This is a genomic window from Haloferax denitrificans ATCC 35960 (genome assembly GCF_000337795.1).
Classification (GTDB): Archaea; Halobacteriota; Halobacteria; order Halobacteriales; family Haloferacaceae; genus Haloferax; species Haloferax denitrificans.
Window position 1 is genome coordinate 1 of record NZ_AOLP01000015.1, and the last position, 57,671, is coordinate 57,671.

At 67.4% G+C, this 57,671-nt stretch carries 48 protein-coding genes and 2 pseudogenes (1 of these 50 running past the window's edge); 25 read left to right on the top strand and 25 right to left on the bottom strand.

Annotated elements, in window-relative coordinates:
• Positions 1 to 818 (top strand): annotated as a pseudogene (locus tag C438_RS13400) (hypothetical protein); the annotation flags it as partial.
• A gap of 194 nt (positions 819 to 1,012) precedes the next feature.
• On the opposite strand, the gene C438_RS13405 reads toward C438_RS13400, so the two are convergent.
• The 3 genes from C438_RS13405 to C438_RS13415 form a co-directional block, all read right to left on the bottom strand.
• Entirely contained in the window at positions 1,013 to 2,059 is a 1,047-nt protein-coding gene (locus C438_RS13405; protein WP_239640682.1) for a DUF1616 domain-containing protein, read from the bottom strand.
• A 73-nt stretch (positions 2,060 to 2,132) separates the two neighbouring features.
• Complete coding sequence (locus tag C438_RS13410; protein ID WP_004970008.1) at positions 2,133 to 3,257, bottom strand: glycosyltransferase family 2 protein; 1,125 nt, start codon at positions 3,255 to 3,257, stop codon at positions 2,133 to 2,135.
• A gap of 354 nt (positions 3,258 to 3,611) precedes the next feature.
• On the bottom strand, positions 3,612 to 4,874 hold the full coding sequence (locus C438_RS13415; RefSeq protein ID WP_004970009.1) for a polysaccharide deacetylase family protein: 1,263 nt from the start codon (positions 4,872 to 4,874) through the stop codon (positions 3,612 to 3,614).
• Positions 4,875 to 5,270: 396 nt separating this feature from the next.
• Between C438_RS13415 and C438_RS13420 the strand changes: the two genes are divergently transcribed.
• Together C438_RS13420 and C438_RS13425 are read left to right on the top strand one after the other, a co-directional pair.
• Positions 5,271 to 6,704 carry a twin-arginine translocation signal domain-containing protein gene (locus C438_RS13420; RefSeq protein WP_004970010.1) on the top strand — a complete coding sequence of 478 codons (1,434 nt, stop codon included), beginning with the start codon at positions 5,271 to 5,273 and terminating at the stop codon, positions 6,702 to 6,704.
• 144 nt (positions 6,705 to 6,848) lie between these two features.
• Complete coding sequence (locus C438_RS13425) at positions 6,849 to 7,124, top strand: hypothetical protein (RefSeq protein ID WP_049918063.1); 276 nt, start codon at positions 6,849 to 6,851, stop codon at positions 7,122 to 7,124.
• A 24-nt stretch (positions 7,125 to 7,148) separates the two neighbouring features.
• Here C438_RS13425 and C438_RS20260 read toward each other — a convergent pair whose 3' ends face one another.
• The 3 genes from C438_RS20260 to C438_RS13440 all read right to left on the bottom strand — a co-directional run bounded on the left by C438_RS20260 (position 7,149) and on the right by C438_RS13440 (position 9,479).
• The gene (locus C438_RS20260; protein ID WP_004970012.1) at positions 7,149 to 7,358 is read right to left on the bottom strand and encodes a hypothetical protein; all 210 of its coding nucleotides are present in this window, start codon (positions 7,356 to 7,358) and stop codon (positions 7,149 to 7,151) included.
• Between the two features lie 200 nt (positions 7,359 to 7,558).
• The gene (locus C438_RS13435) at positions 7,559 to 8,857 is read right to left on the bottom strand and encodes a carboxylate--amine ligase (protein WP_004970014.1); all 1,299 of its coding nucleotides are present in this window, start codon (positions 8,855 to 8,857) and stop codon (positions 7,559 to 7,561) included.
• A gap of 382 nt (positions 8,858 to 9,239) precedes the next feature.
• Positions 9,240 to 9,479 (bottom strand): DUF7120 family protein, encoded by a 240-nt coding sequence (locus C438_RS13440; protein WP_004978002.1) that lies wholly within the window; start codon positions 9,477 to 9,479, stop codon positions 9,240 to 9,242.
• A 196-nt stretch (positions 9,480 to 9,675) separates the two neighbouring features.
• Between C438_RS13440 and C438_RS13445 the strand changes: the two genes are divergently transcribed.
• Together C438_RS13445 and C438_RS13450 are read left to right on the top strand one after the other, a co-directional pair.
• Positions 9,676 to 10,290 (top strand): hypothetical protein, encoded by a 615-nt coding sequence (locus C438_RS13445; RefSeq protein ID WP_004970016.1) that lies wholly within the window; start codon positions 9,676 to 9,678, stop codon positions 10,288 to 10,290.
• A gap of 58 nt (positions 10,291 to 10,348) precedes the next feature.
• Positions 10,349 to 11,068, top strand: coding sequence for a hypothetical protein (locus tag C438_RS13450; RefSeq protein ID WP_004970017.1), 720 nt, complete (start codon positions 10,349 to 10,351; stop codon positions 11,066 to 11,068).
• Positions 11,069 to 11,083: 15 nt separating this feature from the next.
• On the opposite strand, the gene C438_RS13455 is transcribed toward C438_RS13450, so the two are convergent.
• The 6 genes from C438_RS13455 to C438_RS13480 form a co-directional block, all read right to left on the bottom strand.
• Entirely contained in the window at positions 11,084 to 11,890 is an 807-nt protein-coding gene (locus C438_RS13455; protein ID WP_004970018.1) for an ABC transporter permease, read from the bottom strand.
• Complete coding sequence (locus C438_RS13460) at positions 11,887 to 12,909, bottom strand: ABC transporter permease (RefSeq protein ID WP_004970019.1); 1,023 nt, start codon at positions 12,907 to 12,909, stop codon at positions 11,887 to 11,889. The genes C438_RS13455 and C438_RS13460 overlap by 4 nt, the downstream gene beginning before the upstream one ends.
• Entirely contained in the window at positions 12,906 to 13,994 is a 1,089-nt protein-coding gene (locus tag C438_RS13465) for an ABC transporter ATP-binding protein (RefSeq protein WP_004970020.1), read from the bottom strand. The genes C438_RS13460 and C438_RS13465 overlap by 4 nt, the downstream gene beginning before the upstream one ends.
• A gap of 50 nt (positions 13,995 to 14,044) precedes the next feature.
• Positions 14,045 to 15,226 carry an ABC transporter substrate-binding protein gene (locus C438_RS13470; protein ID WP_004970021.1) on the bottom strand — a complete coding sequence of 394 codons (1,182 nt, stop codon included), beginning with the start codon at positions 15,224 to 15,226 and terminating at the stop codon, positions 14,045 to 14,047.
• A gap of 431 nt (positions 15,227 to 15,657) precedes the next feature.
• Positions 15,658 to 16,926 (bottom strand): M20 family metallopeptidase, encoded by a 1,269-nt coding sequence (locus C438_RS13475; RefSeq protein WP_004970023.1) that lies wholly within the window; start codon positions 16,924 to 16,926, stop codon positions 15,658 to 15,660.
• Positions 16,927 to 16,935: 9 nt separating this feature from the next.
• Complete coding sequence (locus tag C438_RS13480) at positions 16,936 to 18,273, bottom strand: acetyl ornithine aminotransferase family protein (RefSeq protein WP_004970025.1); 1,338 nt, start codon at positions 18,271 to 18,273, stop codon at positions 16,936 to 16,938.
• A gap of 285 nt (positions 18,274 to 18,558) precedes the next feature.
• On the opposite strand from C438_RS13480, the gene C438_RS13485 reads away from it, so the two are divergent.
• The 8 genes from C438_RS13485 to C438_RS13520 all read left to right on the top strand — a co-directional run bounded on the left by C438_RS13485 (position 18,559) and on the right by C438_RS13520 (position 26,830).
• Positions 18,559 to 19,053 (top strand): Lrp/AsnC family transcriptional regulator, encoded by a 495-nt coding sequence (locus C438_RS13485; protein ID WP_004970026.1) that lies wholly within the window; start codon positions 18,559 to 18,561, stop codon positions 19,051 to 19,053.
• A gap of 189 nt (positions 19,054 to 19,242) precedes the next feature.
• Complete coding sequence (locus C438_RS13490) at positions 19,243 to 20,160, top strand: CoA transferase subunit A (RefSeq protein WP_152421777.1); 918 nt, start codon at positions 19,243 to 19,245, stop codon at positions 20,158 to 20,160.
• A complete protein-coding gene (locus C438_RS13495) occupies positions 20,157 to 20,957 on the top strand; it encodes a CoA-transferase subunit beta (protein WP_004970028.1) in 801 nt (266 codons plus the stop codon). Before C438_RS13490 ends, C438_RS13495 begins: the two co-directional genes overlap by 4 nt.
• On the top strand, positions 20,957 to 22,120 hold the full coding sequence (locus tag C438_RS13500; protein ID WP_004970029.1) for a thiolase domain-containing protein: 1,164 nt from the start codon (positions 20,957 to 20,959) through the stop codon (positions 22,118 to 22,120). The genes C438_RS13495 and C438_RS13500 overlap by 1 nt, the downstream gene beginning before the upstream one ends.
• Entirely contained in the window at positions 22,117 to 23,097 is a 981-nt protein-coding gene (locus C438_RS13505) for a 3-oxoacyl-[acyl-carrier-protein] synthase III C-terminal domain-containing protein (RefSeq protein ID WP_004970030.1), read from the top strand. The genes C438_RS13500 and C438_RS13505 overlap by 4 nt, the downstream gene beginning before the upstream one ends.
• Positions 23,097 to 23,516 carry a Zn-ribbon domain-containing OB-fold protein gene (locus tag C438_RS13510; RefSeq protein ID WP_004970031.1) on the top strand — a complete coding sequence of 140 codons (420 nt, stop codon included), beginning with the start codon at positions 23,097 to 23,099 and terminating at the stop codon, positions 23,514 to 23,516. The genes C438_RS13505 and C438_RS13510 overlap by 1 nt, the downstream gene beginning before the upstream one ends.
• 263 nt (positions 23,517 to 23,779) lie before the next feature.
• Complete coding sequence (locus C438_RS13515) at positions 23,780 to 25,306, top strand: aldehyde dehydrogenase family protein (protein WP_004970032.1); 1,527 nt, start codon at positions 23,780 to 23,782, stop codon at positions 25,304 to 25,306.
• Positions 25,307 to 25,468: 162 nt separating this feature from the next.
• The gene (locus C438_RS13520; RefSeq protein WP_004970033.1) at positions 25,469 to 26,830 is read left to right on the top strand and encodes an aminotransferase family protein; all 1,362 of its coding nucleotides are present in this window, start codon (positions 25,469 to 25,471) and stop codon (positions 26,828 to 26,830) included.
• Between the two features lie 55 nt (positions 26,831 to 26,885).
• On the opposite strand, the gene C438_RS13525 is transcribed toward C438_RS13520, so the two are convergent.
• The 3 genes from C438_RS13525 to C438_RS13535 form a co-directional block, all read right to left on the bottom strand.
• Positions 26,886 to 28,667 carry an archaea-specific SMC-related protein gene (locus C438_RS13525; RefSeq protein WP_004970034.1) on the bottom strand — a complete coding sequence of 594 codons (1,782 nt, stop codon included), beginning with the start codon at positions 28,665 to 28,667 and terminating at the stop codon, positions 26,886 to 26,888.
• Positions 28,664 to 29,437, bottom strand: coding sequence for a rod-determining factor RdfA (gene rdfA, locus C438_RS13530; RefSeq protein WP_239640683.1), 774 nt, complete (start codon positions 29,435 to 29,437; stop codon positions 28,664 to 28,666). Before rdfA ends, C438_RS13525 begins: the two co-directional genes overlap by 4 nt.
• A 79-nt stretch (positions 29,438 to 29,516) precedes the next feature.
• Positions 29,517 to 30,374: a V-type ATP synthase subunit D gene (locus C438_RS13535; RefSeq protein WP_004970036.1), complete on the bottom strand. Its 858-nt coding sequence runs from the start codon at positions 30,372 to 30,374 to the stop codon at positions 29,517 to 29,519.
• Positions 30,375 to 30,481: 107 nt separating this feature from the next.
• Here C438_RS13535 and C438_RS13540 point away from each other — a divergent pair, with 107 nt between their 5' ends.
• Positions 30,482 to 31,465, top strand: a complete 984-nt coding sequence (locus C438_RS13540) for an ABC transporter ATP-binding protein (protein ID WP_004970037.1) — start codon at positions 30,482 to 30,484, stop codon at positions 31,463 to 31,465.
• Complete coding sequence (locus tag C438_RS13545; protein ID WP_004970038.1) at positions 31,462 to 32,313, top strand: ABC transporter permease; 852 nt, start codon at positions 31,462 to 31,464, stop codon at positions 32,311 to 32,313. Before C438_RS13540 ends, C438_RS13545 begins: the two co-directional genes overlap by 4 nt.
• A 6-nt stretch (positions 32,314 to 32,319) precedes the next feature.
• Here C438_RS13545 and C438_RS13550 read toward each other — a convergent pair whose 3' ends face one another.
• The 3 genes from C438_RS13550 to C438_RS13560 form a co-directional block, all read right to left on the bottom strand.
• On the bottom strand, positions 32,320 to 34,758 hold the full coding sequence (locus C438_RS13550) for an amino acid permease (protein WP_004970039.1): 2,439 nt from the start codon (positions 34,756 to 34,758) through the stop codon (positions 32,320 to 32,322).
• A gap of 123 nt (positions 34,759 to 34,881) precedes the next feature.
• On the bottom strand, positions 34,882 to 36,348 hold the full coding sequence (secY, locus tag C438_RS13555) for a preprotein translocase subunit SecY (protein WP_004970040.1): 1,467 nt from the start codon (positions 36,346 to 36,348) through the stop codon (positions 34,882 to 34,884).
• A gap of 161 nt (positions 36,349 to 36,509) precedes the next feature.
• Positions 36,510 to 37,220 (bottom strand): hypothetical protein, encoded by a 711-nt coding sequence (locus tag C438_RS13560; RefSeq protein WP_004970041.1) that lies wholly within the window; start codon positions 37,218 to 37,220, stop codon positions 36,510 to 36,512.
• 299 nt (positions 37,221 to 37,519) lie between these two features.
• On the opposite strand from C438_RS13560, the gene C438_RS13565 reads away from it, so the two are divergent.
• Positions 37,520 to 37,885 (top strand): hypothetical protein, encoded by a 366-nt coding sequence (locus C438_RS13565; RefSeq protein WP_229722706.1) that lies wholly within the window; start codon positions 37,520 to 37,522, stop codon positions 37,883 to 37,885.
• Between the two features lie 76 nt (positions 37,886 to 37,961).
• On the top strand, positions 37,962 to 39,923 hold the full coding sequence (locus tag C438_RS13570) for a chloride channel protein (RefSeq protein WP_004970043.1): 1,962 nt from the start codon (positions 37,962 to 37,964) through the stop codon (positions 39,921 to 39,923).
• Positions 39,924 to 39,983: 60 nt separating this feature from the next.
• Here C438_RS13570 and C438_RS13575 read toward each other — a convergent pair whose 3' ends face one another.
• The 4 genes from C438_RS13575 to C438_RS13590 all read right to left on the bottom strand — a co-directional run bounded on the left by C438_RS13575 (position 39,984) and on the right by C438_RS13590 (position 43,897).
• Entirely contained in the window at positions 39,984 to 40,436 is a 453-nt protein-coding gene (locus C438_RS13575) for a hypothetical protein (protein ID WP_004970044.1), read from the bottom strand.
• A gap of 105 nt (positions 40,437 to 40,541) precedes the next feature.
• Entirely contained in the window at positions 40,542 to 41,456 is a 915-nt protein-coding gene (locus C438_RS13580) for a DUF106 domain-containing protein (protein WP_049918065.1), read from the bottom strand.
• Between the two features lie 387 nt (positions 41,457 to 41,843).
• Positions 41,844 to 43,310, bottom strand: a complete 1,467-nt coding sequence (locus C438_RS13585; protein ID WP_004970046.1) for an MATE family efflux transporter — start codon at positions 43,308 to 43,310, stop codon at positions 41,844 to 41,846.
• Positions 43,307 to 43,897, bottom strand: coding sequence for a TetR/AcrR family transcriptional regulator (locus C438_RS13590; protein ID WP_004970047.1), 591 nt, complete (start codon positions 43,895 to 43,897; stop codon positions 43,307 to 43,309). The genes C438_RS13585 and C438_RS13590 overlap by 4 nt, the downstream gene beginning before the upstream one ends.
• Positions 43,898 to 44,045: 148 nt before the next feature.
• On the opposite strand from C438_RS13590, the gene C438_RS13595 reads away from it, so the two are divergent.
• Positions 44,046 to 46,058, top strand: a complete 2,013-nt coding sequence (locus tag C438_RS13595) for a sensor histidine kinase (protein WP_004970048.1) — start codon at positions 44,046 to 44,048, stop codon at positions 46,056 to 46,058.
• A 37-nt stretch (positions 46,059 to 46,095) separates the two neighbouring features.
• Here C438_RS13595 and C438_RS13600 read toward each other — a convergent pair whose 3' ends face one another.
• Entirely contained in the window at positions 46,096 to 47,259 is a 1,164-nt protein-coding gene (locus C438_RS13600) for a pyridoxal phosphate-dependent aminotransferase (RefSeq protein WP_004970049.1), read from the bottom strand.
• 144 nt (positions 47,260 to 47,403) lie between these two features.
• Here C438_RS13600 and acs (C438_RS13605) point away from each other — a divergent pair, with 144 nt between their 5' ends.
• The 7 genes and pseudogenes from acs (C438_RS13605) (at position 47,404) to C438_RS13635 (ending at position 56,340) form a co-directional block, all read left to right on the top strand.
• Entirely contained in the window at positions 47,404 to 49,320 is a 1,917-nt protein-coding gene (acs, locus tag C438_RS13605; protein ID WP_083900012.1) for an acetate--CoA ligase, read from the top strand.
• Between the two features lie 141 nt (positions 49,321 to 49,461).
• Positions 49,462 to 51,236, top strand: a pseudogene (locus C438_RS20190) (bacterio-opsin activator domain-containing protein).
• A 198-nt stretch (positions 51,237 to 51,434) separates the two neighbouring features.
• On the top strand, positions 51,435 to 53,429 hold the full coding sequence (gene acs / locus C438_RS13615) for an acetate--CoA ligase (protein ID WP_004970051.1): 1,995 nt from the start codon (positions 51,435 to 51,437) through the stop codon (positions 53,427 to 53,429).
• Positions 53,430 to 53,480: 51 nt separating this feature from the next.
• On the top strand, positions 53,481 to 53,918 hold the full coding sequence (locus C438_RS13620) for a DUF4212 domain-containing protein (protein ID WP_004970052.1): 438 nt from the start codon (positions 53,481 to 53,483) through the stop codon (positions 53,916 to 53,918).
• Complete coding sequence (locus tag C438_RS13625) at positions 53,915 to 55,564, top strand: VC_2705 family sodium/solute symporter (protein ID WP_004970053.1); 1,650 nt, start codon at positions 53,915 to 53,917, stop codon at positions 55,562 to 55,564. Before C438_RS13620 ends, C438_RS13625 begins: the two co-directional genes overlap by 4 nt.
• A 3-nt stretch (positions 55,565 to 55,567) precedes the next feature.
• Entirely contained in the window at positions 55,568 to 56,056 is a 489-nt protein-coding gene (locus C438_RS13630) for a universal stress protein (RefSeq protein WP_004970054.1), read from the top strand.
• Between the two features lie 68 nt (positions 56,057 to 56,124).
• Positions 56,125 to 56,340, top strand: coding sequence for a hypothetical protein (locus C438_RS13635; protein WP_004970056.1), 216 nt, complete (start codon positions 56,125 to 56,127; stop codon positions 56,338 to 56,340).
• 72 nt (positions 56,341 to 56,412) lie between these two features.
• On the opposite strand, the gene C438_RS13640 is transcribed toward C438_RS13635, so the two are convergent.
• Entirely contained in the window at positions 56,413 to 56,856 is a 444-nt protein-coding gene (locus C438_RS13640; RefSeq protein WP_004970057.1) for a DUF5518 domain-containing protein, read from the bottom strand.
• A 69-nt stretch (positions 56,857 to 56,925) separates the two neighbouring features.
• Positions 56,926 to 57,671 carry part of the coding region annotated (locus C438_RS13645; RefSeq protein WP_004970058.1) for a PKD domain-containing protein on the bottom strand (this coding region is incomplete at its 5' end). Its footprint extends 1,270 nt past the window's final position, so 746 of the 2,016 annotated nt are shown.

Sequence of the window (57,671 nt, forward strand, 5' to 3'; positions counted from 1 at the left end):
AACTTCGGCTCGTCGGCACGGGCACCCAGACCCGATACGAGTTCACCGTCAGCGAGGCGCTCGAAGCGTCGGGCGACACCATCGAGACGTGGGACACCATCGACGGCACCTCCGCCAGCGGTTGGATTACGACCGAGGGCGTCGAGGACACGTTCAATTTCGCGGGGAGCGTCACCTCCTTCGGCTTCGTCGAAGGCGAGGCCGAGATTTACGTCGACGGCGAGCAGGTGACTGCGAGCACGGTCACGGACGCGACGACCGATTCGAGCACGGACGGCTCGACGGATTCGACGACGGACTCGACGACGGACTCCACCGACAGCCAGAACGAACTGCGCCTCGTCGGCACCGGCGTCGAGACGCAGTACGAAGTCGCCGTCAGCGGCACGCTCGAAGCCTCCGGCGACACCGTCGAACAGTGGGACGACGTGTCCGAAAGCTCCGCGACGGGCTGGGTAACCACCGACGGCGTCGAGGACACGTACGCGTTCACGGGCACGATTACGTCGCTGTCGTTCCTCGAAGGCGAGGCCGAGGTCTACGTCAACGGCACGCGGGTCGACCCCGCCGTGTTCTCCCTGCCGAACACCCTCGTGGTCGAGGGCGACGGCGCGGAGACGACGTACGAGTTCATGGTCTCCGGCGACATCCTGAACGACCCGCTCGTCGGGGCGACGGAGAGCGACGACAGCCTCACCAACGGCAAGGCGAAGGGGTCGGTCACGGACGGTATCGACGCCTTCCGGTTCTCGGGCGACATCAAGAAGATGAACCTGGTCGGCGACGCGGCGCTGACGTTCGAGGACAACGACGGCTGAGGCGACGGCAGGAAAACGGCACGACAGCACAGCACGGACACAGACACTACACGCGCGCCACCGCCCGCGCGGTGACGCCGCAGACGACAGAGGCACCCGTTTTCGCATTTCGACGCGGTTTTTTTGAGGTTCCACGCGACAGCCGAGCGGCCGCCGCGTTCCGCGACGGAGTGACGGTCGCTCGCGGGACCGAGCTACGCCGCGTCGTCGCCGGCGTCCGCGCCGTCGGTCGGCTCTTCGGTCACGGTGACCCAGACGTACGCCGAGCGGTACGCCGTGTCGGTGCTCGACTCCGCCGGCGCATCGCCCTCGTACAGGTAGTACGTGAGTCGGAGGTCCTCGCCGGTCAACGTCGGGGCGAAGCTGTGGCGGGTCCGCCACGTCTCGCCGTCTTCGACGGTCTCCGTCCGCGACCCGAGCGCCTGTCGCTCCACGACCGTCGTCTCGCCGTTCACCCGCTCGACGCGCTGGAGTTCGGCCACGAGCGTGTAGCTCGTCGCCTCGCCCTCGTCGTTCTCGACGGAGACGAACAGCGTGCTCTGCTCGCCGACCGTCAGCGCCTCGGGGTAGTCGGCGGCGACGAACTCGCCGCCGGCGTCCCGCGTGAGAAGCGACAGGCTCGAATACGACTCGCCCGTTCCCGGCGCGACGAGCGCGTAGCTCAGACTCGCGACGGCCAAGACGATGGCGGCGGCGAGCGCGACGTTCAGAAGCGAATCGACCCGCGAGGGCTGGTCGAACGACCGGACAACGTCGGCGTACCAGCGCCGAATCGGGACGTGGAACCGCTCCGCCTCGGGGAGTCGCCGCCGCCGGACTTCGCCGACTGCGAGGCCGCCGACGATGACCGCCGACAGCGCGGCGATGACGGGCGCGGGGGCCAGTCCGACGCCGGCCCAGAGGAGCGACAGCCCGACGACTGGGAGCAACGCGACGCTCATTCCGAAGGCGAGCGCGAGGCGCTCCACGAGGCCGAGGTTCGGTTGCCACTCGAACCGACCGAACGACGGTCCTTCGACGGCTCCGTCTGACGACCCGGCGGGGAACAGCGCGAGCAACAGCGCGTAGCCGGGCAGAAACAGCAGTACGGGGAGTCCGACGAGGGCTTGGACGGTCGAAACGACGTCGAGAACCGCGACGAGGCTACTCGCAACGACGATGACCAGCGCGAAGGGCACGTCCAGCGAGAGCTCGCCGAGCGCCCGGTTTAACCGTCCTTTGCTGTGTGATGTGGACCCCATTACTGGATAGATGACGCGACTAGGCTGTTGTTATTGATATCCTCACACCCACGTTTTCGCGGGTACGAGGTGACTAACTCCCCGTTATCCCGCGCTCTGTGACGCCGTCGGACGCGCTTTCTCCGCGCTCGCCGCTCTCGTCGGCACCGCCGCCGCCGCGAGCGGGCCGCGGGTCGCTCGGTGCGTCCCGCTCGAACGACGCCGACGGCTCCGCGGCGACCTGTAACCGTTCGTTCTCGCGGCTGTCGAGGAGCATCGCGCCCCCGAGCGACCCGAGACCGGCGAGGACCCCGGCGAGGGGCCGCCGGTTCGAGCGGTTCTTCGACGTGACCCCGGTCGCCAGCCGGAACGCGCCGGCGAGGACGCTCACGACGCCGAGCGCGTAGAGGGCGGCCACCGGGTGGACGCCGCCGTCGAGGTACCGCACGCGGAGCCGCCAGAGGAAGTCCCTGAGCAGGAGGAACGACAGCCCGGGGACGAACGTCGAGTACCTGATGCCGCTTTCCTCGTCGCCGTAGCGGGCGCGCATCGGCACGGTTGCCACCCGCTTTTCCGCGACGTTCAGGTGCACGAGCAGGTCGTTCAGGAAGCCGTACTGGTCGTACAGCCGGTCGAACTCCAGTTCCGCGAGCGCGTCCGCCGAGACGGCCGTGTAGCCGTTCTGCGGGTCGCGGATGTGCCAGTAGCCGCTGGCGATGCGCGTCAGCCCGGACAACAGGAGGTTGCCGAACAGCCGCCACGGCGGCATCCCCCGGCGGGTGTCCCGCGCCGCGAGTCGGTCGCCGACGGCGTAGTCGGCGTCCCCGTCGACGACGGGGTCGATGATGGCGGGCATGATGTCCGGGTCCATCTGGCCGTCGCCGTCCATCACGACGACGACGTCCATCTCGTCCGCGAGCGCGCGCTCGTAGCCGGTCTTGACGGCCGCGCCGCGTCCGCGATTGACCGGGTGTCGAATCGGGACGACGCGTCTGTCGAGCGACGCGCCGCCGTCGGCCGCGGCGACGACGGGCGCGGCCACGCGCTCGTTCGCGCGGGCGGCGTGTCGCCGAATCACCTCCCACGTCCCGTCGTTCGAGCGGTCGTCGACGACGTACGCGCGGTCGACGAACGCGGGGAGCGTGTCGATGACGCCGCCGACGAACCGCGCCTCGTCGTACGCGGGCACGACGACGCCCACGGCGTTACCGCGATACATCGCCCCTCGCTCGCGACCCCTGTGTTGTACGCCGTGCGTCGGCCGGCCAGCCGCCGTGGGACGGCGCTCCCGGCGGCGACGAATCGAGTCGGTGGGTGCGTAGGAACATTGATACTTCGACCCGCTGATTGGGCCGTTCGGGTCTTTGTTAGTCGTCAGCAACACGTATGAAAACGCGACCTTCAGGCGTTCTTGGGGGTTAGAACGGGTGTCTAACGTTCTTCGAAACGTGACTGACAGAATCCAAATCACGTTCGGAATGACTGTCTAGAAAAGTATCATATCGGCGTGGTCGGGTCGGCGTGCCGAGCGGGTTTCCGTGGACCGCGTTTCCGCACCGGGCGAGTCGCCCCGTCAGACGGTGTCTCGAATCGACTCCCAGTAGCTGGACGCCGTGACCACGTCCAACCCGAGTTCGTCCACGTAGTCCATCGTCTCGGCGAACGCCGCCGGGCTGACGGAGCGTCCCTTCCCGGTCACGTCGTGGTACATGAGCACCGAGAGCTGGTTGTACTGCGCGGCGAAATCGAGCGCCCGCTTCGCCTTCTGCACGTCGTCGCCGTCGGTTCGGCCGACGATTTGCGGGTCGGATATCGCGCCGGTCGGTCCTCCGACCGTCACGAACCCGAGGTAGTGGTAGTCGCTCGCGGCGTCGAGAGCCGATTCGTCGTACCGACCGTAGGGCCAGATGATGAAGTCCGCCCCGCGTTCGAACCCGTTTTCGACGAGCCACGCCTTCGACTCCCTGATGCTCGCGCGCTGGTCGGCGGGCGAGAGGTCGCGGAACGAGTCCGACTGCTGGGGGTGGCTCACCATGTCCCAGCCGGAGTCGACCATCTCGTCCATCCCCGAGCGCGGGATGCGGTGGCTCGACCCCACGGTCCACGGGATGACGCCGACGACGCCGGGGAAGCCGTGGGACTCCAGTATCGGATACGCCGTGTCGTACTGGCTCCGGGTGTTGTCGTCGAACGTAATCATCACCTTGCCCGCGTCGGCGCGCGGCGTGGCCCGGAGGGAGTCGACGTAGAACCGCGCCGTCGTCCCGCCGCCGGTGTACAGCTGGATGCTTATCTCGGTGACGTTGGACAGGTCCGGCGACCCGGTGACGCGCCGCGGGCCGAGGTCGAGGCGTTGCCAGCCGGCCGCCCAGACGTGGCGGCCGAGAAGGAGCGTGTTGTCGTAGTCGGGCGCGGCGAGGCGAACCGTGATGCCCTCGGTGTCGGGCGTTTCGAGGTTGACGGCCAGCGACAGGTCCGCATCGGAGAGGTCGATGCCGCCGTCGAACGTCCGGTAAATCCACACCCGCTCGTCGGCGGGCGTCGCTTCGAGGCGGAGCGACTGCGAGCCGCAGTAGACGACGTCTTCTTCGACGGCGTACCGCCCCGCGAACGTCCCCCAGAGCCGCTCGTCCTCGAAGTCGTCGACGAGCCAGCCCGCGTCTCTGAACCGCTCTCGACTGTTGAACGCGACCGCCAGCGGGTCGCCCGCCGCGTCGACGCTGGGGTCGTCGTAGCTGAACCGCGGGGTCGGAGCCGGAGTCGGCGGCTCGCTCGTCGGCGGTGCCGGAGGCGTGCCGGCCGGTTCCCCACCCCTCGCGACGCACCCGCTGAGCACGGCGGCGCTCAGCCCGAGATATGAACGCCGTGACAAATCCATACGAATAACTGTCGCCACGAGTGGATAGTAATGCGACTCGTAATTTCAGTAGTCTCGGACTGAAACCGTCGAGAACCGCGAATACGCCGGTTCTGACCGGTCTTTCCGAACGTCCCTTTCCCCGGTTTCGCCGCTACCGCCACGCCTTGATTTCACGCCCCTCGCGGCGTTAGCCGCGGTTACACACCGTTTACCAATCACCTTCCCGGTCCAACTGACGGGAAACATGTGTAATCGACGGTGGTCCCTCTCTCTCCCATCTTCACCTCGCTCTCCGCGGCGATGTGACACCGACGCTCGACGGACGCCCGACGGCCATCACGAACGCCCCGACCGCACGGAGGTCCCCCGCCGGTGAAGCGCAGAACCTACCTGCGGACGCTCGGCGCCGTCGGCGTCGGTGCCGCGCTCGCCGGCTGTAACACGCCGGACGAGGAGACGCCGACCGAGACGCCGACATCGACCGAGTCGACGCCCACGCCCGAACCGGAACTCACCGTCCTCGACGCGGTCGACGACCTCGGGATGGACCCGACGGGACAGGAGCCGGTCGACGACATCCTCGACGAGACGTACGGCGACGACACGGCCATCGAGTTCCCGCCGGGCGACTATCTCATCACCCGCGAGCACGACTGGGACCGCGGCGTCTCGAACTTCCGGCTCGTCGGCCTCGGCGACTCGCACAAGGACGTGCAGTTCGTCTTCCCCCCGGCGGACCCCGGCGAGCAGTTCCGGATGCTCCGCATCACGAGCGGGACAGGCCACGTCCTGCAGAACTTCTCCATCCAGCAGACCGAAGACGACACCACGAGCGCCGATATCTGGCTCGCGAACGACGACGGCGCGCTCATCGAGGACGTCGAGTGGCTCGGCCGCACCCCCACCGACAACCACGCCCGCGACCAACTGCTCCTCTTCGACTGCACCTCGGTCGACGGCGTCAACGTCATCCGCCGCGTCTACATGCGCGAGGGCGCGGCGCTCCCCGGCTATCCGAACGGCGTCGCCGGGATTCGCATCACCGAGCGCTCCGTCGGCGAGGTCAGGATGATAGACTGCCACATCGAACAGCGCGGGTCGTCGTCGTTCCGCGCGACCCACACCCGCGGCGTCCTCCGCGTCGAGGGCGGCCTGTTCAAGAACAACGACAACACGAACATGCGCATCTCCGCGGGCGACCACCCCACGAAGACCTCGTGGATTAAGGGCGCGACCGTCATCGTCGACGCCGACAACCTCAACGAACACGCCCGCGAGGGAGACCGACTCGACAGCCCCGAAGGGCTCCGCATCGACTCCACCGGCCACGGCTACACGGGCGTCCTCATCGAGGACTGCGACTTCGTCTACCGGTCGAGTCCGTCCTCGCCGGGCATCATCACCGTCCCGACCTACGGGAGCCACGGCGGCTTCACGATGCGCAACTGCCGCATCGTCAACGACACCGGCGTCCAGACCATCTACGCGGGGCCGGTCGACACCGACATCGCGCGAGAGCCGTGGGGGATGATTCTCGAAAACGTCACCATCTCGGGGGCGTGCGAGAGCCAGCCCTACGGCTCGGCGGTCGTCATCGACGAGAACCGAAACGGCTCCCGAATCGTCGATAGCTGTATCTACCTGCCGAACGGCCGGGTCGGCGGCGTGCTCGTCAACCGCGCGTCGGACTGCTCGGTCGAAAACACCAGCATCAACGTCAGCGGCCCGCCGACCCGGAGTCGGAACGCCGAGCTCGTCCTCGAAGACGTGTCCTACACCGCGACCTGCGCGTTCCGCGACGAGTGAGGGTGCGTCGGCGACGGCGCTGTCGGCGTCACCGGTCGTCGGTAATCTGTCGTGGCCGAACTGGCCAGCGCGCGCAGACAGGTCGGTATGACGCCGGTCAGAACAGTAGCAAACCTCAACCAGTCGTCTGTTCTACCAGCGAATATGGCCACATCGGTGAAGATAGACGACGAGACGAAGTCCCGTCTCGAACGGTTACAGGCCGAGATTCGGCTGAAGACCGGGAACCGAGTGACCCAGCAGGAGGTCCTGGCGCGGCTCGTCGAGAACGCCGTCGAGTCCAAGGCGGACCTCATCGACTCGTTCCGCCGGAAGCGCGTCCCGCTTTCGGAATCCGAGCGCGAGCGGTTCCACGACGGGATGGTCTCGTCCGGCGTCACGACGACCGAAGAGGACATCGACGACGTGCTGTACGGATGAGCGTCTTCGTCGACACCGGCGCGTTCAGAAATACGCCTTCCCGGTTACGAACAGTAGCAAGACTATCGGCACCAGCGTCAGTGCCAGGCCCACGACGCCTCTCGCGTAGTTCCCTTCCACGAGTCCCCGCGCCCACCCCCTTCCGAGATGAAACATGAACAGGAGCGGGACAACTAAAACCGCGTTGCGGAGCGAAACGCCCGCCCCTTCAGTAGTGGACTCAGATGACGACATTTCGTGGTACTCCCACTCGTTCTTCTATCGGCATCTCCCGTTAATCCGCATTCTACTCTCTCAATCGGTTCAGACGATTCCGACCGGAATAAAATCACCGCGGTGCTGATTGCATTCCCTCCGTCAGCACACCACTTCGGCACGCGCGCGATATCTCAATACCTCCGATGAAAGCGGCGACGCCACGACCGCCGGCCTACTCAGCGACCCCTGAAGTTGAGTCCCGGCGTCAGCGTGATGCCGGTCCCTCGTTCTGTCACTTCGTCACCGTCGCCGTCGCGGTCGCCGGCCGATTCCGCCTCGGCCTCGTCGCCCCCGCGGTTGAACACCGCGTGGTGCACGTAGCGGGCGAAGGGAACCGGGTCGTCGAGGCGCGCGAGGTCGAATCTCGGCTCGCGGTAGATGGACGACGCGACCTCCCAGACGGTCTTGAGGAACGACGGGCGCTCGACGAGCGGCGAGTCGTCGCGGCGGACGCTCATCACGTAGCCGAGTTCGCCCCAGAGGTAGTGGGTGCCGACGCCGAGTTCGTAGCCCGGTTCGATGCGGTGTTTCTGCCCGGTCGCCTGCAACCAGTAGTAGTACGGGAAGTCGGCCCCGGCCCGGACGGTCGAGGGGAGCGACTGCCACATCCGGGGGTTGATTTCGATGAGTTTGAACTCGCCCGTCTCGGCGTCCTTGAGGTACTCGATGCACGCGAGGCCGTGCCAGTCGATGTGTCCGAGGAGCTTCCGCGCGACGGATTCGAGTTCCGGGTCGTACACCGAGGTCCGGTAGACGCCGCCGCCGCCGGTGTAGGAGTTCCCGCGAATCTGGAGGTGCTGGAACGTCGCCAGCGGTTCGCCGTGGTCGTACAGCGCCGCGAACATGTACTTGTCCTCGGTCGGGACGTAGTCCTGTACGATGGGGTCGTGTTTCATCTCGGCGTATATCTCGTCGGCGTCGGGCCGGTCGCCGGGCCGGACGTGGCGGACGCTCTTGACGATGTCGTACTCGTGGGGGTCGTAGCTGTCGACGTACTCGCCGGCGACGACGTTGTACCGCGGCTTGATAATCGAGGGCTTGTCGAACGCCGCAATCTCGCTGAACAGGCGGGTCCGCGGCATGGGGACGCCGGCCTCGACGGCGGCCTCGTAGAGGAGCTTTCGGTCGTGGACCCGGCGGAGCGTCTCGAAGTCGGGGACGACGAGGTCGACGTACTGCTCGAACTCGTCGAGGTACTTCGAGAAGACGTAGCCGTCCTCCGGCCGCGTCGGGATGATGGTCTTCACGTCCGGTCGGGCGGCGATGCCGACGAGGGCGTCCTTGTAGGCCACGAGGTCGTCTTTCGGCGCGGGGATGCGGACGAGTTCGTCGCAGAACCGAGACGAGGCCGCCGGCGTGTCGTCGTGTTCGGAGGCCATGACCGTGTGGACGCCCCGCTCGCCGAGCGACCGGACGCAGGTGTAGTTGCCCGATGGAACGAGTACCGATTCTCGGGCGTGCGCGCGTTTGGACATGCCTGAACCGTCGCGCGGTGGCGGAATTAGTATGGGTTCGCTAACGGACTCAGGGTCGGTGACGGGAGACGGTTCCGACCGCTCGACTCGGCGGCCGAAGTGCGGTCGGCCGCCCGCGTCAGGGCGGGACCGCGCCGCCGCGCGCGAGCGCCGTCGGCGACTGAACTGTGGATTCGCACGCGCCCGACCGGATTCGATTCGTGAAAGTCGAGTAATCCGACGGTTTCGGGTCGGTTATCCACAGCATACCGGGGAGTTGGCGAAACCGTCGCCCCGGTCGGCCGACCTGTCGAGTCGGCGAGGCGGGCGCTCTCGACCGAAGAACAGTTCGGCGCGGTGCCGAGCGAGGCGACGCCTCGGGCGGCGCGGGCTGACCGCCGCCTCAGAGCACGTCGTCGTCGAGGCCGCCGGGGTCGCCGGCGGTGTCGAAGAGGTTGTTCTGGGCGCTCTGGACGAAGTCGGACTGGACGCCGTCCTCGTCGTCGACGGGGGCACCGTAGGCGTCCATTCCCATCGAGAGGAGCTCTTCGACGGCCTGTTCTTCGCTGATGAACTCTTCGTCGACGAGCTGTTCGAACTCGACGAGCAGTTCGTCCGGGAGATTGACTTCTACGACGGGCATAGAGACGCGTTCGTGCTCGACGTACTTGAGCGACCGGGTGTGAGTAATCGGGTGTTTCGGTCGCAATCGGTCGCCGCGACTGACACTCCGCGCCGCGCGCCGGTCACAACCGCGTGTCTTATCAGTTCTCCGTCGGACCCTCAACGCGACGAGCGGCGGGGCGTCGATTTCCGACGTCCCGGACCGAGGGACCGACGTGACACGCGATACAGATTCCACGACCGACGAGGCCTCCGCTCCCGCCGAGAGCGACGCGCTCGGCTGGCTTCCGGAGCGCGTCGAACTGCCGAGCGACGAGTGGGTCATCTACCCGCTCGGCGAGCCGCGCCCGGCGAACTTCGCGCTCCGCTTCGAGAAGGCCGTCCCCGCGGTGCTCGTCGGTATCGACTCCGGCGACTCGCCGGGCGTGCACGTCCTCCCGCATCCGGACGGCCTCTCCGTGTCGGCCCGGTTCGGCGGCGTCGTCGACGACTCGGTCCGCGAGTTCGAGCCGCCGGCGTCCGACGCCGAGCGCGAGGCGGTCGCCGCGTGGGCCCAGACGTGGGTCGACCGCGTCGACGACCGGGCCGAGCGGGCGCGCATCCGGACGGCCTGCGCGCCGGTCCCGAACGCCGGCGACCGCGTCTCGCGGGCGCTGTTCGAGCACTTCGGGAGCGCGGACGCCGTCGCGGCCGCGGTGCTCGAACGGAACACCGCCGCGCTCAGGCGCGCGTCGGGCGTCGCCGAGCAGACCGCGGCCGACCTCGTCGTCCACTACGGCACCGACGCGGAGTGGGAGCACTACCGCCGCCACCGCGACGCCGCCCCGTGACTCAAGTCGCGATTTGACTCTCGCGTAGGGTTATTCCTGTCCGCGACGACTACTGGGTATGTCCCTGACACGACGCACCCTTCTCGGTTCGACCGCCCTCCTCTCGTTCGGCCTCCTCGCCGGCTGTGTCGGCAACGGCGGCTCGGACGACGGCGCGACGACCGACGACGAACAGACGGACACGCCGACTGACGACCCCACGACCGACGAGCCGACGGACACGACAGACGACCTCCCGGACGGAAACGGCACCGACGACGGAGCCGGCGGCACCCGCCCGTCCGGCGGCCCCGGCATCTCGCTCGTCGGCGTCGACGACGCTCCCGACGTGCCGGTCGAACACGAAGTCGAGATAACCGAGGACCTCGCGACCGACGAGCACCCGCCGCAGGTCCGCATCACGCTGACGAACACCGGCGACGAGACCGTCGAGGTCGGCGAGGGGAGAACGGTCTTCTTCCAGTACGTCTCGGACACGACGAGCGACCTCGTCTTCCTCCCCGCGGACGGCGAGTACCCCGCCGAGGCGGGCTGTTGGCGGCTCGAAGACCACATCGCCGTGACCGATGAGTACCGGATTCTCTCGCTCGAACCCGGCGAGTCGCGGTCGGAACTGGTGGACCTCTACGGCGTCGCCCAGTCCGAGGGCGACGAAGCGAGCTGTCTCCCGGTCGGCGAATTCCGCTTCGAGGCAAGCTTCGCCGTCGGCGGGCTCTCGGGGGCTTCCGACGACGAGAGACAGGAGGCGACGTGGGGCTTTTCGCTCACGCTGGAGTAGTCTCCCCGGTCGGCCTCAGAGCCCCGACTTGAGGATGAGGTTCTTCCCGAGGAGCACGTCGAGCGCGAGCGGCACGGCGACCGTGATGAGCATCAGCACCGTCGCCATCGCGTTAATCATCGGCGTGATGCTCGTGCGAACCATCGTGTAGATTTCGATGGGCGCGGTCGTCGTCGCCGGCTGGACCCAAAACTGGGTCGCGGTGAACTCGCCGAAGCTGATGACGAACGCGAGGAGCATCCCCGCGGCCAGCCCCGGCGCGATGAGCGGGAGCGTGACCTCGAAGAACGTCTCCAGTTCGTTCGCGCCGAGCGTCATCGCCGCCTCCTCGACCGCCCGGTCGAACCCGTAGAGCTGTGCCCGGACGGTGACGAAGATGTACGGTAACACGAGCGTCGTGTGCCCGGCGATGAGAAGCAGGTAGCTCTTTTGCATCCCCATCCGCGTCAGGAAGGCCGTCAGCGCCACCCCGATGACGACCGGACTGATTATCATCGGCAGGAAGAGCACGCTCGAAAGCACGTTCTTTCCGGGGAACGACCGGCGGACGAAGCCGAGGGCGGTAATCGTGCCGACGACGCCGGCGCACACCGACGCGCCGAGCGCGACGATGAAACTGTTCGTGAGCGCCGACAGCATCCGGTCGCTGTCGAGGAACGCCTCGTACCACGTGAGGCTCAGTCCCTCCGGCGGGAACGTCGGGTACTTCGAGGGCTGGAACGAGATGATGACGACCGCGAGCAACGGAAACAGGAGGAACAGGTACACCAGTCCGGTCGTCCCCTTGACCGCGGCCCAGCCGAGTTCGTCGCGACTGCTCATTCCGCGCCACCTCCGAACACGTCGTCGAGCCCGACGAACCTGTTGAACACGCTGATGAGGCCGAACAGGACGAACAGGTAGACGACGCCCATCGCGCTCGCCAGCGGCCAATCGAGGTTCTGCCCGAACGTCGATTCGATGAGGTTCGCCACCATCGTGTTCGACGGTGCGCCGAGCAGTGCGGGGGCCATGTAGCTCCCGACCGAGAGGATGAACACGAGAATCACGCCGGCGCTGACGCCCGGAAGCGTCAGGGGTAGCGTCACCTCGTAGAAGGAGCGGAGCGGCGTCGCGCCCATGGTCTTCGCGCTCTCGATGAGCGAGCTATCGATTTCGTTGACGCTGTTGTATATCGGGAGAATCATGAACGGCAAGAGCGCCTGCGTCAGCCCCGAGACGACGGCGAGTTCGGTGTAGAGAAAGCCGCTTGCTTCGATGCCGACCCACCCGAGCATCGACACGAGAAGTCCCTGATTGCCGAGGACGAGAATCCACGCGTAGTAGCGGATGATGAGCGGCACCCAGAAGGGGAGCACGACGAGCAAGAGGAGCGCGGCCTTCCACTTCGTGACGGTCCGCCCGAGGAAGTACGCCGGGACGTACCCGAGCAAGAGCGCGCCGACCGTGACGAACACGCCGTACTTGAGCGACTGAAACAGAATCGTGAGATACAGGTTTTTGAACGTCAGCGAGGCGAGGTCGACGCTCTCGGTCAGGATGTACTCGTAGTTCGCGAGCGTGAACTCCTGGACGACGACGCCGCCCGCCCCGCGTTGCCAGAACGACAGCGACACGATGTACAGGAGGGGCGCAAAGAGGAACACCAGCATCCATCCGAGTCCGAACCCCGCCTGCACGGACGCGAACACGCGCTCTCGGCCCGTGATGCGGTCGAACACGCCCGTGACCGCGTCGGAGCGAAGGACGGCCGTTCGGAGCCCGAACACCCGCTCTCTGAGTTCGCCACCCTCGGCTGACGATGTGCGAACGCCGCCCGTTGACTCCTGTTCGTTGCTCATGCCGGCTCTCCGTTCGAGGCGTCCTCGACGAGGAGCAGTTTCTCTTCGGGAATCGTGATGAACACCTCGTCGCCCGACCCGTACTCGCCGACGTTGGTAAAGCCGTGTTCGGCGACGGTAATCTCCTCGCCCGTCGCGAGCGTACAGAAGAACAGCGTCTTCTCGCCGAGGTAGCTCACCGTCGTCACCGTCGCGGACAGTTCGTTGGCCGCGCCGGTCGGCGTCTTCGAGATGCTGAGTTTCTCCGCGCGGAGGAACGCCAGCGCCGGCGTGTCATGGGTCAGATTGCTCTCGCCCGATTCCAGCGACAGCCCCGAGTCGGTCCGGAGCGTGACGCCGTCGTCGTCGGCCGTGACGGTCCCCGAGAGCTTCGTGGACTGGCCGATGAACTCGCCGACGAACTCGGACTGCGGGTTCTCGTAGATTTCGAGCGGGCTCCCCTGTTGGGACAGTTCGCCCTGGTCGAGGACGATGACGCGGTCCGAAAGCGAGAACGCCTCCGTCTGGTCGTGGGTGACGTAAATCGTCGTGATGCCGATTTCCTCTTGGATGCGCTCTAACTCGATTCGCATCTGCTGTCTGAGGACGCGGTCGAGCGCGGAGAGCGGTTCGTCCATCAGGAGGACGTTCGGCTCGAAGACGAGCGCGCGGGCGAGCGCGACGCGCTGTTGTTGCCCGCCGGAGAGCTCGGTCGGCGAGCGGTCCATCGTCCCCGGAAGCCGGACCATTTCGAGCGCGTCGGCGACGCGTTCGCGTCGTTCCGCCTTGTCGACGCCGCGCATCTTCAGCGGGAAGCCGACGTTCTCACCCACCGTCTTGTGCGGGAACAGCGCGTAGTGCTGAAACACCATGCCGATGTCGCGCTCGTAGGCCGGCTGTTTCGTCACGTCTTCCCCACCGATTTCGATGGTCCCCTCGGTCGGGGTTTCCAGCCCGGCTATCATCCGAAGCGTCGTCGTCTTGCCACACCCAGAGGGGCCGAGAAGCGAGACGAACTCGCCGCGCTCGGCTTCGAAACTGACGTCCTTGACGGCGCGAACGTCGCCGAACGTCTTCGTCACACCGGAAATTTGTACGTAGCTCATAGTTGTGTCGGGGTCAATTTATATTGAAATAACCAGCTGTCGTCGACAGCTCAGTAGTTCCCAAGTTTGATCTGTTCGAACGTCCGGGACCACTCCTGCTGGTGTTCGTTCTTGAACGCCTGGTCTTGGAACGTGAGTCGCTCGCCGCCGGAGGGGTCGAAGTCGGGAAGCGCCTCGACGTCGCTCGACGTGGCCTCGGTGGCCGGCGGGTAGCCGATGTCCGGCGCGAGGTTCGTGATGACGTCGTCGCGGTAGGCGAACTCGATGAACTTCTCTGCGGTGTAGCGGTTCTTCGACCCCTTGGCGATTGCGAGCGTGTCCGTGAACCCGTAGGCGCCTTCCTCCGGAATCCCGTACTTGAGGTTGTCGTAGCCCTCGTCCTGCAGTGAGAGGATGCGGCCACCCCACGCCTCGCCGACGTACGCCGTCTCGTTGGAGAAAAGCGACGTGAGTTCCTGCCCGCTCGTCCAGTACTTCTTGACGAGTTCGTGCTGTTCGGCCATCGCGTCGTACACCTGTTTGACGCCCTCCTCGTAGGACCCGGCGTCACCCACCATCTCGTTGGGGTCCATCCCGAGTTTGAGCGCGGTCGTGAACACCCGGACGTACGGCACGCCCTCGATGGCGACTTGCCCCGCGAACTCCTCGTCGAACGCGAGGTCCCACGAGAGGCCGTTTGAGTCGTCCACGTAGTCGCTGTTGTAGCCCATCCCGATGGTCCCGTAGTACAGCGGCGCGACGTGGGTGCTCTCTCCGGGGTCGACGCTGAAGTCCTCGAACACGGGCATCAGGTTCGACCACGTCTCGATGTTTTCGAGGCGGAGCGGTTCGACGAGGCCCTGCTTGGCCGCCGCGTAGGACGTGGCCGTCGACGGCATGATGACGTCGTACGAGCCCTCGGGGCTGGACCGCACGTTGGCCAGCATCTTGTCCTGGCCGCCGAAACTCGACTGCTTCACCGTGACGCCGTACTCCTCTTCGAACGGCTCGATGACGTGCTCGTTGAGCGCCTCCTGGGTCGACCCGCCCCACGAGTAGAAGTTCAGCGTGTCCGACAGCTCTTCGCTTTCGGCGGTCGTCTCCGTCTCGTCCGTCTCGGCTCCGTCGCTCGCGGTTGTCTCAGCCGTTCCGCCGCTCCCGTCTCCGGTACACCCTGCCAACGCCGCGGAACCGACCGTCGCCGAAGCCCCAGTCGCCTTGAGGAACGAGCGCCGGTTGAGTTTCTCTATCATGCTACGTCGAGCAATCTCAGTAACATCACTTAAAATTTTCGCGCTAGAGTGGACCCAATAGAATAAAACGAACTCTAATTAGCTTGAATTCTAAAAACAGGCGCTGAATAATGTAACTCATTGAATATTGCGTGAGAAAAACACGTTCGATGGTGGCGAGTGCCGTCAGTCTCCGATTTCAGGGCCTTTCGCCTCGAACCCGGGTTTCGAGCGTTCTGTCTCGTGCAACAGTTGGACACACGCAGTTTGATAGGTACTCGTATTCTGGGCTCGCTCAGTTATGTATCGTGTCGGTCACGCGGTGAAAATCGGAGGAATTGTTAACTAATCCGGCGTGTAGTTCGTGGACCGTTCGTCAAACGAGCCACAGGTACTGACGTGATGTGCGGGCAACGCCGTGCGGCGCTCCGGTCGCCGACCGCCGCGACCCCTCACTCGATAATTCGCCGCGTCGCGTCGGCGACGAGGCGCGCCGTCTCGACGACCTCGTCGACGAGGACGTACTCTCCGGTCCCGTGGACGTTCGCCCCGTCGGGACCGGCGATGACCGTCGGAATCCCGGCGCGTCCACCGAGGTGGTTGAAGTCGCCGATGCTCGAAAAGTACCCCACGTCCGGGTCGACGCCACGGCGCGTCCGCACGCTCTCGAAGAACGGCGCGACGAGCGGGTGCGTCTCGTCTGTCACGTACGGTTGGAAGTACATGTCCGGGTCGGGCGTCTCGCGGAGCGAGATGTCGACCTCGCTGTCGAGGTCGAGGCGGTCGGCCACGCGCCGGGCGTCCGCGAGGACCGATACCGCAGTCTCGCCGGGGACGACGTGTCGGTCGATTTCGAGCGTACAGCGGTCGGGGACCGAAAGCGGTTCGCCGCCGCCCTCGATGGACAGCAGACAGGTCGACCCGGAGCCGAGTTTCGGGTGTCGGCCGAGGTCCATCTCGTCGATGGCCGCGGCCAGTCGCGCCGCGTCGAGCGCCGCGTTCACGCCCCGTTCGGGCTGAGAGCCGTGTGCGGCGGTCCCGGTGACGGTAATCTCGTAGAGGAACCGACCGCGAGCGCCGAGGACGAGCGCGGGGTTCTCGATGTCTCCCTGCGTAATCATCGGCGCTGGCTCGGTCACGACGGCGATGTCGCAGTCGTCGACGACGCCGTCTCGAATCAGGGCGTCGGTCCCGAGTCCGAACGGACCCTCCTCGTCGACGACGGCGGTCAAGACCACGTCGCCCCGGTAGTCACCGGCGGCGAGCGCCTCGAAGGCGACGAGTATCGCGGCGAGTCCGCCCTTCATGTCGCACGCGCCCTGCCCGTAGAGCTTCCCGTCCTCGATGCGCCCGGAAGTCGGGTCTTCGGTCCATCCCTCGACGTGCTGGACGGTGTCCATGTGGCCGTTCAGGAGGACTGTCGGCGCGTCGGGGTCGGTTCCCTCGACGCGAGCGACGACGTTGTCGCCCTCGAAGCCGGTGATATCGGGCTCGCTGACGCGGTGGTACTCGGGGTCGAGACCGCGGGCGTCCAACCAGTCGTGGATGTAGTCGGCGATTTCGGCCTCCTCGAAGAACGGACTCGGAATCCGAACGAGTTCTCGCAGGAGGTCGATAGTCGCGTCGGCGTCGATGCGGTCGGCGGCGTCGGCTTCGACGCTGGCGACCCCTTCGGCCTCGACGCCGGAGGTTCCGTCGTCGGGTGTCTGCTCTGAAACCATCCCGGACGGCTACTCCAGCGCGTCCGCGAGCGCGTCGCCGAAGAGCTCGACGCCGGTCGTCGCCTGCGCCTTCGTGATGGTGAGCGGCGGCGCGAACCGGACAGTGCTCTCGCCGCAGGGGAGAATCATCAGGCCGTGTTCCCACGCGGTGTGCATGACCGCCTCCGAGAGGTCGCCGTCGGGGTCGCCCGTCTCGGGGTCGACGAACTCAGCGCCAATCATCAGCCCGAGCCCCCGAACGTCGTCGATGTGCGGGTACTCCTCGGCGAGCGCCCGGAGTTCGCGCTGGAGGTGCGCTCCGACCTCGGTCGAGTTTTCGAGGAGGTTCTCCTCTTCGATGACGTCGATGACCGCGTTCGAGGCGGCGGCGACGACCGGGTTGCCGTGGTAGGTGCTCGCGTGCGTTCCCGCGCCCCACGTCATGACGTCCTCTTTGGCGACCATCGCCGACATCGGCAGGCCGTTGGCGATGCCCTTGCCCATCAGCGTGATGTCGGGTTCGACGCCCCAGTTGTCCATGCCGAACCACTCGCCCGTCCGCCCGAAGCCGGCCTGCACCTCGTCGGCGATGAGGAGGATGCCGTGGTCGTCGGCGAATTCGCGGAGGCGCTCGTGGAAGCCTTCCGGCGGGACGACGTAGCCGCCTTCGCCCTGCACCGGTTCGACGACGATGCCGGCGATTTCGTCCACCGGCACCCGGGTCCGAAGCAGGTCTTCGAGCGCGTCGAACGTCGCCCGCATCGCCGCCTCGTCGCCGCCGTACTTCGAGGGCTTCGGGAACGGGATGTGGTCGACGCCGGGCACGAGGGGACCGAACCCGCGTTTGTACTTGGTCTTGCTCGCGGTGAGCGAGAGCGCGCCCATCGTCCGCCCGTGGAACGCGCCCTCGAACGCGATGAACCGGTGACGACCCGTGTGGTGACGGGCCAGTTTCATGCCCGCTTCGACCGCCTCGGCCCCGCTGTTCCCGAAGAACACCTTCTTCGGGGAGTCGCCGGGCGCGATGGCTTCGAGGCGCTCGGCGAGGCGCGTCGGCTCCGGCGAGTAGTAGTCGCAGAACGCGGGGTGGATGAGCGAGTCGAGCTGGTCTTTCGCCGCCTCGGCGACCTTCGGATGCCGGTGGCCGACGTTCGTCACGGCGATGCCGCTCGCGAAGTCCCAGAACGTGTTGCCGTCGACGTCGGTCACGGTCAGCCCCTGTGCGCTCTCCACGGCGAGCGGATAGGCACGCGGCGAACTGGGCGAGATAACGTCGCCGTCCGCCTCGACGAGGGCTCTCGCGTTGGGTCCGGGAAGCTCCGTCACGATGTTCGGCCCGTCGACCGAACGGTTGTCTTGCTTGCTCATGACACGGACACAGTTGTGACCTATATTAAATTCTGGGGAAATTATTGGACTAGTTTGAATATAGTGGATTTGAAATTGCTTAGAGAAGTACACTTGGGTTCGCGACACGCCGCGGGCTGGCGCGTCTTCGACGTGCTCGTCGGTGCAGGCGTCGCCGAGTGTGTCCGGGTAGTACTGTTAACTAGTCCCATACCCGTCGTCGCTGACGAGCAATTCCGGCAGATGGTCCAGAAAATTCACACATTTTGTAAAGTATTTATATACTCGATTCGTATATTTACAACCATGGCCGATGTCAACCTCGACGAGAAAGACTTCGAAATTCTCCGGTGGCTCGACAGAGAAGGCGACGTGGACGTCGACGAACTGAGCGAAAAGCTCGGCATCAGTCCCTCGACGGTGTACTATCGGATGGAGAAGTACCGCGAGCAGGGCATCATCGACGGGAAAGTCCCGCAGTTAGACCAGAAGAAACTCGGGCTGAACCTCACCGCCATCAGCGAAATCAAAAGCGAGTACGGGCCCGGCTACGACGAAATCGGCGAACGCCTCTCTAACCTCTCCGGCGTCCAGACCGCCTACTTCATGCTCGGCGAGAAGTCGTTCATCCTCATCGCGCACCTGCGGGACCACGACCACCTCCAGAAGTTCGTCGACGACATCATCCACACCGAGGGCGTCTCGCACTCGGCGACGCACATCGTCCTCAAGACGTTCAAAGACGAGCCTCGCCTGCTCGTCAACTACGAGGACGAGGACCTCGAAGCGCTCCGGTCCTAACTCGCTTCGACTTTTTTCCGAGCCGGTGTCCGAGCGTGCCCCCGGAGCGACGCGTGTGTTTCTGACGTTGTCGCTCTCAGTTCTCCGGACGCCTCCCAAATTCAATCTACTACAAATTATCTAATTCAGATTTGTAACGAGTATCGTCAGAGGAAGATAAAAATAGGATTACTACGAACCGTGGGGTCGATGACGAAGGTAACAGACATGACGAACGCCATCTCGGGGGCCGTAGACGAGGGCGACACCGTCTACCTCGGCGGGTTCACGCACCTCATCCCCTTCGCCGCGGGCCACGAGATAATCAGGCAGGGGTACGAGGACCTGCATCTCGTCCGCGCGACGCCGGACCTCGTCTTCGACCAGCTAATCGCCGCGGGCTGTGCGTCGTCGGTCACGTTCTCGTGGGCCGGAAACCCCGGCGTCGGGAGCCTCCGGGCGTTCCGCCGGGCCGTCGAAGACGGCGTCCCCAACGAGATTGCCATCGACGAGTACTCGCATTTCGGCCTCGTCTCGCGGCTGTTCGCGGGCGCGAGAGACATGCCGTTCGCGCCGCTTCGGAGCCTCGTCGGCTCCGGGCTCCCCGAGCACAACGACCACATCCGAACCGTCGAGAACCCGTTCGACCCCGACGAGTCGGTGTGCGTCGTCCCGCCGCTCAAACCGGACGTCTCTATCGTTCGGGCGCAACGCGCCAGTCCCGAGGGCGACGCCCACATCTGGGGTATCTCCGGCGACGTGACGGACGCGGCGTTCGCCGCCGACACCGTCGTCCTCGCCGTGGAGGAACTCGTCGACACCGAGGCGCTCCGAAGCGACCCGAACCGGACCGAGATTCCCGGCACGGTCGTCGACTACGTCGTCGAAGAGCCGTACGGCTCGCACCCGTCGTACACGCAGGGCTACTACGGCCGCGACAACGACGCCTACCTCGACTGGAACGAGGTGTCGGAGAGCCACGAGTCCACCCTCGAATGGCTCGACGAGTGGGTCTACGGCGTCGACACCCGCCGGGAGTACGTCGAGAAACTCGGCGTCGACCGGCTCCTCGACCTCGAACCGACCCACGACTACGCCGAACCAATCGACATGGGGCGGTACGCATGAGCCGAGGCGACGCGACCGACTCGGACGAGTCTGTGGACTACACCGACACGGAGCTGATGATAACCCGCGCGGCACAGGAACTGCGGAACGACGACACCGTGCTCGTCGGGGTGGGCGTGCCGAACCTCGCGTGCAACCTCGCGAAGCGGACGCACGCGCCGGACCTCCAGATGATTTACGAGTCCGGCACGGTCGATTCGAACCCCGACGCGCTCCCGCTTTCCATCGGCGACCCGGTGTTGGCGACGGGCGCGCGAAGCATCGTCCCGATGTACGAGGGCTTCAGCCGCTACCTGCAGGGCGGCCGCGTCGACGTGGGCTTCCTCGGCGGCGCGCAAATCGACAAGCGCGGGAACATCAACTCGACGGCCATCGGCGACTACGGCGACCCGACGGTGCGGCTTCCCGGGAGCGGCGGGGCGTGCGAAATCTCCAGTAACGCCCACCGGACGCTCATCATCGCCCCGCACCAGAAGCGGCGGTTCCCCGAATCGGTCGATTTCGTCACCTCGCCGGGCTACCTCGACGGCGAGGAGTCCCGCGAGGACCTCGGCCTCCGTGGCGGCCCGGAGGCGGTCATCACCGACAAGGCGGTCATGAAGTTCGACGACGACGGCGAGCTGTACGTCGAGACGCTCCATCCCGGCGTCACCCGCGAGGAGGTGCAGGCGGCGACGGGGTGGGAGATTCGCTTCGCCGACGACGTGACCGCGACGCCGACGCCCGACGCCGACGAGATTCGACTCATCCGGGAGGAACTCGACCCCGACGGCGTCTACACCGGAGGTGGCGACTAGTGCGCGACGTGGCCATCGTCGGCGCGGGACAGACGCCCTACGGCGACCACCCCGAGGCGGGCATCAAAGAGCTGTTCGCGTCGGCGTTCGGCGCGATGGCCGACTCGGTCGACCGGGGTTTCGACGCGACCGCCCTCGACGCGGCCTACGTCGGCAGTCTCGGCGTCGGCGGCTCCCAACTCGGCATCACCGGGGCGTCGCTCACGTCGCACCTCGGGCTGACCGGACTCCCGGTCCAGCGGGTCGAAAACGCCTGCGCGTCGGGCGGGTTCGCCCTCCTCGACGCGGTCCACGCGGTCGGGTCGGGCGCGAGCGACGCCGTCCTCGCGGCGGGCGTCGAGAAGATGCTCGACCTCAGCGGCGACCGCTCGAAGTACTGGCTCGGCGTCAGCGGCGACACCGAGTACGAGCGTCTCGCGGGCATGACGTTCGCGGGGGTCTACGCCATCGCCGCCCGGCGATACCTCCACGAGACGGACGCCGAACGCGAACACCTCTCGCGGGTGGCGGTGAAGAACCACGAGAACGGCGCGGTCAACCCCAAAGCCCAGTTCCAGCGGGAAGTCTCGCTGGAGAGGGCGACCGGCGCGCCGGAAATCGCCGCCCCGCTGAACCTCTACGACGCCTGTCCGACGACCGACGGGGCGGCCTGCGCGCTCGTCGTGCCGGCGGACGAGGCCCGCGAGTACACCGACGACCCGGTGTACGTCACCGGCTTCGGCGGCGGAAGCGACCACCTCGCGCTCCACGACCGCGAGACGATTACGTCGCTGTCGGCGGTCCGCGAGGCCGCAGAGGCGGCGTACGACCGCGCCGACAAGACGCCGGAGGACGTGGACTTCGCGGAGGTCCACGACTGCTTTACCATCGCCGAACTGCTGGCGTACGAGGACCTCGGCTTTGCCGACCGCGGCGAGGGCTGGCGACTCATCGCGGAGGGCCGAACCCGACGCGACGGCGACCTCCCGGTCAACACGAGCGGCGGGCTGAAGGCGAAGGGCCACCCGCTGGGTGCGACCGGCATCGGGCAGGTCGTCGAGGTGTTCGACCAGCTCCGCGGCGACGCGGGCGACAGGCAGGTCGACGGCGACGTCGCGCTCTCGCACAACGTCGGCGGCTCCGGCGGCGCGGCGACCGTCTTCATCTACGAGGTGGACGCATGAGCGTCGGCCTCACCGACTACGGCGTCTCACTGCCGACGTATCACGTCACCGCCGAGGTCTACGAGGAGGTCTGGGGTCGCTTCGCGGCCCGCATCGACCGGAAGACCGTCCCGGCGTACGACGAGGACGCGATGACGCTGGCGACGGCGGCCGCGCGGGAAGTCGACGCGGCCGACGCGGAGACGCTCGCCGTCGCCACGACGACGCACCCGCAGGCCGGAACGCTCCTCAGCGGGCCGCTCTCCCGGTCTGTCGGTCTCGACGGGCCGTGTCGGACGCTGGAGTTCGGCAGTTCGTGGAAGGCCGGACTCGAAGCGCTCGACGCGGCGCTGTCGTTCGGCTCGGGACTGGTCGTCGCGTCCGATACGCCCGAGGCACCGTCTGACGAAGACACCGAACACATCCTCGGGGCCGGGGCCGCGGCGTTCGCCGTCGGCGACGACGACCCGCTGGCGACGGTCGCGGGAAGCGCCCACTACGTCGACGCCTACCTCCCGGCGAAGTTCCGGGACGGCGCGGACCTCACCGACCTCTCGCTCGGCGGCTACACGACCGAGGGGTTCGTCGAGGCGCTGTCCGCCGTCGTCGACGACGCCCTCGCGGACGCGGGGCTTTCGACCGACGACATCGACCACGCGGTGTTCCCGCAGGACGACGTGAAGATGTCGTGGCGCGGCGGCGGCCGACTCGGCTTCGACGCCGACCAGATGAGCGCCGGGTTCGTCGTCAATCGCATGGGGTTCGCGGCCGCCGCGTCGCCGCTCGTCGGTCTCGCGGCCGCGCTCGACGCGGCCGAGGCGGGCGCGCACGTCCTCGTCGCCGGCTACGGCTACGGCCACGGGGCGAGCGCGTTCGTCCTCGAAACCACGCCGGCAATCGAGGCACCGGACTCGGACGCGGGCGTCGACGACGCGCTCGACGCGACGACGGCGTTGGAGTACGGCGAGTTCGCGCGACTCCGGGAGGTGAGCCGCTGATGGGGGCGCACATCTCGATACCGATGTACGAGCGGACGGTCGGCCAGCGACTCGCCTTCGAGGGCGAACGCTGTACCGACTGCGGAACCGTCGCGTTCCCGCCGAAGGGCGCGTGTCCCGACTGCCGGAACGACGAGTTCGAGACGGTCGACCTCTCGGGAACGGGAACCGTCTACTCCCACACGGTGCTCTCGCCGGGCGGCGCGCCGCCGGAGTTCGCCGGACAGGCCCGCGCGGAGGGCCGGTACGTGGCCGCCATCGTCGAACTCGACGAGGGGCCGCGAATCACCGCGCAACTGACCGATATCGACCCCGAGACGGTCGAAATCGGGATGCCGGTCTCGGGCCGAATCCGCCGCATCTACGAGGAGGAAGGCGTCGTCAGATACGGGTTCAAGTTCGGCCCCGCCGACGACTGAGCCGTCGCCCGCCCGCCCGTCCGACCGCGTTTGGCATTCCGCGGTTCGGAGGTCGGAGCCGAGGAGCTTCGGTTCGGGAGGTCGGAGCCACGGTTCGGAGGTCGGAGCCGCGGTCCGGGAGGCGCGGCGCGCTCGTGTCGCGTGTACCCCTCCTATCGACCGCTCGTCGAGTTGGAATAATTCCTAATTCGAGAACGGAATTTGCCTCCAGTTAGATTTATTAATGGCCGATTTGTTGTGCGTGGTAGACGAGGACAGTCAGCATGCAGTTAGAACACTACAACGACTCGGTGCAGGAGAACCACCGACAGGCGAGGGAGGACGCTCGGGCGCTCGGCGCGTTCGAGGCGTGGATAGACGGCGGTTCGCGGGCGGCCGCGAGCGGCGAGACGTTCGACACCCGCGACCCGGTCGTGGACGACCCCATCCTCTCGGTCCCCCGGTGCGACGAGGCGGACGTTGACGCCGCCGTCGAGGCCGCGTGGGACGCCTGCGACGGCGAGTGGGGACAGACGACGCCCGAAGAGCGCTCCCGAACGCTTCAGGAGTGGGTCTCGGTCCTCCGCGACCACCTCGACGAACTCGCGCTCTTGGAGAGCCTCGACACGGGCAAGCCCCTCGCGTACGCCGAGGGCGAGGTGACGAAGGGTCTCGACTTCATCGAGTACTACGCGAACATCTGCCGGGCCGAGGGCGGAAAGCAAATCGCGGCCGCGAACGACGCCCACATCTACACGCGCCGCGAGCCGTACGGCGTCGTCGGCTGTGTCACGCCGTGGAACTACCCGCTCGTCCTCACCTCGTGGAAAATCGGCCCCGCGCTCGCCGCGGGCAACGCCGTCGTGCTCAAGCCCGCCGAACAGAGCCCGCTCACGGCGCTTCGCATCGCCGAACTCTCCGAGGGCATCCTCCCCGACGGCGTCTTCAACGTCGTCCCCGGCTTCGGCGACGAGGCGGGCGCGTCCGTCACGGGCCACCCCGACGTTCGGAAGGTCTCCTTTACGGGCGAGGACGTGACCGGCGAGGCCGTCATGTCGGCGGCGGCGGAGAACATCACGCCGGTGACGCTGGAACTCGGCGGTAAGTCCCCGTTCGTCGTCTTCCCCGACGCCGACGTCGAACAGGCCGCAGAGACCGTCGCCGGGAGCATCACCTACAACACCGGCCAGTCCTGCGACGCCTGTTCGCGCGCTATCGTCCACGAGGACGTGCGCGACGAGTTCGTCGAGCGACTGGTCGAGGAAGTCGAGTCGCACACCATCGGCGACCCGCTGGCCGAAGACACCACCTTCGGGCCGCTCGTCTCGCGGGCGCAGTACGACAAGGTGAACTCCTATCTCAAACTCGGGGTCGAAGAGGGCGCGACGCTCGCCACCGGCGGCGGCTCGGTCGAAGGCGAGGGCCTCGACGGCGGCTGGTTCGTCGAACCCGCGGTGTTCGTCGACGCGGAAAACGACATGCGAATCGCCCAAGAGGAGATATTCGGCCCCGTCGAGACGGTCGTCACGTTCAGCACCTACGAGGAGGCCATCGAACTGGCGAACGACGTGCCGTTCGGACTCGCGGCCGGCGTCGCCACCGAAAACGGGTCGCTGGCGCACCGCGCGGCCGCGGACATCGACGCCGGGAGCATCTGGGTGAACAAGTACTACGGCCGAACCGTCACCGGAAGCCCGTTCGGCGGCTTCAAGCGCTCCGGGATGGGCCGCGAGTGCGCCCGAGACACCCTCACGAGCTACACGCAGGAGAAGACGGTCCACGTCCCCATCGAGCAGGACCCGACGCTCTGAGCCGACCGCGGAACGGCCCCGCATCCTCTTTTGTCTGCACGGTCCCCGACAGCGGTCGCACTCTTCTCGGTTTCAAACGAAACTATCCAATTTAGAATTTCTACAAACTAATTTGCTCTCAGTAAGACTTATTTCATTATAGGGTGCAGTCCATCGTGATAGATGGCACAACAGCAGAACCACATCTTCTACAAGTGGGGAGGTGGTGTCGAGCCAGACCTTCCGCGAGTCGACCACGCCACCGACGAGTTTCTCGTGACCGAGTCGGGGGAGGAACTCGTCGACGCGGCGGCGGGTGCGGCGGTCACCAACCTCGGCCACTCGGTTCCGGGCATCGAGCAGATATTCGAATCGCAGTCCGCCGACGTTTCGTATCTCAGTCTCTCGCACTTCTCGCACGACGCGCCCGAGCAGTTGGCGCGGACGCTCGCGTCGCGGTCGCCGGGCGACCTGGAGAAAGTGTTTTTCACTAACTCGGGTAGTGAGGCGAACGAGGCAGCGTTCAAACTCGCCCGCGAGTACTTCCGCGCGCGCGGAAAGACCGAGAAGTCGGTCGTCGTCTCGCGGTGGCAGTCGTACCACGGGGCGACGTTCGGCGCGCTGTCGGCCACCGGGAACACGCTCCGCCGCCGCGGGTTCGAACCGTACCTCACCGACTGGGAGCACATCTCCCCGGCGTACCCGTACCGCTGGTCGTTCGACGGGACCGACGAAGAACAGGCCCGAGCGGCCGCCCGCGAACTGGAGACGACGATTCGACAGCGCGGTCCCGAGACGGTCGCCGCGTTCGTCGCGGAACCGGTCGGCGGCGCGAGCATTCCCGCGGCCGCCCCGCACCCGGCGTACTACGAGGAGATTCGCGCCATCTGCGACGAGTACGACGTGCTGTTCATCGCCGACGAGGTGATGACCGGGTTCGGGCGGACGGGCCCGCTTTTCGCCATGGAACGCTACGGCGTCACGCCCGACATGATGACACTCGGAAAGGGACTCACCGGCGGCTACACGCCGATGAGCGCCGTCCTCGTGAGCGACGCCGTGGCCGACGAGTTCGCCCGCGACGACGTGTCGTTCGCTCACGGCCACACGTTCGCCGGAAACCCGCTTTCGGCGGCCGTCGCCAACTTCGTGGTCGAGCAGTACACCGACGGCGTGCTCGAACGGGGCCGAGCGCGCGGCGCGCAACTCGCCTCCGAACTCGACGCGCTCCGAGACCACCCGATGGTCGGCGACTTCCGCGCGGTCGGCCCGATGGTCGGCCTCGAATTCGTCGCTGACAGAGCATCGAAAGCGCCGTTCGACCCCGAACTGAAGGTGTACGAGCAGGTCTACGACGCGGCGCTCGACCGCGGCGTCTACACCTACCCGGGCCGCGGGTCAGTCGACGGCGTCGCGGGCGACCACCTGATGCTCGCGCCACCGCTGACGCTCAGTAAGGCGTCCGTCTCGAGAATTGCCACCGCCGTCGAAGCGGCCGTCGAAGCGGTGTACGACCGAGTTTCCCGCGCGACGACGGCGCGGTAGCGACCGCCCGCTCGCTCGCTCGCTCACTCACTCACTCACTCGCTCACTCACTCACTCACTCACTCGGTGCGGCGGTCGAGTCCGAGACGACCGACCAGTCCGCGGGGTCGATGTCGTGTCCCTCGACGGCGCCGTGTTCGGGATACGCCGTCGTGACGAGATACGTCGCCCTCCCGGAGAGGTAGTCGGTCAGTCGCCCGAGGTTCTCGTCGGCGATGCCGCCGAGGCGGTCCACGAGCATGACCGGCACGCGTTCCGCCACGTCGAACGCCTCGTAGCCCGCGAGCGCCGTCGCGAGTCCGAGGAGTTCGACCTCGCCCTCGCTGAGCGCGTCGAGCGACGCCTCGCGGCCCTCGCGGGCGACGACCAGTTCGAACTCGCTCGTCAGTCGCGCGCTCTCGAACCCCGTCTCGAACAGCGGGACGATGTCCCGAATCGCGTCGTCGAACGCGTCTCGTGTCTCCTTCTTTATCTCTTGTTTCCGCCGCCGGAGGCGGGTTATCTCTTCGGTGAGCGACTGACGCTGTGAACGCAGTGATTCGAGCTCCTCGGACTTCGACTCGGCCGATTCGAGTTCCGACTTCGCGTCGTCGAGGCGCGCCTTTGCGTACTTCAGGTCGCTTTCGATATCGGTCACCTGTTCGGCATCCGATTCGATTCGCTCGCGGAGGTCGTCGATTCGCTCGGCGAGTTCGTCGTCGCGTTCGCGCGCGTCGTCGAGGCGGCGTTCGAGGTCCGACCGGCGCTCGCGGAGCTCCCGAACGTCGGTCTGAAGCTCCCGTTCGCGTCGGCGTCGCTTCTCGCGCGATTCGACGCGCTCCGTGAGTTCCTCGACGCGTTCGCGGCTCGCCTCGGCCGCCTCGGTGCGGCGGTCGATTCGCTCGGCGAGGTCGTCGAGCCGCGCCGTCACTGACGAGGCGTCCGTCTCGGCACCGCAGACCCAACACGCGAGGTCGTCGTCGACGAGGCCGTGGGTCACGTCGGTCAGCAGTTCGGTCCGGTCTTCGGCCACGACGCGGCGGTTCGCGTCGTAGACGTCCCGAAGGAGTTCGATATCGCGTTCCTGCTGGCGGAGCTCCCGCTTCGCCGCGTCGAGTTCGCGCGCCAGCTCATCGTCGTCTTCCACGTCGAGTCCGTCGAGTTCCTCGCGGCTCGATTCGAGTCGCTCTCGGACCCGCCCGGCGGTCGATTCGAGCCGGTCGATGCGGCTCTGGACGCGGGAGCGCTCCGCGCGGGCGTCGCTGAGCGCCTCGCGCGTCTCGTCGCCGCCGGCGGCGTCCGCGGACGCCGCGCGCTTCGCTTCCAACTCCTCGACCTCGGCTTCGAGTTCCGACACTCGACCGGCCAGCGTCGGCAGGCGTTCGGCCGCGTCTTCGGCCTCCGAGAGCGCCTCGTCCACGCGGTCGCGCTCGCGGCGCGCCGCGGCGATGTTCGCGTCGATGTCCTCGAAGTCGAGCGGGCGCGTCAGGAGGGGTTCGAGGTCGTCGCCCTCGCGGACGGCCCACCGAATCTCGTTTTCCTCGCCGAGGAACGCGAACAGGTCGGCGCAGACGCGGTCGACCTCGTCGGACAGGTACGGCTCGCCGGTCGTCCGGACGTGGCGTCCGTCTCGGGCCAACTCGACGGTGTACTCGCTTTCGTCCGTCGAAAGCGAGACGCGCCCCTCGGCCGCGCCCTCGGTCAGCGGCGACGCCGTCCCGAAGGCGGTCGCTATCGCGGCGAGGAAGCTCGATTTCCCCTGCCAGTTGCTCGCGCGGACCGCGTTCAACCCGGGTTCGAGCGTCGCGCTCCCGCGCCGAATCCCGGCGACGTTCTCCACGTCGAGCCGCCAGCTCATGCCATTCCGGCGGCCGCGACGAGTTCGAGCGCCGCCCCGGAGAACTCGCCGAGCGCGAGGCCGGCGCTGGAGAGCGCGCCGATGGGGAGCACCGCCCGGAGCCGCCCGCCCGAGTCGGCCCCGCCGTCGGGCGCGACGCCGGTCTCGCGGACGGCCTCCTCAGCCATCTCGTCGGCACCGGCGTGGTGCTCCTGACAGACGAACCCGCGGTCGAGCGCGTCTTCGAGCGGGACCCGCGTCGGGCACTCCGCGCAGGACACCTTCACCTGCACGTCGACGCCGGCGTCTCCGGCTCCGGCGAGCCGCCCTTTCTTCCCCAGCGACGCGAGCGCCGACTCGGCCTTCTGTCTGACCGTCTCGCGCGCGATGTCGACGCTGTTTCGCTCCCAGTCAGAGGACGCCTCGACGGTCGGCTTCTCGCCGTCGAGACAGTCGTTGAGGTGGCGTCGCATCGTGCTCCACGACGCCATCGCGCCCGTCAGCTCGTCGGCGTCGATGCCGTCCGTCGCGAGGTCGGCGGCCACGTCCCCGTAGTCGAGTTCGTCGTCGCCGACGAGGGCCTCGTACTCCGCGTCGAGGCGCACGTCGGTCACGTCGCGACCGTTCCGCTCGTAGACGCGCGCGAGCAGTCGCTTGTTGAACCACGTCGTGAGCGACTTGTACCCCTCGCTTTCGCCGCCGTCGGCCCCGGTCCACCGCGCCAGCAGATAGTCGTCGACGGAGTCGTACCTGCCGGTCGGCGCGGCGAGCCCGTGCCGTTCGATTGCCACGTCGACCTTGCACATTGTCTCGTTGCACGAAACTGGTGGCGCGACGGTAATAAGACTACGCTTGGCGGGCAACCTCGTCTCAGTCCCGGCCGCTGTCGTCTGTCTGTTGTGTCTCCACCCGCCGCTCGCCTTCCTGCTGTTCTGCTTCCTGTCGCTCTGCTTCTCGCTGTTCTGCTTCCTGCCGTTCTGCTTCCTGCCGTTCTGCTTCCTGCCGTTCTGCTTCCTGCCGTTCTGCTTCCTGCCGTTCTGCTTCTCGCTGTTCTGTTTCTTGCCGCTCTGCCTCCCGTCGCTCGGCTTGCCGTCGCTCGTTGCGCTGTTTGGTCCGGAACTGTCGGAAGCGCTCTTCTTGTTCGCGCTCGTCGAGGTACCGCCGGATACGTCGTTTCTCCACTTCCAACTCCGGGATGAGCCGCTGAGAGAGATAGTTGACGCGGAGCCGAAGCCGCCGAATCTCCGCGAGGAGACGTAGGAGGACCGCCCGCATCTCCGCCAGCCTGACGACGTCCTCTACGACCGACTCGTAGGACCCGACGATTTCGTCGTCGAGCGCGCTCGTGCCGAGGACGCCGTACCCCCGCCCGTCGAGCGACCGCCGCGCCGACGTGCTCAGAAAGAACGGGACGGTCAGCCCGACGAGCTTCGTCTCGGAGACGATGAGCTCCGTGTGAGTGCTCCGCGCCTCCGAGAGCGCGCGAAGCGCGATTTCGCCCTCCCGCTCTGCGCCCCAGACGTGGAGCTCAGCCGCGTCGCGGAACGCCTCGTCGGTCTCGCGGCGCAGTTCCGTCCACCGGTCTAACAGGTCGAGAAGGACGAAAACGAGACTGTCGCGTCGGCGTTCGAGGATGCGTTCTCCCTTCCGCGCGAGCGCTAGCTCGTCGGTCACCGAGAGTAACTCGCGGCGCGTCGGGGCCGTCCGCCGGTGTCGCCGATTTGGCATTGTATACGCTACGGTCGCCCCGACGGTTGATATACTTGTGTCACCGACACGTCCCAGCCGATTTGACAAGGACTAAGCCGTTGTCAATATCGACTCGAACACGAGCTATGTCTGGACACACGGCCGCCGAGTCGACGCGCCCGGCGGTCACGGCGACAGCCGTGAGGAAGCAGTACGGCGACACCGTCGCGGTTCGGGACGTGTCGCTCGACGTTCACGAGGGCGAGGTGTTCGGTCTCATCGGCCCGAACGGGGCCGGGAAATCGACGCTCCTCGGCCTGCTGACGGGGACGCGAATCCCGACCGAGGGTTCGGTTCGGGTGTTCGGCGAGTCGCCGACCGCGGTCGACCGCTCGCGGATGAGCGTGCTCCCGCAGGAGTTCTCGCCCCACCGGCGACTCTCGGGCCGCGAACTCGTCTCTTACTACGCCGGGCTCTACCCGGACCCGCTGTCGGTCGACGAGGTACTCGACCGGGTCGGTCTCGACGCCGGGGACGCGGCGACGGCCTACACCGACCTCTCGGGGGGTCAACAGCGCCGCGTCTGCGTCGGCGCGGCGCTCGTCAACGACCCCGAACTGCTGTTTCTGGACGAGCCGACCACCGGCATCGACCCCGCGGGCCGCCGCGACGTGTGGGACCTCGTCGACTCGCTGGCCGACGGCGGGACCGCCGTCGTGCTCACCACGCACTACATGGCCGAAGCCGAGCACCTCGCCGACCGCGTCGGACTCCTCACGGACGGCGAACTCGTCCGCGTCGGCCCGCCCCGGGACCTCGTCCAGCGCTTCGGCGGCGAGACCCGACTCGCGGTCCGGACCGAGCGCCCCCGCGCGCTCGACCTCGACGCGACGCCCCTCGACGGCCGCCGGTACGGCGACTACGAGTACCGCTTTTTCGACGCCGGTCCCGACGACCTGACCGCGATGCTCGACCACCTCGACGCGGCCGACATCGCCTACGAGGAGGTGAGTCTCGTCCGCCCGACGCTGGAGGACGTGTACCTCAACCTCGCCAGCGAGCGCGGCCACGACTGCATCGCCAGCGCCGGTCCGGCGGGCCTCGCCGGGAACGCCGAGGTGACGCGATGACGGCCGCGGAGACGGGCGGAACGGACGAGACGGCCGCGGCGGTCGAGACGAGAGAGACGGCCGACGGCGGTCAGACCCGCGGGTTCGCCGAGGCGGCCCGCCGGGTCCGCGCGGAGGCCGTCGCCGAGACGCGCGCGTTCATCCGGCGGCGGACGGCCGTCTTCTTCACGTTCTTCTTTCCCGTCTTCATCGTCCTCATCTTCGGCGTCCTCGTCAAGACCGGCGCGACCGGCGGCCTGTTCTCCCGCCCGGACACGTACTACCTGCCCGCGTACCTCGGCGTCGTCGTCGTGTTGACGCCCCTGTCGCGGGTCGGAAGCACCGTCGCGCGAAACCGGGCGTCCCGCCGCTTCGAGAAGCTGGCGACGACGCCGCTTTCGCGTCTGGAGTGGCTCTCCGCCCATGCGGCCGTGAACGTCGCGCTCATCGGCCTCGCGGGCGTCCTGCTCGTCGGCGTCCTCGCCGCCGTCGGCGACCTCGGCGCGGCCCCCTCGCTCGGCGGCGACGCGCTGGTCGTCGCCTTCCTCGTCGTCGGTATCGCCCTGTTCTGCGGGCTCGGCTCGCTCATCGGCTCGCTCGCGGACTCCGAAGACGGCGTCATCGCCGCCAGCAACGCCGTCGGCATCCCGATGGTCCTCCTCGCGGACACGTTCGTCCCCGCGTCCAGACTCCCCGCGGCGCTCCGCCCGGTGGTCGACGCGCTCCCGCTCACCTACTTCGCGCGCGGCGTGCGCGCCGCCGTCGCCGGCGGCCAGCTCCCGACCGCGCTCTCCGACCTCGCTATCCTCTGTGGCTTCGCCGTCGCGCTGTTCGCGCTCTCGGCGCGACTGCTCCCGTGGCGCGAGTGAGGCCGCTCACTCGCCGTCGCCGTTCCGGATGTGATAGTCGTCGCGGCGGCGCTTGAACCACCGCGTCACCCACGAGATGACGCCGAGGTCGCGCTTCGCCATGATGACCGTGCTCGCGGCGTCGCGGCCGACCGTCTCCGGAATCGCGCCGAAGACGAGCTGTTGAAGCAGGCCCTCTCTCGTCGCCCCGATGACCGTCAGGTCGAACTCCTCGGTCGCGGCGACGATGGTCGCCGCCACGTCCTCGCCCTCGCGGACCGAGGTCGTCACCCTGACCTCGTCGTCGCCGACCGCGGCGGCCGTCGAGTCCACCCGGCGCTGGGCGTCCTCGCGGTCGCTCTCGTCGGCGTCGGGCGCGACGACGTTCATCACGTGAACCGTGGCGTCGTTGGTCCGCGCGATGGCGCGGCACACCTCCGCGGCGAGTTCGGCGTGCGGGCCGCCCGCGGTCGGCAGGAGAATCGAGTCCACCTCGCCGTCGGTCGGGCCGATGCGCTCGACGAGCACGTCGCAGGGGGCCTTGGTCACGACCTCGTCGACGTTGCTCCCGAGGATGTAGTCGCGGCGGCGACCCCGGCCGCGCCAGCCCATCAACACCACGTCGCTGTCGTGTTCCTCGATGGTGTTGAGGATGGCCGTTCCGGCGTCGTGGCCCAGCCTGACCGTCCCGCCGACGGGCACGTCGGCGTCGGTCGCCAGCTCCATCACGGCGGCGATGGTCTCGCGCTTCTCGTCGACGAACCGCCGCCCCTCCGAAATCGGCGTCTGCGACGGCACCTCGACGGCGCTCATCACGAGAATCTCGGCGTCGCGGTCGCGCGCCACGTCGATGGCGGTCCGCATCAACTGCGCCGCGTTGTCGGGGTTGGCAATCGGGACGAGCACCTGCGACTCGCGCCGCTCGGGGGCGCGTTCGGTCACGACGGTCGGGGTCTCCTCTTCGAGCTTCTCGGCCTCTTTGCCCTCGGAGTAGCCGTAGTACACGACGAGTCCGAGCGCCATCCAGACGGCCGTGGTCACGAGCGCGACGAAGCCCTCTGACCCCGCGCCGAGCCCCGGCGTCAGCCCGAGTTCGAGGAGCAAAAACGGCGTCAGGATGAACTGGAGAACGATGCCGATGAGCGGGGGCCACGGCATGTACGGAATCTTGTACGTCCGCGGCAGGTCGGGGTGGGTCGCCCGCATCTTGACGACGGTCCAGTTCACCTGAATGAACAGGAAGATGAACATGATGTCGGCGGCGGCCGCGACGCTCTCGATGGGGAGCAACACGGCCATGAGACCGATGAGGACCGCCGAGAGGCCGATTGCCCAGTGGGGCGTCCGCTTGTCGCCGTGGATGCGCCCGAAGAAGCCCGGGAGGACGCGGTCCCGGCCCATGGCGAACGACACCCGCGAGGAGGAGTAGATGGTCGCGTTGAGCGCGCTCATCGTCGCCGCGAGCCCGGCGAACAGGAGGAGCGGGACGCCGTACGGGACGAACTGCCCGGCGGCCTCGATGATGCCGAGTTCGCCGAGGTTGCCGAGGACCTGCCACGTCGGCGCGGCGGTCGTGAGTCCCGCGCGACTCGCGAGCTCGGCGGTCACGTCGATACCGCCGATGGCCGCGAAGGCGACGAGGACGTAGATGGGGACCACGATTGCCATCGAGTAGAACACCGCCTTCGGGACGTTGGTGCCGGGGTCGACGACCTCCTCGCCCGACTGGACGATTATCTCGTAGCCCTCGAAGGCGATGTAGGTAAAGCCCATCGCGCCGATGACGCCGACGAGGCCGTTGGGCGCGAACGACGGACTGTCGAGGAACGTCGCCGTCCAGTTCGGCTCGCGCACCGTCGCGAGGATGCCGAAGGCCACGAAGACGCCGAGGATGAGAATCTTGATGGTCGTGACGACGACGCCCGCCTTCCCCGTCTCCTCGGCCCCGCGGTAGTTGATGTAGGCGAACGCGAGCACCATCACCACCGCGAGCAGTTTCTCCACGAGCAGGCGGTCGAACAGGCCGAACAGGGCGAACCCGTCGGGCAGGCCGGCGAACACCACGAAGAACTCGGTGAGGAAGACGCCGAACGTCACGGCGTAGAGCGCGCACGCGACGGCGTGGGCGAACCAGCTCATCCACCCGGCGTAGAAGCCGTTGGGGTCGACCAGCGCCTCTTTCACCCAGAGGTAGCCGCCGCCCGCCTCGGGGAACGCCGCCCCGAGTTCGGCGTAGGAGACGGCGGTGAACATCGCCACCAGTCCGTTGAGTATGAACGCCACCGTGAGCGCCGGGCCGGCCAGCCCGGCCGCGAATCCGGTCAGCGCGAAGACGCCCGCGCCGATCATCGCGCCGACGCCGATAAACGTGATATCGGCGAGGCTCATGTCGCGCGAGAGTTCCGTTTCCACCGACTCTGCACCGGGTGCGTCGCCGCCCCCGGCGGTCGATTGCGTGTCGGCCATCAGTTGAACTCTCGAAGGGCGGGCAGAAAAACCCCGATGTGTGGCGGCCCGGATTCGAGCCGCCGTCGTCGGGTTCTCACCCGCAGAATACGGGGTTTTCTCGCCCCGGTTCGGCTCGGCGCGCTACCCGCCGAACATCGTCCGCATCATGGGGTGCATCTCCATGAGCTGTTCTTCGGCGATTTCCTCGTACAGCTTGTACGTGATAGAGACCGTGAGGAGGAGCGAGGTCCCCGAGACGCCGCCGATGGTGCCGAGCATGTTCGCCATGACGGCGAGCAGGCCGACGAGGACGCCGCCGACGACCGTCACCTGCGGGATGTACCGCTCCATGACCCGCTCTATCACCTGCGGGTTGCGGCGGAAGCCGGGAATCTGCATCCCGGAGTTCTGAATCTGCCGCGCGGTCGCCTCCGGACCCATGTCGGCGGTCTCGACCCAGAAGATGGAGAAGATGGCCCCGCCGACGAGCATCAGCGTCAGGTCGATGGCGACGCGGACGAGAATCTGCCACGGCTCCTGCGACGCCGACCCGAGCCACCACATCCACTGGCTGGGCGCGTGAATCGGGTTCAGGTAGTAGAACAGGCCGCCGGTGACCTGCCCGCTCGTGTACTGGCCGAGCCACGCTGGCATGCCGACCCACTGGCTGTTGAGGATGCGCCCGAGGAACTGGACGTTCGCCTGCAGGGCGCGGACGAAAATCATCGGCAGGACGCTCGCGTAGATGAGCTTCACGGGGAAGCGACCGCGAGCGCCCTTGACGCGGGCGTGCGAGAGGGGAATCTCGACGCGGACGCTCTCGGCGTAGACGACGATGCCGAAGATGAGAAGCGTCGTGATGAGCGGGACGATGCCGCCCACGCCGAACAGGAGCGCCTGTATCCCGCCCGCCGTCGCGAGCGACGGGACCGTCTCGGTCCCGGCGAGGACGTGGACCCACTCGGAGACGATGCCGGTCGTCGACGCGCCGAAGGCGGGGTCGGCGAAGAGGCCGCCGACGAGGCGCTGGCTGACGCCGGCGATGATGAACAGGCCGACGCCGGAGCCGACGCCCCACTTGCTGACGACTTCGTCCATGAACAGCACGAGCGCGCCGCCGGCGAATATCTGCGCGAAGATGAGCCACTTCACGCCGACCGCTCCGACGCCGAGGGCGCTCGCGACCGCCGGGTCGGCCGGGAGGTAGCCCCCGGCGAAGACGATGGGGAGGCCTTGGAGGGCGATCATCCCGAAGACGAGCAGTTTCTGGAGGCCCTGATAGAGGATTTGGTCGCCCGGGTCGTCCGTGTCGAGGCCGAGCAGGTCCCCGCCCTGTAGCAGTTGGAGGACGATGCTCGCGGTGACGATGGGACCGATACCCAACTGGAGAATCGTTCCCTGTCCCCCGCCGAGGATGGAGCGGAACTGCCCGAAGATGTCCTGGCTCCCCGTCCCGACGCCGAACAGCGTGACGTTCGTCAGGAAGAAGTACAGGACGAGAATCCCGGCGGTCCAGCCGAGCTTTCGGCGGAACGGGACGTGGCCGTCCGGGCGGGCCACGGCGGGCATCCGACTCAGAACCGGTGCTGCGGTGTCTTTCCAACTCATGGTCGATTGCGAGTGGCTGTTGGCGATTGCATGGTCTGTCGCGCCGACCGGCGTCGTCACTACGCGAGCGGCGTCCGCACGGGATGCCGTCGCTGTGCTCGCGAATCGGCGTTTCAGTCAGTCGTGGCCAGTCGTCGCGTATAACTGTATCGATGCGGTGACTATCCGTCGGCCGGCGTCGGTGCCGACGGGGACGCCGCGGACCCGGCCGTCGGAACCGGTTCGTCGAACGATTCGCGCGGCTCGGCGTCGACGACACGGAGCGGACGCCGCCGGCCCGCCCGGTCGAACGCGGCCACGCAGTCGTCGTCCCACGGCGGGACCGCGACGAGGACGACTTCGCGGAGCGTGTCGCGCTTCGTCGCCGCCAGCGGTCCCCACGGGTGCGAGACGAACTGCCCCGGCGTCCGCCCCGGCGCGGTCGCGAGGTCGACGCCGAAGACGCCCCGGACCGCCGCGCCGGCGCTCGGGTGGACGAAGTGGCTGAACACCCGTCGGGTCTCGTCGAGCGACTCCGCCCCGTCTAACTCGCCCGCGGCGGCCGTGCCGAGCGACAGCGATTCGCGGCTCGGTTCGGCGCGCGCCGCCCGGTCCAACAGCGCGTCGAGCAGTCCGCGCGTGACGTACACCGCCTCGCGCTCCGCCCCGCCGCGTCGCCGAGCGCGACGCGGCCCGACGAGCCGGGTGGCGACGGCGACCCACCAGAGGCCGACGCCCAGCACTTCGGCGTCGCTCGCGGCCCGTAGCTCCCACGGGGGATGCGGCAGTCCGAGTCGAAGCGTCGTGACCTGCACGGCGAGTCCGAGGAGGACGAGGACGGCTCCGAGCGCGGTGACGAGACGAGTGAGGCGGGCGACGGAATCGCGGTTCATCGGTGTGCTGTGGTCGGTCAGTCGCGGTGTCGTTTTCGGTTTGGCAATCACTAAGTGGTTGTCAGATGTTTCAGAGTCTCCATCCTTGAAAAAGACTATAAGCGTCCACGCGAAACCCCCGATTGCCGTGTTTCACGGCCACGAAGCGGCCAACTGCTACCATCGTCTTCGATCTGATAGCCCCCTCGGTGATAGAGCCTGCCCGGTGTCGTCACCGTTGACCGCTTCGACACGCGACACCCCATCCGACGCAGTCCCCTTGTTTCGGCATCGCGTCGGCGGGTGCGCGCTCGACACCCATGACGAGTACACAGCCACGATTGCCGGTCGAACGCTCGCTCGCTCGAACGACGCTCGGCGTCGACCTCGCGTCGGCGGCGGCGCTCGCCGTCGCGGCCGTCGTGTTCCGCGGCCCCCCGGCGGAGGTCGGCGACGACGTCGTCGCCAGCGTCCTCCTGTTGGGCGTCGCCTGTGCCGGCCTGTTACAGCTCGCGGCGCGTGGCGACCTCTCCTACGCCACGAAGTCCGCGGGTACCCTCGTCGGCCTGTGGCTCGTCGGCGTGTCGTTCGACCTCGGCGCGGGTCACCTCCTGATGTGGGTCGGCGTCGTCGCGGGCGGCTGTGTCGTCGCGACGCACGCCGCGCTCGTGCGCGCCGCCCTCTGACCCGCCTCGCGGCCGCTCGCCGGTTCGGCGTTCGAAACGAAACTGACAAACGCCCCATCGAGCAAGAGTGACTCGGATGCCCCAACACCCGAGTGACGAGTCTACCCTGCGCGCGCGGATTCGCAGGGCGATACGGACGGCGGAGGTCGAGCCGCGGTACGAAGATATCGCGATGAACGTGCTAGCGGTCGCCATCGGCGTCGTCGCCGGGCTCGGGGCCGTCGTCTTCCGGGTCGGCATCTGGGTCGTGCAGGAACTGCTCTACGGCACCTCGCTCAATCCGGGCAACGTCTCGTTCGCGCTCGTGCCCGTGACCAACGCCTTCGACCTCCTGTCCCCGCTCGGGCCGCTCCGCTACGCGGCCATCCCCGCGCTGGGCGGCCTCCTCGTCGGCGTCGTCGTCCTGCTCACGACCGACGCGGTCAAGGGCCACGGCGTGCCGAGCGTCCTCGACGCGATGCTGAACCGCGGCGGCCGCATCAGCCCGAAAATCGCCCTCTACAAGACGCTCGCGTCGAGCGTCGCCATCGGGAGCGGGGCGTCGCTCGGCCGCGAGGGTCCCATCATCCAAATCGGGAGCGCCGCCGGGTCCTTTTTCGGCCGGTTCGTCCGCTCGCGGCACACGCGGACGCTCGTCGCGGCCGGGGCGGCCGCGGGCATCGCGGGCACGTTCAACACGCCCATCGGGGGCATCATGTTCGCGCTCGAAATCCTCCTCGCGGAGTACTACCTCGGCCACGTCATCACGGTGGTCCTCGCCGCGCTGACGGCGACGGCGGTCGCACGCCCAATTCTGGAGTTCTCGCCGACCCCCGGCATCCGCGAGTTCCTCGTGCCGGCGTCCTACCAGCTGGTGACGCCGGCGGTCGAACTTCCCATCTACCTGCTTTTGGGGGCCGTCGTCGGCCTCGTCGGCGCGGGCCTCGTGAAACTGCTCTACGGCGTCGAGCACTTCTTCGAGCGCCTCGACGCGCCGGGCTATCTCAAGCCCGCGCTCGGCGGGCTCCTGCTCGGCGTGAGCGTCCTCGTCGGGACCGTCGTCCTCGGCGTCGCCCCGGGGGAGGCCGCCGGCCTCCTCCTCGGGGTCGGCTACGGCGTCGTCCACCGGAGCATCGACGGCGGCTTCCTCTTCGGCGCGCTCGTCGCCCTGGCGGTCCTCAAGGCGGTCGGGTTCTCCCTGTCGGTCGGGAGCGGGAGCTCGGGCGGCGTGTTCTCGCCGTCGCTGTTCGTGGGGGCCACCGTCGGCGGCGCGTTCGGCCTCGCGGTCCACGCGCTCGTCCCCGGGACGGCCCCCTCGGGCGCGTACGCGTTGGTCGGGATGGGCGGCATCTTCGCCGCGACCGCGGGCGCGCCGCTCACCGCCATCATCATCATCTTCGAACTCACCGGCCAGTACACCATCATCCTCCCGCTTCTCATGGTCAGCGTCGTCGGGAGCGAAATCGCGAGCTACCTCCTCAACGGCAGTACCATCTACACGCAGAAGCTCCGAGACCTCGGCTACACGGTCCAAGAGCGCCGCATCGGGAGCATCGAGGACGTGCACGTCGCCGACGTGATGACGACCGCCGTCGACACCGTCAAAGTCGGAACGCCGCTTTCGGAGGCCGTCAACCGGCTCCGAGACACCGACCACGGCGGGCTTCCCATCGTCGAAGCGGACGAGTCGCTCGCCGGTATCGTCGTCCAGAGCGACGCCCAGGGGTACCTGACCGAGAACATCGAGGCCCTCGACGGCGACGACGACCCGGCGGCGGACCCGCCGGTCGAGGAAGTCGGCACGCGGACCGTCGTCACGACGACGCCGAACAGCAACCTCCTCCACGTCGTGGACGCGATGGAAGCCGCCGACGTGGGCCGCGTCCCGGTCGTCGACGGGGCGACGGTCGTCGGCATCGTCACGCGGAGCGACGTGCTCGACGCCTACGACGACATCCCCATCGAGTCGGCGGTCGAGCCGATGCGCTGTCGCCGAGGCGACGAGGGGGCGCAGTCGGAGTCGCGGGCGGCGCCCCCCGCCGCGGCGGGAGACCGCTGAGCCGACCGCCGAGCCGACCGCCGAGCCAACCGCCGAGCCGACCGACGAGTCGGCGGAAAATCAGTTCGCGCCGACCTCGGGACCGATGAGGACCCAGTGGAGTCGGTCCTCGCCGCCGGGGTGGCGCTCCCACCGGACGTGGTAGACGGCGGGCCCGTGCGGGCATGACGCACAGCCCTCGGCGCACGGCGTCCGCTTGTGGATTTCGAGGTAGCCCGCGTGCGGCACGACTCGCGTGAGCACCTCGTCCGGCCCGCGGAACCGGGCGATTGCCGCCTCGCGGTCGAGTCCGTCACCGTCGCGGTCGCCGAACTCGCCGTCGCCGTTTCCATCGTCGCCGTCGGGGTACTCACCCACGCGACGGCGTCCGCTCAACGCTCCGCGTGCCCGACCGTTTTTGACGTACTCGACGAGCGCTTCGAGTTCGGCCTCGTCGAGTTCGCTCTCGTCGAGTTCGGTCGTCGTCGCGGGCGAGTCGCTCGGCTCTCGCCGCTCGGGTTCGTCGCGGTCCATGTCGAACTCTCGTCGCGGCGTCGGTTTATACGAACCGGTTTGAAAACCACTTAGGGGTTGTCACGGCCCCCGCGACGCACGCTTCGAGGGGCGGTTTCGCGTCGCTCAGGACGAGGTCGTGGACTCCGAGTCCGAGCGAGCGGTCCCGGAGGGGTCGATTCCGAGGAGCTTCTGACAGAGCTGTCTGGCGGCGAACGAACAGAGGAAGTACCAGACGATCCACGCGGGCATGGGGCCGAAGACGGCGTCCTGCCAGCCCACCCGGCCGACGAGCGGGAGGATTACGTGCGCGGAGCCGGCGGCGACGTGGCCGCCGCGGACTTTCCAGCGCATCCAGAGGAACGCCGGGATGGTGACGAGCATTATCCAGACCATCGGCTTGAACTGGGCTTTCATGACGCTCCACTGGTCGCCCATCGCCTCCATCTGCTCCGATTCGATGCGTTCGAGCGCGTCGTCGTCGCCGCGCTCTTTCGCCGCCTCCCGGCGCGACTTCAGGTCGTCCATCCGGGCCTGGTGGCGTTCGAGGAGTTCCGTGTCCTTCAGCCGGTCCTGCATCACGGTCGTGTAGAGGCCGGTCGCCGCGGCGAGGACGATGACCACGGCGTAGAACGGTATCGAGTGCGCCAGCGCCCCGAGCACGACGTTGTCGATGCCGGCGACCGCGTTTCGGACGCCGGCGTTCCAGTAGCCGGCGAACAGGACGACGACGCCGAGCGCGCCGAGCTTGTCCCACCGAGACCACGACGAGTCGGCGTCGCTTTCGTCTTCGGCGTTGGGGTCGCGAGACTGCAGTTTCGAGGCGATTCGCTCCGGGTCGGACAGGACGAAGCCGCCGGCCGCGGCGTCGGTCAGGACGCCCCGCTCGATGAGGCGACCCCACTGACCGCTCGACAGCGCGTCGTTCACGTCGCGCCAGCGGAGCTCTTCGGTCCCCTGTTTCGACCGCTCGACGACGACCGAGAGCGCCTCCCGCATCGCCGGATTGTCCAGTAACGTCTCTAGGGAGTCTGCGGGCATTCACTCGCCCCTATTCGAGCGGTCGTTATCAACGCTTCCCTCCGCCGGAGCCCGGCCGCGGTGACGCTCGGTGGCTCGGTGTCGCCCCGGCGGGCCGTCGCGGTCCCGTCGGACGCCGGTTTTCTACTGTGATATCTGGACTTCGAGTGGTTTGCGAACGCCGGTCAGAACCGGGAAAAAACACGTTTCATCGATATCTGTGTCTCTCAAATCCGATACACAGGTCTCGAATTACTCCGGACACGGTGGTGTTTCCCGCCGGACCGCGGCCGCTTTGCGTCGGCGTCGCCGCCGCGGACAGCCGTCGCGCCGGCCGTCTGCGACCGACCCGTCCTCGCTTTGTCACGGGTCGTCCGCGCCCGGCGACGGGCGGAACGAGCTCACCGCTCAGTCCATCCCGCTCGATAGCTCCACGTCGTCGTTCTCCAACTCGCCGCCGGCCGGCGACCCGCGGACGTCACCCTCGCGCCAGGTTCCTTGCCGGAACCAGAGCCACGCGATGGTCGCGCCCACGATGTTCGAGACGAAAAAGGCGATCCAGATGCCCCGAACGTCGGTGGTCCCGAGGAACCAGAAGTCCGTCGGGAGGAGCCCCTGCGACGCGACGAAGGCGACCGGAAGCCGGATGCCGGCGAGGGTGACGACCGATATCACCGCGGCGATGAGGGTCTTGCCCGCGCCCCGGAAGCCGCCGGAAAAGGCCCGCATGATGCCGATGAAGCCGAACGACAGCGAGACGTACCGCAGGAACTCCGCGCCCACTTCGAGCACCTCGGCGTCGGTCGTGAACACCGAGACGATGGGTTCGGGAACGAGGAAGATGGCGACGCCGAGCAGGCCGAGGACGAAGAACAGGCCCTTGGCGGCGACGTAGTTCGCCTGCTCCGCGCGGTCGTACTTCCCCGCGCCGATGTTCTGGCCGGACATCGTCTCGACGCCGCGGGCGACGGCGATAGCGGGGAGGAAGATGACCGAGAACACGCGGGTCCCGATGCCGAACGCCGCGACGACGGAGGTCGAAAACAGCCCGACGACGATGAGAAGCGCGTTGATAGAGAGCGCGCGGCCCGTCCCCTCGATGCTGGCGGGGATGCCGATGCGGAGAATCTTCCGCAGGTACTCGAAGTCCGGCCGCATGTCCGCGAGGTGAATCTGGATGCCTCTGCTCCCCGACACCATGATGGCGATGCCGACGACCATCGCGAGGACCCGCGAGATGACGGTGGCGATGGCCGCGCCCTGAATCCCGAGCTGGGGGAACTGCACCGGTCCGAGCGCCCACCCGTTGATGAAAAACGGGTCGAGGACGACGTTGAGGACGACGGTTCCGAACATCACCAGCATCGGCGTGATGGTGTCGCCCGCCCCGCGCATCAGCGAGATGAACACGAAGAAGCCGAACATGAACGGGAGGCCGAGCGCGATGACCTGCATGTAGGCCGTCGCGCCCGGCAACACGTCCGGCGAGGCCCCGAGGAAGTCGAGGAACGGCCGGACGACGGGGTAGCCGAGCCCGCCGAGTATCGCGGAGCCGAGGAGCGCGAACGTGACGGTCTGCGAGGCCGCGTACTCGGCTTTGTCCGTCTCCTCGGCCCCGGTGTGCTGGGCGACGAGGACGCTCCCGGCGACGGACAGCCCCATCCCGAGCGAGATGAGGAGAAACACCATCGGGAAGGCGAACGAGATGGCGGCCAGCGCCTCCGTCGAGTACTGGCCGAGCCAGAACGTGTCCGCGAGGTTGTAGGCGGTCTGGAGGAGGTTCGTGACGACGATGGGAAGCGACAGGTAGAGAAGCGGCCTGACGATGCCGCCCTCGGTGAGGTTGAGTTCCTCTTGTCCCTTGAACAGGCTCATCCGTCCGCCCCCTCACCCGGCGTCCAGCCGAGGCGGAGCTCCAGCGCGTCCTCGACGATTCGCCGGGTCTCCGCGGGATGTTCGTCGAGCGCGACGGCGCGGGCGTGCGCGCCGTTGCTCATGGTCGTGATTAGCCGCGCAACCTCTTCGGGGTCGGCCTCGTCGAACCGGCCGGCCGCCACGCCGTCGCGGACGATGTCGGCGACGACTCCGCGCATCACGCCGTCGAAGTCGAGGAAGCGCTCGCGGAACAGCTCGTGGTAGGGCGCTTGGGCCTTCAGTTCCATGATAGCCACGGGAAAGCCGTCCGATTCGGGGTCCTTCGGACTGAAAACCGCGTCGAGAACCGTGTCGAGACGCTTTCGCGGGTCGGCCGCGCCGCACGATAGCTTCGACTCGAACCGCTCGATGAGGTCGTCGAGAAACGCGTTCAGGAGCTCCTCTTTCGTGTCGAAGTGGTAGTGAATCGCGGCGCTCGTCATCGACGACTCGTCCGCGATTCGCTGTACCGTCAGGCCGGCGTACCCGTGTTCGCAGAGCGCCCGATTGGTCGCATCGAGTATCTCGGCTCTGGTCTCTCCGTCCATCTTCTGCCCCGACTTACTGACTGGTCAGTTAAGAGGCTTTGGACCCCGAACGGCTCTGTGGGGGCGTCTCACCCCGCCCGACTGCCGGTGTTTCTAAGTACCCGAATCGGGTACCCGAGTACACGTGTCTCTCTTGCCGTCACCGTACGTGGGCGCGCTCGTCCTCGCGACCGTGCTATCCGCCGGCGTCGCGAGCTACGGGTGGCGGTACCGAGACGAGCCGAGCGGACGCTGGTTCATCGCCCTCACCGTGAGCGCCGGCTGTTGGTCGCTTTTCGAGCTGTCTTTCCTCGTCGCCGACTCGCCGGACGCCCGGTTCCTGTGGTTCGTTTTGGAGTCGGTTCCCGCGGAGTGGTCGGTGTTTTTCACCCTGCTTTTCGCCCTCGAAATCGCGGGCTACGAGCGGTGGGTCTCGCGGCGGACCGCCGCGCTCCTCGCCGTGTGGCCCGTGCTGGCTATCACGGGAGTGGCGACGAACGCCCTCGGAGTCCACGCGCTCCTGTGGGAGTCGCTGTCGTTTGCGACCGTCGGCGGAATCACCGCGACCGAGGTCGTTCCCGGGCCGCTGTTCTGGGTCGACGTGGCCTACAGCTACGTCGCCATCGGAGCCGCGCTCGTCGTCCTCGGCATCCACTGTCTCCGGAGCCGACAGATATACAGGAAACAGGCGCTCGTCCTGTTCGTCGCAATCCTCACTCCCGCCGTCGTCGGCTCGGCCTATCTCCTGAGCCCGTTTATGCCCGCCAACCCCATCGCCGTCTCGTTCGCCGTCACGTCGTCGCTCTTCGCGGTGGGCCTCTCGCGGTACCGCATCCTCGACATCAGCCCCATCGCGCGCGACCTCGTCATCGAACGGATGGCCGACCCCGTCGTCGTCGTCGACCGAAAGGGCAGACTGGCCGACAGCAACCCGGCGGCGAGGGCGCTTTTCGACGGCTCTCCCTCGTCGCTTGGCTCCCCCGTCGCCGACGTGTTCGGCGCAGAGACCGCGTCGGCGCTCGAAGCCGGCGGGGAACTGCGGGTCGTCGACGACAACGGCGAGGCGCGGCACTTCGAGGTCGACCGGTCGGCCGTGACCGACGGCCGAGACGTGGTTCGCGGCCACCTGCACATCCTCCACGACATCACCGAGCGCCGCGTCCGCGAGCGGTGGTTTCGCGCGCTCACGGAGAACGCCTCCGACCTCATCTTCGTCCTCGACGCCGACGGCTCGGTCACCTACCTGAGCGACTCGGCCGCCCAGACGCTCGGGGCCGACGAGGACCCGAGCGAGGTGCGGTCGCTGAAGCGGTTTCTCCACCCCGACGACGAGGACGCCGCCACCGAGACGTTCCGGGAGGCGTTGGAGCGCCCCGACGAGGACGCCACCGCCGAACTCCGGTTCCGCAGTTCGACCCGCGGGTGGCGCGTCTTCGGCGTCCGGTGTCGGAACCTCCTCGACGACCCCGTCGTCGGCGGCGTCGTCGTCAACGCCCAGGACGTGACCGACCGACGGAAGCACGAACAACAGCTCGAAACGTTCGCCAACGTCGTCTCCCACGACCTGCGTAACCCGCTGAACGTGGCGGCGGGCTACCTCGAACTGGTGAAGGAGGCCGACCGACCGGACCCGGACCACGTCGAGCGAATCGAGGCGGCCCACGAGCGCATGGGCGAGATAATCAGCGACGTGCTCGCGCTCGCCCGCGGCGGGACGGTCGACGAGCGCGAGACGGTCTCGCTCGACGCCGTCGCGGCGGAGGCGTGGACGAACGTCGAAACCGGCACCGCCACGCTCGATACCGCGGGGAGCGCGTCGTTCGCCGCGGACCGGACCCGGCTCCTCCAGCTCTTCGAGAACCTGTTTCGGAACGCGATCGAACACGTCGGCGACGGCGTGACGGTCACGGTCGGCGCGACCCGCGACGGCTTTTTCGTCGCGGACGACGGCCCCGGCGTGCCGCCGGCCGACCGCCCGAAGCTCTTCGAGTCCGGCTTCACCACGGCCGACGACGGCACCGGCTTCGGCCTCGCCATCGTCCGAGCCATCGCCGACGCCCACGGCTGGTCGGTCGGCTACGAGGACGCCCCGGGCGCCGGCGCGCGGTTCGTGATTCGCGGCGTCGAGCACGCTGGAGACGCGGCTCAGGACTCGACTCCGGCGTCGTCGGACGACGCCTGATGACGGCCGACGCCGCCGTGACTGGACCGCCGCCGCGCTACCAAAACCGGTTCTCGTCGAGTCGTCGGAGCGCTTCCTCGACGGTCGCCTCGTTGCGGGAGAACGTAAACCGGACCCAGTCGGCGGAGCCCTCGGTGTAGAAACTGCTCCCGGGGACGACGGCGACGCCGGCCTCGCGGACGAGCCTGTGGGCGAACTCGGTGTCGTCGGCGTCGCTCGGATAGCGCGTCAGCATGTAGTACGCGCCGTCCGGTTTCACGGGGTCGAGGCCGACTTCGCGGAGGCCGTCGTACAGCAGTTCGCCGCGGCGCTCGTAGGAGTCCGAGAGGTCGTCGTAGTAGTCAGCCGGGAGCGACAGCGCCTCGACGCCCGCCCGCTGGAACGGCGTCGGCGCGCAGATGCTCGTGTAGTCGTGGACCTTCCGCAACTCGGCCGAAAGCGGTTCGGGCGCGAGCGCGAACCCGACGCGCCAGCCCGTCACGGAGTACGTCTTCGACAGCCCCGTACAGACGACGGTCCGCCCGGCGAGGCCGTCGATTTCGACCGGGCTGACGTAGTCGTCTGCGTAGACGATGTGCTCGTATATCTCGTCGGTGACGACGACGAGGTCCTCCTCGGCGGCGACGTCCGCGACGAGTTCGAGTTCGGCGGGCGAAAAGACGTTCCCCGTCGGGTTGTGCGGGTGATTGAGAATCAGCATCGACGCGTCCTCGGCGGCGTCCCACAGCGCGTCGGCGTCGAGTTCGAGGCCGTCTGTGATGTCGAGCGGCATCGGCTCGCCCCCGGCGAACTGGACGGCCGGGATGTAGCTCTCGTAGGTCGGCTCGAAGTAGATGACGCCGTCGCCGGGGTCGCAGAGCGCGAGGAGCGTCGAGACGACGGCCTCGCTCGTCCCGGTGGTGACGGTGACCTCAGTTTCGGGGTCGTAGCGGACACCCTTCCACTCGGCGTAGCGCTCCGAGACCGCCTCGCGGAGTTCCGGCAGGCCCCACGTGATGGTGTACTGGCTCGACGTGTCGATTGCGTCTTTGGCGGCTTCTTTCACGCTCGCCGGCGTCTCGTCCTCGTCGGGAATCCCCTGCGAGAGGTTGATTGCGTCGTGTTCGTGCGCCTCGCGGGTCATCTCCCGGATGACGGACTCGCGGGTTCCGGCGACGCGCTCGCTCCCGATGCGTCGGGAAAAGGGGGACGGTGTCGGCATACGTGGGCTGGGACTGGCTGACACAAGAAGCTTGGCGGACGCGCTCGGCGCGCCGGGTCGCCTCTCCCGACGAACGTTTTAATGCGATGAGGCCGACGTACCACCTGTATGTCGAACCGTCGCGGGCCGGACTTCGAAACGAGGATGGCCGGAGACGAGGAGATTCCGCCTCCGCCGCAGTTCGTCGAGCAGGCCACCGTCACTGACGACTCGGTCTACGACGAGTTCGAGGAGAACTGGCCCGACTGCTGGGCCCGAGCGGCGGCGACGCTCGACTGGTTCGACCCGTACGAGTCGGTCCTCCCGGACGACGAACCCCCGTTCGAGTGGTTCGCCGGCGGGACGCTGAACGCCTGCTACAACTGTCTCGACCGGCACGTCGAAGCCGGCGCGAAAAACCGCGTCGCCATCAAGTGGGAGAGCCACCTCGGCGAGACGCGGACGTACACGTATCAAGACCTCTACCGCGAGGTCAACGAGTTCGCGGCCGCGCTCCGCGCGCAGGGCGTCGAAGAAGACGACGTGGTCACGCTCTACATGCCGATGATTCCGGAACTGCCAATCGCCATGCTCGCGTGCGCCCGCATCGGCGCACCCCACAACGTCGTCTTCGCGGGGCTGTCGGCCGACGCGCTGGCGACGCGGCTGGAGAGCGCGGACTCGCGGTTCCTCGTCACCTGCGACGGCTACTACCGGCGGGGGAGCGCCATCTTCCTGAAGAGCAAGGCCGACGACGCTCGTCTCAAGGCCGCCCACGACCTCGAAGAGATGGTCGTCGTCGAGCACCTCGGCGAGACCGGACACCTCGGCGCGGGACAGCACACCTACGACGAACTGGTCGAAGCCCACGCCGGCGCGGAGGTCGAGCCGGTCGAGCGAGCGGCCGACGACGTGCTGTTTCTCATCCACACGTCGGGGACGACGGGCGAGCCGAAGCGCGTCGAACACGTCACCGGCGGCTACCTCGCCCACGTCACGTGGACGTCGCAGGCGGTGTTGGACCTCAAGCCCGAGGACACGTATCTCTGTACGGCGAACATCGGCTGGATTAGCGGCCACTCGTACGTGGTCTACGGGCCGCTGGCGCTCGGAACGACGGCGGTGATGTACGAGGGGACGCCGAACTACCCGGAGCGCGACCGCATCTGGGACCTCATCGAGGAGAACGCCGTCGACGTGTTCTACACCGCGCCGACGGCGATTCGGTCGTTCATGAAGTGGGACACGTCGCTCCCCGAGTCGCGGGACCTGTCGAGTCTCCGCCTGCTCGGGACGGTCGGCGAGCCAATCGACCCGCGGGCGTGGAAGTGGTACTACGAACACGTCGGCAACGGGAACTGCCCCGTCGTGGACACGTGGTGGCAGACCGAGACCGGCGGGATGATGATAACGACCCTGCCGGGCGTGAAAAACATGAAACCCGGCTCCGCCGGCCCGCCGCTCCCCGGCGTCGGCGCTCGGGTCGTCGACGGCCGCGGCGAGGAAGTGCCCGCGAACGAGGCCGGCTATCTCGTTCTCACGCGCCCGTGGCCCGGGATGCCGCTCGCACTGCGACGCGGCCACCGGTGGGGCGAGGACGCGGCGAAGTTCGACGTGGACGGGTGGCACTACTTCACCGGCGACGGCGCGAAAGTAGACGACGACGGCTACGTCACCGTGCTCGGGCGCGTGGACGACGTCATCAACGTCTCGGGCCACCGCCTCGGGACGATGGAAATCGAGTCGGCCATCGTCGGTGTCGAGGGCGTCGTCGAGGCCGCCGTCGTCAGCGTCGACGACGCCGACGCGGGCGGCATCCACGCCTACGTCACGCTGGAGACGGGCGTCTCCGGAGACGACGACCTCCGCGAGCGCATCGCCGCACACGTCCGCGAGCGCATCGGTCCGATTGCCACGCCGGACGCCGTCGTGTTCACGCCCGACCTCCCGAAGACGCGCTCCGGGAAGATAATGCGCCGGTTCCTCGAAAACATCACTAACGGCGAGGAGTTCGGCGACACGTCCGCGCTCCAGAACCCGGAAATCGTCGGCGAACTCGAATCCATCGTCCGAGACGACTGACGGCGTTTCGGATATTTCAATCTCGACGAAACGGAGTTGAGGCCGTTGAAAGCGGTTCTCCCGTAGTTTGCCGTTTCAACCCTATCAATTCCTCCGCCTACCGGAAGATTTAGTTCGGTCTTAGACAGTGTTGCGAAACGAATGCGGGGCGAAAACTCCGAACCGACGCCGCTGTCGGCGGGTGGCTACGAGCGACTGCGACGGGCGACAGAGACGTACCGCGAGGACCTCGTGCTTCGTCTCGGCGCGGAAGTCGGTCTCACGCCGGCCGAGATGAGCCAGTTCGAACCCGCACACGTGACCCAGCGGCGACGCGGGGGAACAGAGCTCTGCTTCCTCGCCGTCCCGACCGACGGGCGGGAGGCGTACCTGCCGGACGGGGTCGAACACGACCTGCGGAAGTACGTCACGTCGACCGGCATCGACGAGACGGAGCGAGTGCTTCCGGTCACGCCGCGGCGTCTCCAGATGCTCGTGGCGTCGGTCGGAACGCGGGCCGCCGAAACGACCGGCCGCGAGGAGTTGGCGGAGGTTTCGACCCGCGACCTGCGTCGGCACTTCGCCCGAACGATGCTCGCCGACGGCGTCCCGCCGAGCGTCGTCATGCGAATCGGCGGATGGGACCGAATCGAGAGTCTCGCCCCGCTCCTCGACGACCCGAGCGACGGCGAGGTGTTCGATGCGCTCTCGCCGGCCCCCGTCGACGGCGGCGGGGCGGCGGGCGTGCCGGCGGCGGCGAGGCTGACCGACTGCGTCGGGTCGTCGAGACCGCCCGAAGCGTCGGGTCGGCGCTCTCGGCGGTGAACACCCGAAACGAGGTCGAACAGGCGGTCTGTGACGGACTCGCCGAGTCTGACCAGTACCGTTTCGCTTGGGTCGAGTCGGGCGAAACCGACGCGCGAGCGTCGCTCACCGCCGCCGGCGTCGACGAGGGAGCGCTCGAAGCGGTCCGTCAGTCACTCGCCGGTCGGGGCGCGGATTTCACTCGACGCGCGTGCGACGCCCGCGACGTCCAGACGGCGCGTCTCGACTCGCTCCCGAATTCGGAACCCGGGCCGCTCGCCGTCGTTCCGCTGGTACACGGCGAAACCGCCTACGGCGCGCTCTACGTCGCCCTCGACGCCGAGGAGGTCGCCGACCCCGAGGCGGCCGTCCTGGTGACGCTGGGTCGCCACGTCGGGCAGGCAATCGCCGCCGCCGAGCGCCGGAAGCTACTGCTGGCCGACACGGTCGTTCAACTGGAGTTCAAATCCTCGGACGAGCGGGACGTGCTCGTTCGACTCTCCGCCGACCTCGGCTGTTCGATTCGGCTCCGCGGCGTCGTCCCCATCGAAGGACGGTCTCTGCTGTGTTTCCTCACCGTCCGGGAGGCGACGACGGACGCGGTGTTCGACGAGTTGCAGACGGCGGCCGACGTCGAGCACATCCGCCTGATTCGGGACCGAGGGACGGAGTCGCTCCTCGAAGTCGCGCTCTCGGCGGGGTCGACGATTACGTCGCTCACCTCCTACGACGGCACCGTCTCGCGGTTCGTCGCGGAGGACGGCGTCGCCCGTTTCGTCGGCGAGTTCTCGAACGAAACGCCACTGCGAGACGTGATGGCCGACCTGACCGACGCCTACCCCGACACCGAACTCGTCGCGAAACAGGAAGTCGAACGGCCCACGCGAAACACCGCCGACTTCCGGGCGTCGCTCGTTGCGCGACTCACCGACAAGCAACAGTCCGTCCTGCGAGCGGCCTACCTCGCCGGCTATTTCGAGTGGCCCCGCGGCAGTACCGCCGAGGACCTCGCCGATTCGATAGATATCTCGTCGCCGACGCTCCACCAGCACCTCCGGACCGCACAGCAGAAGCTCATGACCGCGTTCTTCGACGACGACTCCGACGAACGCGCTTCGAGCCTAAACCCTTAGGCGTGCGACGCCTTGACACACAATCGTTCATTATTGATTGGAAATTTACTAAATAATTCCGTCAGTAGCCAATTCTCTCCAAGTCCGGCTCTGAAGCCTGTGAAAACCCTCAATGACTATTATGCATAATCGTTGTGTTATTTTTCGATAATTAGTTACCTTACTTATGCCCCTTGTCGAGACTCGTTAGCACGTACTATGGCACAGGGTGACGCTGAACTGGAGGCACGGCTGGCAGAACAAGACGAGTTCGAACCCTCCGAGGAGTTCGTCGCGCAGGCGAACGTCTCGGACCCCGATATCTACGACGAGTTCGAGGAGAACTGGCCCGACTGTTGGGAGCGGGCCGCCGAGATGCTCGACTGGGACGAAGCGTACGACGAGGTGCTGGACGACTCGAACCCGCCGTTCTACGAGTGGTTTACGGGTGGCGAACTGAACGCCTGTTACAACTGCGTAGACCGCCACGTCGAAAACGGGGACAAGAACCGCGTCGCCATCAAGTGGGAAGGCGAACACGGTGAGACGCGGACGTACACGTATCAGGACCTCTACCGCGAGGTCAACGAGTTCGCGGCCGCGCTCCGCGCGCAGGGCGTCGAAGAAGACGACGTGGTGACGCTCTACATGCCGATGATTCCGGAACTGCCCATCGCCATGCTGGCCTGCGCCCGCATCGGCGCACCCCACAACGTCGTCTTCGCGGGCTTCTCGGCCGACGCGCTGGCGACGCGGATGAACGCCGCGGACTCGCGGTTCCTCGTCACCTGCGACGGCTACTACCGCCGCGGCGACCCGCTCGACCACCTCGACAAAGCTAACGAGGGTCTCGACGGCGTCGACCACGGCGTCGACGCGACCGTCGTCGTCGACCGCCTCGGCGACGACGGCTTCGGCCACGACCTGAAGGGCAACCAGCACGACTGGGACGACCTCCTCGACGCCCAGAGCGGCGAGCGCGTCGCGCCGGTCGAACGCGACGCCGAGGACATGCTGTTCCTGATGTACACGTCGGGGACGACGGGCCAGCCGAAGGGCGTCAAACACACCACCGGCGGCTATCTCTCCTACGCGACGTGGACTTCCCACGCCGTTCTCGACATCGAGAAGGAAGACACCTACTGGTGTTCGGCCGACATCGGCTGGATTACGGGTCATTCGTACATCGTCTACGGGCCGCTCGCGCTCGGCTCGACGACGGTGATGTACGAGGGGACGCCCGACTTCCCCAACCGCGACCGGATGTGGGAACTCGTCGAGAAGTACGCGGTCGACATCTTCTACACCGCGCCGACGGCGATTCGCGCGTTCATGAAGTGGGGCAGTAAGTTCCCCGAATCGCGGGACCTGTCGAGCCTGCGCCTGCTCGGGACGGTCGGCGAGCCCATCAACCCCCGCGCGTGGAAGTGGTACTACGAACACATCGGCAACGAGGACTGCCCCATCGTCGACACGTGGTGGCAGACCGAGACCGGCGGGATGATGGTGACGACCCTACCGGGCGTCAAGAACATGAAGCCCGGCTCCGCCGGGCCGCCACTGCCGGGTATCGACGCCCAAATCGTCGACACCAACGGCGACGAAGTGGAACCCGGCCGAGCGGGCTATCTCACGGTGAACAAGCCGTGGCCGGGGATGCTCCGGACGCTCTACAACAACGACGAGCGCTACGTCTCCGAGTACTGGGCGGAGTACTCCGACACCGACAGCGACGACCCCGACGACTGGGTCTACTTCCCCGAGGACGGCGCGAAAGTGGACGAAGACGGCTACATCACCGTGCTCGGTCGCGTCGACGACGTTCTCAACGTCTCGGGCCACCGCCTCGGGACGATGGAAATCGAGTCGGCCATCGTCGGCGTCGAGGGCGTCGCCGAAGCCGCCGTCGTCGGCGGCAACCACGAGGTGAAAGGCGAGGCCGTCTACGCCTACGTCATCACCGAAGACGGGTACGAGGAGGGTGCAGACCTTCGCGCGCGTATCATCGAGGGCGTCGAGGACGCTATCGGCCCCATCGCCAGACCCGAACAGGTCGTGTTCACGCCCGAACTGCCGAAGACGCGCTCGGGCAAAATCATGCGCCGCCTGCTCGAAGACGTGGCGAACGGCGCGGAACTGGGTGACACCTCGACGCTCCGAAACCCCGAAGTCGTCGAGGAAATCGCGGCGAAGGTCCGCGCACAGAGCGACTGAACGGCCCCAATCGGCCGAGCGTATCGAGTGTAATCATCAGCCGACGAATCTATGTCAAGCCAAACCACCGAGTCAGAAATCGACTCACACGCACCGAACGCCGACCGGAGCACAGCTTCCGACCACGAGGAGATAGACTACCTCTCGCGGGAGGTGAACCTGCTGAAACCGAGCACCCCGTTCATGCGAGACCACCTGAAAGTAATCTGGACCGGTTTCGTCGCGTGGGCGCTTCTCACGTTCGGCCCGCCGGTTCTCACCTACCTCGCACCGGCGACGATGACCGCGGAGCTTCCGGTCATCGGCTTCCCGGCGCACTACTTCCTCGTCGCCGTGTTGTCGCCGACCAGTTCGCTCGTGCTCGCGTTCGTCTACTCGCGCAAGCGCGACCAACTCGACAAGCGGTACGGCATCGACCACGCGGCGTCGACGTCGCGCTCGACGGGCGAGAGTGAGGCCGCCGTCGCCGACGGAGGGCGCGTCGAATGACGCCGAGCGTGTTCCTCCAGTCGGGCGACCTGCTTCCCGAGGCGCTCAACATCTCGTTCAAACTCGTGCCGGCCGTCATGGTCGTCGGGATGTTGGCCCTGTTTCTCGCCATCGGCTACGTGTTCAAAGTCGCCGACACCGAGGGAATGTGGGTCGCCGGCCGGTCGATTGGAAACGTCGAAAACGGGATGGCCATCGGCGCGAACTGGATGTCGGCGGCGTCGTATCTCGGACTGGCGGGGTTGGTCGCCCTCGCGGGCTTCTACGGGCTCGCGTTCATCATCGGCTGGACGGCTGGCTACTTCGTCCTCCTTATCTTCCTTGCCGCGCAGATGCGTCGGTTCGGGAAGTACACCGCACCCGACTTCGTCGGCGACCGATTCAACTCCGACACGGCGCGGGCGATCGGCGCGCTGACGACCATCCTCATCGGATTCGTCTACTCGGTCGGACAGGCCCGCGGGATGGGCCTCGTCGGACTGTACGTCTTCGGGACCGACTACGTCACGATGGTCATCGTCATGATGGCGATTACCGTGGGCTATCTGACCATCTCCGGCATGATGGGCGCGACGAAGAACATGGCCGTCCAGTACGTCATCCTCATCATCGCGTTCCTGACGGCCGTCTACGTCGTCGGATTCACCGGCGGCTACTCGACCGTCCTCCCGCAGATCGAGTACGGCCAGCTCATCGGTGAACTGTCCGCGGAGTTCTCCGAACCGTTCGCCAACGCGGGGTTCTACCTCTGGATTGCCACGGCGTTCTCGCTCATCTTCGGGACCTGCGGCCTCCCGCACGTGTTGGTGCGGTTCTACACGGTCGAAAACGAGAAGACGGCGCGGCAGTCGACCGTCTGGGGGCTGTTTTTCATCCTGCTCCTGTACTGGAGCGCCCCGGCGCTGGCGGCGTTCGGCGTCGACCTCTACGACGCCTCCCAGTACGGCCCGACGTTCGCGGCCAACGGCGGCATGAGCGGCGGTGAGGGCGACCTCATCGTGGTGCTCGCGGCACAGCTTTCGAACCTGCCGACGTGGTTCGTCGGCCTCGTGGCCGCCGGCGGCATCGCCGCCGCCATCGCGACGACGGCGGGACTGTTCATCACCGCCTCGTCCGCCGTCTCCCACGACATCTACACGAACATCATCAACCCCGACGCGACCCAGCGCCAGCAGGTGTTCGTCGGTCGGGCGACCATCGTGGCGCTCGGCGTCATCGTGACGATAACCGCGTTCGACCCGCCGGCGCTCGTCGGCGAACTGGTCGCGCTCGCGTTCTCGCTTGCGGCCATCGTGCTGTTCCCGATGTTCTTCCTCGGTCTCTGGTGGGAGAACACCAACCGTCAGGGCGCGCTTGCGGGCATGAGCGTCGGCCTCACGCTCTGGGTCGCCGCGGTGGTCAACGACCTCATCTTCCACTTCAGCGACGCCTTCGCCGAGTTCGTGCCGGCCATCGGCGCGGCGCTCGTCGGTACGCCGCTGGTGTTCGTCGTCACCATCGCCGTCTCGATGGCGACGGACGAACCGCCCGAGCGAATCAAGAAGATGGTCAGGCAGTGTCACAGCCCGGAACCGATGGGCCAGCAACAGTCCGCAGAAGACGTCGTCATGAGCGCCGACGGGGGCCAGTCCCCCGCGGACGACTAACCAATGTACGAACACATCCTCGTTCCGACTGACGGAAGCGACGCGGCGGAGTACGCCGTCGAACAGGCGGTCGACCTCGCCTCGAAGTACGGCGCGACGGTCCACGCGCTGTACGTCGTCGACGTCGACGCCACCAGCTACTCGCTTGGGACAGAGCAGGTCGACCGCATCCGGCAGGGCCGCCTCGACGATATGCCCGAAGTGAAGCAGGCGGCCGACAAGGCCACGGGCTACGTCGCCGACGCCGCCGCCGAACACGGGCTGGCCGTCCGCGAACACGTCGTCGCGGGCGAACCGGCGCGCGCCATCAGGAAGTTCGTCGAGGACAACGACATCGACCTCGTCGTGATGGGCTCGCACGGTCGCTCCGGTCTCTCCCGGGTCGTCCTCGGGAGCGTGACCGAACGCGTTCTGCGGCGGACGCGGCTCCCGGTGCTCGTCGTCGACGTCCACGAAAAGGACGCGGAAACAGAAGCGGAAGCGGAAGCGTAACCGATGTACGACACGACCCACGCGAGGACGAGCACTCGACCCGCGACTCCCGACGGGGTGGACCGCCGATGAGCCTCGCGGAGACGATTCGCACCCACGTGCGCGAGCACCGCTCGGGCATGCTGACCGACCTGCTTTTCGCCCTCGTGTGGGTGACGGTCGTTTCGGTCCTGTTCGACGTTCTCGACGGGCCGCAGTGGGCGTTCTACCTCTGTCTGGGTGCCGGCGTCGTCGCGTACTTCGGCTTCTTCGCATCGGTCGAAGCCGCGCGCGAACAGCGCTGACCCCGGACTCACCCCCGGACTATTTTCTCGTCCTGACTCGGAGCGGTTGCCGATTCCCGGTCGCCGGCGCGGTTACTCGTTCGTCGCCGTCGGTGACGGCGGGTCAGACGTCGTCAACGCCGCGCCGACCTTCGCGCCCGCTTCGCCGAGGAGCGCCGACAGGCCGAACCCGAGTAGGCCGACCGTCGCGACCCCGCCGAGCACCATCAGCCAGCCCGCGCCGACGAACCACGTCGGGCCGGACAGCCCGCTTGCGAACGCGAGCACGTCGAACAGCACCCACAGGATGGGAAGGCCGCCGACGAGTCCCGTCTGGACGCCGACGCCGGTCGCCGTTCCGTGCCGTCGCTTCGCCACCGCGCCGACGACGAGTCCGGCGAAGAACACCGCGGTCAGCGACATCGCCGACCGCCCGTCCAGATAGCTCCACGAGACGAACGCCGCCGCGACGAGGCCACCGACGAGGCTGTACCGCCGCCGCCACGAGAGGCCGGTCGGCGGGCGAAATCCGGTCATACGTCTGTTCGTGTCTCCCAGCTAATAGCTCTGTTCACGAACCGCCGAAAAAATCGGGACGCTTCGGGGCTACTCGTCGCGCTCTCGCCGCCGGTAGGCGATGCCCAGACCGGCGGCGAGTAGCACGGCGACGACGGCCAGCGTCCATCCGGTGGCGTTGCCGCCGTCGTCGCCGGTCTCGTCGCCGTCGGTCTCACCGCCGGTCGACTCGGCGGTCGAGCCGTCGACCGACGCCGCCGTCTCGGTCTCGCCTGCGTCCTCGACGGTGACACTGCCGACGACCCGGTCGCCGACCGCGAGTTCGTACGTTCCGGCCTCGTCGAACGCGTAGCTGAGCGTGGCCGTCCCGTTCTCGAACGCGCCGAGCTCCACGGTCTGGCCGGCGACGCGCTCGCCGTCGACCAGTAAGTCGAGTTCGTGGGACCCCCCCGCGCCGCCGCGGTTCGCCACGTCGACCGAGAGTTCGACTTCCTCTCCGACCGACACGCTCGTCTCGGTGATATCGGCGGCGGTCGTCTCGAAGACGGGGACGGTCGAGCCGATACTGAACCGCGACAGGCCGGGCGAGGTCGCCTCGAAGACGTAGCGCATCTCGGACTCGTCGACGAGACTGGCGTCGAGTCTGCGCCACTGCGTCTGTTCGTCGCGGTAGAGCGCGACCGAATCCGGTCCGGTGTTCGTCTCCTCGAAGTAGCGCTTCCGCACGTTGAACGTGAACGTCACGTCCTCGATGTCGTCGTCGTGTATGGTGTGGCCGACAACGACGTAGCCCGCCGGCCTCGCTCCCGTCTCGCGCTGGAAGCGCTCGCTCGTGG

Excerpts from the sequence above, each read along its gene's own strand:
- C438_RS13510 (WP_004970031.1), top strand. The coding sequence starts at position 23,097 with ATGGGGGCGCACATCTCGATACCGATGTACGAGCGGACGGTCGGCCAG.
- C438_RS13440 (WP_004978002.1), bottom strand. The coding sequence starts at position 9,479 with ATGCCCGTCGTAGAAGTCAATCTCCCGGACGAACTGCTCGTCGAGTTC.
- C438_RS13590 (WP_004970047.1), bottom strand. The coding sequence starts at position 43,897 with ATGGACGGAGAGACCAGAGCCGAGATACTCGATGCGACCAATCGGGCG.
- C438_RS13480 (WP_004970025.1), bottom strand. The coding sequence starts at position 18,273 with ATGAGCAAGCAAGACAACCGTTCGGTCGACGGGCCGAACATCGTGACG.
- C438_RS13465 (WP_004970020.1), bottom strand. The coding sequence starts at position 13,994 with ATGAGCTACGTACAAATTTCCGGTGTGACGAAGACGTTCGGCGACGTT.
- C438_RS13580 (WP_049918065.1), bottom strand. The coding sequence starts at position 41,456 with ATGCCCGCAGACTCCCTAGAGACGTTACTGGACAATCCGGCGATGCGG.
- C438_RS13540 (WP_004970037.1), top strand. The coding sequence starts at position 30,482 with ATGTCTGGACACACGGCCGCCGAGTCGACGCGCCCGGCGGTCACGGCG.
- C438_RS13450 (WP_004970017.1), top strand. The coding sequence starts at position 10,349 with ATGTCCCTGACACGACGCACCCTTCTCGGTTCGACCGCCCTCCTCTCG.
- C438_RS13635 (WP_004970056.1), top strand. The coding sequence starts at position 56,125 with ATGAGCCTCGCGGAGACGATTCGCACCCACGTGCGCGAGCACCGCTCG.
- C438_RS13485 (WP_004970026.1), top strand. The coding sequence starts at position 18,559 with ATGGCCGATGTCAACCTCGACGAGAAAGACTTCGAAATTCTCCGGTGG.
- C438_RS13545 (WP_004970038.1), top strand. The coding sequence starts at position 31,462 with ATGACGGCCGCGGAGACGGGCGGAACGGACGAGACGGCCGCGGCGGTC.
- C438_RS13505 (WP_004970030.1), top strand. The coding sequence starts at position 22,117 with ATGAGCGTCGGCCTCACCGACTACGGCGTCTCACTGCCGACGTATCAC.
- C438_RS13575 (WP_004970044.1), bottom strand. The coding sequence starts at position 40,436 with ATGGACCGCGACGAACCCGAGCGGCGAGAGCCGAGCGACTCGCCCGCG.
- C438_RS13565 (WP_229722706.1), top strand. The coding sequence starts at position 37,520 with ATGACGAGTACACAGCCACGATTGCCGGTCGAACGCTCGCTCGCTCGA.
- C438_RS13495 (WP_004970028.1), top strand. The coding sequence starts at position 20,157 with ATGAGCCGAGGCGACGCGACCGACTCGGACGAGTCTGTGGACTACACC.
- C438_RS13425 (WP_049918063.1), top strand. The coding sequence starts at position 6,849 with ATGGCCACATCGGTGAAGATAGACGACGAGACGAAGTCCCGTCTCGAA.
- C438_RS13560 (WP_004970041.1), bottom strand. The coding sequence starts at position 37,220 with ATGAACCGCGATTCCGTCGCCCGCCTCACTCGTCTCGTCACCGCGCTC.
- C438_RS13435 (WP_004970014.1), bottom strand. The coding sequence starts at position 8,857 with ATGTCCAAACGCGCGCACGCCCGAGAATCGGTACTCGTTCCATCGGGC.
- secY (WP_004970040.1), bottom strand. The coding sequence starts at position 36,348 with ATGAGTTGGAAAGACACCGCAGCACCGGTTCTGAGTCGGATGCCCGCC.
- C438_RS13585 (WP_004970046.1), bottom strand. The coding sequence starts at position 43,310 with ATGAGCCTGTTCAAGGGACAAGAGGAACTCAACCTCACCGAGGGCGGC.
- C438_RS13625 (WP_004970053.1), top strand. The coding sequence starts at position 53,915 with ATGACGCCGAGCGTGTTCCTCCAGTCGGGCGACCTGCTTCCCGAGGCG.
- C438_RS13460 (WP_004970019.1), bottom strand. The coding sequence starts at position 12,909 with ATGAGCAACGAACAGGAGTCAACGGGCGGCGTTCGCACATCGTCAGCC.
- C438_RS13515 (WP_004970032.1), top strand. The coding sequence starts at position 23,780 with ATGCAGTTAGAACACTACAACGACTCGGTGCAGGAGAACCACCGACAG.
- C438_RS13630 (WP_004970054.1), top strand. The coding sequence starts at position 55,568 with ATGTACGAACACATCCTCGTTCCGACTGACGGAAGCGACGCGGCGGAG.
- acs (WP_004970051.1), top strand. The coding sequence starts at position 51,435 with ATGGCACAGGGTGACGCTGAACTGGAGGCACGGCTGGCAGAACAAGAC.
- C438_RS13640 (WP_004970057.1), bottom strand. The coding sequence starts at position 56,856 with ATGACCGGATTTCGCCCGCCGACCGGCCTCTCGTGGCGGCGGCGGTAC.
- C438_RS13455 (WP_004970018.1), bottom strand. The coding sequence starts at position 11,890 with ATGAGCAGTCGCGACGAACTCGGCTGGGCCGCGGTCAAGGGGACGACC.
- C438_RS13490 (WP_152421777.1), top strand. The coding sequence starts at position 19,243 with ATGACGAAGGTAACAGACATGACGAACGCCATCTCGGGGGCCGTAGAC.
- C438_RS13620 (WP_004970052.1), top strand. The coding sequence starts at position 53,481 with ATGTCAAGCCAAACCACCGAGTCAGAAATCGACTCACACGCACCGAAC.
- C438_RS13410 (WP_004970008.1), bottom strand. The coding sequence starts at position 3,257 with ATGTATCGCGGTAACGCCGTGGGCGTCGTCGTGCCCGCGTACGACGAG.
- C438_RS13525 (WP_004970034.1), bottom strand. The coding sequence starts at position 28,667 with ATGAGCTGGCGGCTCGACGTGGAGAACGTCGCCGGGATTCGGCGCGGG.
- C438_RS13550 (WP_004970039.1), bottom strand. The coding sequence starts at position 34,758 with ATGGCCGACACGCAATCGACCGCCGGGGGCGGCGACGCACCCGGTGCA.
- C438_RS13475 (WP_004970023.1), bottom strand. The coding sequence starts at position 16,926 with ATGGTTTCAGAGCAGACACCCGACGACGGAACCTCCGGCGTCGAGGCC.
- C438_RS13535 (WP_004970036.1), bottom strand. The coding sequence starts at position 30,374 with ATGCCAAATCGGCGACACCGGCGGACGGCCCCGACGCGCCGCGAGTTA.
- C438_RS13470 (WP_004970021.1), bottom strand. The coding sequence starts at position 15,226 with ATGATAGAGAAACTCAACCGGCGCTCGTTCCTCAAGGCGACTGGGGCT.
- C438_RS13570 (WP_004970043.1), top strand. The coding sequence starts at position 37,962 with ATGCCCCAACACCCGAGTGACGAGTCTACCCTGCGCGCGCGGATTCGC.
- C438_RS13600 (WP_004970049.1), bottom strand. The coding sequence starts at position 47,259 with ATGCCGACACCGTCCCCCTTTTCCCGACGCATCGGGAGCGAGCGCGTC.
- acs (WP_083900012.1), top strand. The coding sequence starts at position 47,404 with ATGGCCGGAGACGAGGAGATTCCGCCTCCGCCGCAGTTCGTCGAGCAG.
- C438_RS20260 (WP_004970012.1), bottom strand. The coding sequence starts at position 7,358 with ATGTCGTCATCTGAGTCCACTACTGAAGGGGCGGGCGTTTCGCTCCGC.
- C438_RS13405 (WP_239640682.1), bottom strand. The coding sequence starts at position 2,059 with ATGGGGTCCACATCACACAGCAAAGGACGGTTAAACCGGGCGCTCGGC.
- C438_RS13520 (WP_004970033.1), top strand. The coding sequence starts at position 25,469 with ATGGCACAACAGCAGAACCACATCTTCTACAAGTGGGGAGGTGGTGTC.